The following is a 57671-nucleotide window of genomic DNA, read 5'->3' as shown; positions in this document are numbered from 1 at the left end:
ACGCCGGGCCGCTTCCAGTCCTCGCTGTCGGTGTCGTTGAGGACCGTCAGATAGCCCTTCTTGCCGATGTACTCGGTCACGGGCCAGGAGTTGTCGTCCATGTGCCGGGCGAACGAGGAGTACGGCGGCCGGAAGAGCGAGGTCCGGATGCCGGCCGCTCCCGCGAGCGCCAGCTGGTTCTGGGACAGCTCCCAGTCGATCCGGCTCTGGGACTGGAGCGAGAGGTCGGGGTGGTTGAAGGTGTGCAGACCGACCTCGTGGCCCTCGTCGACCATCCGCTCGACCAGGTCCGGGTAACGGGAGGCCATGGTGCCGGTGACGAAGAAGACGGCGTGGGCGTCGTACTTCTTCAGAACGTCGAGGACCTTCGGGGTCCACACGGGGTCCGGGCCGTCGTCGAAGGTCAGGACCAGCTCACGGTCGGGCACGTGGAGGCTGGTCGGGGCGGAACCCCGCGTGTCGATCACCGGCCCGCCCTTGAGGACCTCCGAGGGCACCGCGGTCTTCGAGCCCGGTTCCCCGACCCGGTGGTCGGCCAGGATCTCGCTGTGCACGAAGCCGCGCAGCATCAGCATCGCCATGAGGGCGACGAGGACGAGCGCGGGCAGAGCCAGGCGCATGGGCACACGGCGGCGCCGGGAGCCGTCTCGGCCTCGGGCGGGGGGCCGGGGACGGCGAGTGCGTGATGCCATCAGAGGACGTACTCCGGGAACGTGGGGTGCTGAGCGGAAGCGGGTGCGCCGAGGGCGGCCGAGTCGGAGAGGCCGGTGCCGCCGCCGGTGCCGACGCCGTTGGTCTCCGTCGGGTCGGGCGTGGGCGGTTCGACGGTCGGGGTCGTCGGCCCCGGGTCGGGCTCGGTCGCTGTCGCCGTCGGCTCGGGGTCGGTCTGGGTGGCGCCGCCGCCCGGCTTGGGGAGGGACGTGCCGGTGGGCGTCGGATCCGGGTCGGCTGTGGTGCCGGTCGCGCCGGCGCTGGACGTGGCGCTGGGACCACCGGCCGTGACGCCCGGCTCCGGCGTGGTGCCGGCCGTGGCGCTCGGGTCGGCGGCCTGGGAGGCGGACGGGCCGGCGGAAGGATCCGCCGACTCGACGGCCGGCGACGGGGTGTCGACCTGCTCCGCCGGCCTGTCGTCCTTCTGGGGAACCGGCAGCCAGGGCGCGTCGGAGCTGCCGGACAGGACGGTGGCGACGATCACGACGGCGTAGACCGCACAGGCCAGCCCGATGGCCATGCCGATGCGGCGGAAGGTGCGGCTGCGGCGGCCCGTCTCGTCGACGAACACCGGCCCGTCCGCGGCGGGGTCCTGGCCGGTGACGCCGCCCTTGACGGGGCGCAGTGTCACGTCGCCGAGCTGCACGGCGTCCATCTGGACCGTCACCTCGTGCGGGTCGTGCTGCTGCACGGGGGCCGCCGCGGGACCCGGCACATCGGCCGTGTCGGCCCACGGATCGCGTGGGGCCGGGGCGGTGCGGGGCCCGTCCGGGAAGGAACGGCGCGCACCGCCGTCCGTCGGCAGTACGACGGTCGCGTCGGCCCCGGGCTCGTACGGGGAGCGGCGGGACGGGACGGGCGGCAGCACGGTGGTCGCGTCGGCGTCGGAGCCGTTCGTCCGGGCGGACGCGCCACCGGGTCCACGGGTCTTGCCGAACCAGTCGGCGTCCGTCGCGTCGGTACCCGCGGTGCCGGGCGCCGGGGCTCCCTCACCGTGTGCCGCGCCGCGGCGCTCCCTGCGAGGCAGCGGCCGGGAGCCGGCCGGGCCCGAGGGCTGACGCGGGCGTCCACTCGTCGGGAAGACGGCGGTGGCGTCGGCGTCGAAATCGGCCGTGGGGGTGCGCCACCCGCCGACGCCCGGCAGGACCTGGGTCTCGGCGGAGTAGGCCGAGCCCGGAGCCACGGACGGCGACGGAGCTGGGGAATCGATCCCGGACGCGCCCTCGGGCCACTCCGGTTGGGCGTCTTCTCGCCAGTTGTTCACGCGCTTACATCCCCCCACACGGGACAGTCCGGGGGCGCTCCGACGCCGAGCACCCGTCGACCGGATCAGGCCCCCCACCCGATCCGAGCGCCCCCTTTACCACACCGTGCTCAGGCCATGAATGTAGCGCACGTAGCGGTGCTCTGGTTCCAACGTCTCAGTCACGAAGCGACATGATCTTCGCATCGGTGGCCGGAATCCATCCTCCTTCGGGTGGCTGGAGCCAGCCCTCCTCCGCGGCGACCTGCGCCGCAGCCTGGCGCAACGCGTCGAGAGCCGGGTGCACCAGCCCCTTTCGCCACACGAGTGACACTGGCGACAGGGGGATCGGGTCGACCAGCGGACGCCGCACACTGCCCGGCATGGCCGGAAAGTCCACCACGGCGAGGACCGGCGTCCGTGACTTGGCCATGAGCCGTCCGAACTCTTCGTAACCGACTGCCATCGGATGGGGTGACGCGACGTCGATGCCGCGCCCCTCGAAAAGGTGACGCGCGAGCTCCGTCCACTCCGGCGTGCGCGGGTTTCCGGCACCCGCGTACACCACCTCGCCCGCGAGCTCGGCCAGCGGCACGCACGCGCGGTCCGCGAGCCGGTGGTCCAGCGGGAGCAGCACCGCCATCGGCTCGTACCGCACGGGCTGCTGCTCCAGCCCGGCCCGCAGCGCCGGGGCGAGGCCCGCGTAGCGGCCGAACGACGCGTCCAGACGGCCGGCCAGCAGATCGGCGGCGGCTCCGGTCAGACCGCTCTCGTAGCGGGCCATGAGTTCGAGGCCGGGGGCGAGTTCGCGGGCCCGGCGCAGAACCCGGTTCGGGGTGCCGAGGTCGCTGGAGTTGCAGTCGACCAGCAGCGGGCGGGCCTGGCGGAACGCGCCCACCAGGTCCTCCTGGGCCTGCAGGACCCGGCGGGCGTACGGCAGCAGCCGCTCGCCCTCCCCGGTCAGCGTCACCTGGCGGGTGGTGCGCAGGAACAGCTCCGCGCCCAACTCCCGCTCCAGCCGCCGTACGTCCCGGCTCAGGGCCTGCTGGGCCATGAAGAGCCGGGCCGCGGCGCGGGTGAAGTGCAGTTCCTCGGCGACGGCGAGGAAGCCGCGCAGCAGGCGGGGATCCGGGTACGAGGGCGGCATCCGCCGAACTTACAACGCAGACGCGTGAATCGGCACCGAATAGGTGTTGGACCTCCTGGTCCGCCCCGGGCGAAGCTCGGCGCCATGCCCGACACTCCTTCCCACCTGCACCTCGCCGTGACCGCCGACACCCTGATAGCCGCCGACCTGCGCCCCTGGGACCACGCCCCGGGCAGAGCCACGGGCAGCACACCACACCCCGCGCCCGAGGACCGCCCACCCGGCGAAGACCGCCGCAGAGGCCGCCGCGAAGGCCGCCGCACCCGCCCGCCCGGCCCCTACCGCCGGCTGCTGGCCCGCCCCGGCGCCCGCGCCTTCACCGCCGGGAACCTGATCGCCCGGCTGCCGATGGGCATGTTCGGGGTGAGCGCGGTGATGATGATCGCCGACGCGCGCGGCTCGTACGCCCTCGCCGGAGCCGTCGTCGCGACCGGGCTGGCGGCCACCGCGCTGGTCGCCCCGTGGACCGCGCGCCTCGTCGACCGGCACGGCCAGGCCCGCGTCGCCCTCCCGGCCACGCTGCTCGCCTCGCTGGGCGGACTGGCGCTGATCCTGTGCCTGCGCGCCGGTGCTCCCGACTGGACCCTGTTCGCCGCCTACGCCTCCACCGCCACCTGCCCGAACATCGGCGGCCTGTCCCGGGCCCGCTGGAACCACCTGCTCAAGGACGACCCCGAGGCCCTGCACACCGCCAACTCCTTCGAGCAGGCCGCCGACGAACTGTGCTTCATGCTCGGCCCGGTGCTCGCGGCCTTCCTGTGCGGGTCCCTCTTCCCCGAGGCGGGCACGCTGGCCGGCGGGGTCCTGCTGCTGACCGGCATGGCGGTGTTCACCGCGCAGCGCTCGACCGAGCCGCCGCCGGTGCGGCACACCGCCTCGGGCCCCTCCCCGCTGCGCTCCCCCGGCGTGCCGCGGCTGCTGCTGGTCTGTCTCGCCATGGGTGTGGTGTTCGGCGCGATGGAGGTCGCCACGATCGCCTTCGCCGACGCGCAGGGGCACCGCTCGGCGGCGGGCGTCGTCCTGAGCCTCCAGGCGGCCGGTTCCTGCGCGGCGGGACTGCTGTACGGGGCGCTGCGGCCGTCCGGCCCGGCCGCCCGGCGCTACCTCCGGTGCATCGCGGCGATGACCGCCCTGATGACCCTGCCGCTGCTGGCCGCCGGGCTGACCGGCTCGCTGTTCGTGCTCGCCGGGGCCCTCCTGGTGGCGGGCATGGCGACCGCCCCGACGATGATCACGGGCATGACCCTGATCCAGGAGCGCACCCCCGAGGGCCGTATCAACGAGGGCATGACCCTGGCGGTCACCGGCCTCCTCACGGGCATCGGCGCGGGCAGCGCGCTGGGCGGCTGGACCGCCGAACACCTCTCGGCGACGGCCGCCTTCGGGGTCCCGGCCGGCGCGGCGGCGCTGTCCCTCGCGATCGCCCTCGCCACCCGGCGGTGACCCGGCGGGCCGCGTCGAACGACGCGTCGACGACGGTCGGCCGCGCTCGCGCGAACGGCCCGCCGATGGGCCACTTCCCGCCCAACCACCCATCGCCCAAAGCCATTTCACGTCCCTCCCATTGACGCTCACCGACCCCCCACATACCTTCCCTGTCGAAGCGCTTCGACCGAGATCGACATCCCCACGTGGCATATGACGGAGCAACAGGACGCACGGCCCGAACGCTGTCGACGCACAACCGTCTGTGAGTGAGCTGGACCGATGGTCAGGATCACCGATGTGGCGCGGCGCGCCGGGGTCGCCCCCAGCACCGTCTCCTACGCCCTCAGCGGCAAACGCCCGATCTCCCCCGAGACCCGGCGCCGCGTCGAGGAGGCCGCCCGCGAGCTGGGCTACCGCCGGAACGCGGGGACGCGGTCACACCCCGGCGGCCGCTCCAAGGTGCTGGCGCTCGCGGTGCCGCTGCGGGCGGGCGTCCATGTGCCGTCGATGATGCGCTTCGCACTGCCGGTGGTCACCACGGCGAGGGCCTGTGACCACGACGTACTGCTGCTCACCGAGGAGGACGGCCCGGAAGGGCTGCGGCGGGTGGCCCAGGCCGGGCTGGCGGACGGGCTGATCGTGCTGGACGTCCAGCACGACGACCCCCGGCTGCCGCTGCTGCGCGCCCTGGACCGGCCGTCGGTGCTGATCGGGTTCCCCGCCGCGCCGGCCGGACTGACCTGTGTGGACCTCGACTTCCAGGCGGCCGCCGAGCTGTGCGTGGACCATCTGGCGGGGCTCGGGCACCGGGCCGTGGCGCTGGTGGGGCCGCCGGCGGAGGTCTATGCGCGGCGCACGGCGTACGCGCAGCATGTGGCGAAGGGCTTCACGGTGGCCGCGCGCCGGGCCGGGCTCGCCTCCCGGGTGCACCCGTGCGAGACGACGGCCGCCGACGCCCGCCGGGTCGCCGAACGGATGCTGCGGGAGCAGCCCGCGCTGACCGGGGTCGTGGTGCACAACGATGTCGCGCTGGAGCCCCTGATCGACGCCTTCACGCGGCTGGGGCTGCGGGTGCCCCGCGATCTGTCCGTCACCGCGATCTGCCCGCAGGACCTCGCCGAGTCGGCGGCGGTGCCCGTCACCTCGGTCGCCGTGCCCTCGGCCGAGATCGCCCGGTGGGCGGTGGAGCTGCTGGTCGACAAGCTCGCCGGCGAACCCGTACCGGACGCCACGGCCCTGCCGCCGCTGCTGACGGTCCGGGCGAGCACGGCACGGCGCACGCCGCCGTGAGTCGCACGCACCCTGGGGGCCGACCCGCCAACGAGCGAAACGGCCGGGCACGGAAAACTCCCCGACGCAGGAAACTCCCGCACGAAAACGACGAGGACCCGGTGGTCAGTGACCACCGGGTCCTCAACATGGAGAGTGGAGATGGCGGGAATCGAACCCGCGTCCAACGGTGCGGAATCAGGGCTTCTCCGTGCGCAGTCTGGTACGAGTTTCTCAGCCCTCCGGATCACCCAGACAAGTCCGGAACGGGCTCAGTCACTGTTTGATTTCCCTCTTCACCCCGTGACCGGGATCAAGGTTTAGTCCCCTAGCTGATGCCAGGATCCGGGTCGGGAACAGCCCCGGGCTGACACTTCGCAAGTCGCTACTTAGGCAGCGAGGGCGAAGGAATCGCGCTTGGTGTTGGCGATTATTGGTTTCGGCCTGTGGTTAACGAGATCATGGCCGCTTCCTCGACACGCTTCCCCTGCTTCGACAGCCGCTGTCGAAACCGATCATCCCCATGTTGTTTTTTCAAACCCTCCGAGGAGGGACACGCACCCGCTGTGGGGCACATCTGCATCGTACGTGACCAACGCGGCCACATGCCAGCGTATTCCCGGCGGCCCCCGTGGCCGACAGGGCCTACGCCCGCTGCCGCCGCTTCGCCGCCGCGATGGCCCGGTCCGACTCCCGCCGGTCCTGCTGCTCGCGCAGCGTCTGGCGCTTGTCGTACTCCTTCTTGCCGCGCGCGAGCGCGATCTCGGCCTTCGCCCGGCCGTCCTTGAAGTACACGGCGAGGGGCACGATCGTGTGACCCGTCTCCCCGGACTTCACCGACAGCCTGTCGATCTCCTCGCGGTGCAGCAGCAGCTTGCGCTTGCGACGCGCGGAGTGGTTGGTCCAGCTGCCCTGGCTGTACTCGGGGATGTGGGCGTTGTGCAGCCACGCCTCGCCCCCGTCGATCTGGACGAAGCCGTCGACCAGCGAGGCCCTGCCCTGGCGCAGCGACTTCACCTCGGTGCCGCTGAGCACCAGCCCGGCCTCGAAGGTGTCGATGATCGCGTAGTCGTGGCGCGCCTTCTTGTTCTGCGCGACGATCTTGCGCTTGCCGCCCTTCTCGCCGTCCTTGGCCTTGGCGGCCGCCCCGCCCTGCTTGGGCTGGGACTCCTTGGGTACGTACATTCCCTTGCTCATAGTGCCGCCATTTTCGCACTACGAAGGGGCCTCACGGAAAGCCGATTAACGCGGCCTACTGCTGTCCCAGGCCGCTGAGCACGGTCTCCGCCCGCTTCAGGGCCTCGCCGTCGGCCTCCAGGTCCGGGGTGATGCCCCGCCCGTCGACCCCGCGTCCGGCCGGGGTGCGGTAGTGGCCGACGGTCAGCTCGGCGACCGAGCCGTCGGGCAGCCGGCTGGGCATCTGCACCGAGCCCTTGCCGAAGGTGCGGGCGCCCACCACCACGGCCCGGCCGCGGTCCTGGAGAGCGCCGGTGACCAGCTCGGCCGCGCTCATGGTGCCGCCGTCGACCAGTGCGACCAGGGGCTTCTCGGTGTCCCCGCCGGGCCGGGCGTGCAGCGCGCGCTGGTCGCCCTCGACGTCGTACGTCGCCACCAGCCCGCCGTCGAGGAAGGCGGAGGCGGCGGTGACGGCCTCGGTGACCAGGCCACCGGAGTTGCCGCGCAGGTCCAGGATGATGCCGGACCCGGAGCGCGCCCGGAGCACCGCGCCCCGCACCCTCTCCCCGGAGCCCTTGGTGAACGCGGCGACCTTGATCACGGTGACCCCGCCGCGCAGTCCGCGCACGGTCACCGGCTCGGTGGACAGGCTCGCCCGGCGCAGGGTCACGTGCCAGGCCCGCGCGCCGCTCTCCAGCCCCAGCCGTACGGACGAACCGACGGCGGCGTCCTCGGCGTCGCCGCGCAGCAGGGCGAGGACCTCGGTGACGGGCCGCCCGTCGACGACATGTCCGTCGACGCTGCGCAGCCGGTCGCCCTCGCGGATGCCGGCGTCCTCGGCCGGCGAGCCGGAGCGCACCCCGGCCACCTTGATCCGCCCGTCGCGCCCGCGTCGCGCCCACAGCCCGACGCCGGTGTACCGCCCGTCGAGGGCCTCGGTGAACTCCTCGTACTCGCCCTCGGAGTAGACGGCTCCCCAGCGGTCGCCGCTGCGGCTGACGGCCCGTTCGGCGGCCTCCACCGGCGACTTGCCGTCGGCCATGGCCTCGGCCGCCGCGTCCGCCACGTCGTTGCGGGACACCGCCGCCGCGGCGGTGCGCGTCACGTCCGGCGCCTGTTCGTACTCCCCGGTGCCGGGCAGCGACCCGGTCGCCGCGCCCGCGGCCAGCACACTGGTGAAGACCAACGTCAGGACGGCCCCGCGGCGGTAGCGGCGGGGCTGACAGAACAGGTCACGACCTGACATGGCGGTGAGTCTAGGACAACAGGGAGGGCCGTACGGTCGGTTGACCGTACGGCCCTCGGGGCGTGCGTCACACCTTCAGGTACTTGCGCAGCGCGAAGAACGCGGCAAGCGCCGGCATCAGCAGGCTGGTCACGAGGATCAGCGGCAGGGTGCTCACCACGGAGTCCCACCCTATGAAGTTGATCAGGTCGAACTTCTCGGCCAGGGCCAGACCGTGGTCGATGATGAAGTAGCGGGCGGCCACCAGGAAGGCGCAGGCGACCAGTCCGCCGATGAGGCCCGCGACCGCGGCCTCCGCGATGAACGGCGCCTGGATGTAGAAGCCCGAGGCGCCGACCAGGCGCATGATCCCGGTCTCGCGCCGCCGACTGAACGCCGAGACGCGCACGGTGTTGACGATCAGCATCAGCGCCACGACCAGCATCAGCGCCATGATCGCCCGCGCGGCCCAGTTCATGCCCTCGAGCAGCTTGAAGAGGTTGTCCAGGACGCCCTTCTGGTCCTGCACGGACTGCACCCCGTCACGCCCGTCGAACGCGGTCGCCACGACCGTGTACTTCTCCGGCTTCGTGAGCTTGATGCGGTACGACTCCTGCAACTGGTCGGGGGTGAGGGAGCTGGCCAGCGGGGAGTCGCCGAACTGGTCCTTGTAGTGCTTGTACGCCTCGTCCTGCGACTCGTACGTCACCTTCTGGACGACGCCCATGTCGTCCAGGTCCGCGAGGATCTTCTTCTTCTGGTCCTCGGTGACCGCGCCCTTGGCGCAGTTGGGGTCGGACTCGGCGTCGCTCTTGTTGCAGAGGAAGATCGAGACGTTGACCTTGTCGTACCAGTAGCCCTTCATGTTGGTGACCTGGTCGCTCATCAGCAGCGTGCTGCCGAACAGGGCCAGGGACAGGGCGACGGACACGACGACGGCGAAGGTCATCGTCAGATTGCGGCGGAGACCGACACCGATCTCCGACAGTACGAACTGGGCGCGCATGGCGTCTGGTTATGCCTTTCCGTGGAGCCTGTCGGTCGTCAGTGCTGGTAGCCGTAGACGCCGCGTGCCTGGTCACGCACGAGGCGGCCCTTCTCCAGCTCGATGACGCGCTTGCGCATCTGGTCCACGATGTTCTGGTCGTGCGTCGCCATCACCACGGTGGTGCCGGTCCGGTTGATCCGGTCGAGCAGCTTCATGATGCCGACGGAGGTCTGCGGGTCGAGGTTGCCGGTGGGCTCGTCGCAGATGAGCAGCTTGGGCCGGTTGACGAAGGCCCGCGCGATGGCCACGCGCTGCTGCTCACCGCCGGACAGCTCGCCCGGCATACGGGCCTCCTTGCCGCCGAGGCCCACGAGTTCCAGCACCTGCGGCACGGACTTGCGGATCTCGCCGCGGGACTTGCCGATGACCTCCTGCGCGAAGGCCACGTTCTCGTGGACCGTCTTGTTGGGCAGGAGGCGGAAGTCCTGGAAGACCGTCCCGAGCTGGCGGCGGATCTGCGGCACCTTCCAGTTGGAGACGCGCGCGAGGTCCTTGCCCAGGACGTGCACCTGGCCGTGGCTGGCCCGCTCCTCGCGCAGGATCAGCCGCAGGAACGTGGACTTGCCGGAGCCGGAGGACCCCACGAGGAAGACGAACTCGCCCTTCTCCACTTCCAGGGACACGTCCCTGAGTGCGGGGTGGCTCTGCTTGGGGTAGACCTTGGAGACGTTGTCGAATCGGATCACGGATGCACCACGGGTCGCCGGGGGTAGATGTGCGTGACCATACGCGAACCCGGTGCGCGAGCGCAGTCGCCGGTCGGGGTTGCGCGCGCCTTGTACGTTTTTGTACGGGCCCGGCGTGCTCGGACGGGGGCACGAGCCACCCGGACGGGCCCGCCGCCAGCCCTGACCCGGCGCCCGGGCGGCCCGGAAGCGGCCGTGACTCCCCTACGTTCCGTGGCCGCCGGGCGACGGACGGCGGCCCTCTGGGCCGACTCTGCGCACCCTCCGGCGGAACCTGGCACAGTGGAGGGGGAACGTTCCCACCCACGGAAGCGTTCTCCACGAAAGAACCGGCACGAGGAGGGCAAGCACATGACGTACGACCGGCTGGTGTGCGCTAACTGTGCCGCCCCCGTGGCCGAGGGCCGCTGCCCGGTCTGCCGGGCCAACCGGGAACGGCTCCAGCAGGAGAACTTCCTCGCCGGCCTGAACCCCACGGCTCTGATCGCCCTGCTGGCGGTCCTCGTCGCGGCCGTGGCCCTGCTGGCCGCCCACCAGACCGTCTGATCGGCGAAGGGCCCGGAGCTCGAGGCTCCGGGCCCTTCGTCGTCGCCGCCGGCCGGCAGCGAGAGGTCACGCCGCGGCGCCGCCCCGGCCGTTCACCAGGCGCGGCAGCACACGGAAGCCGATGCCGCCCGCGATCATCGTCGCGGCGCCGATCAGCAGGAACGTGAGCTGCTCGGAACCCGCACCGGTCTCGGCGAGCTCGTCACCGCCGCCCTGGGCGGTGGTGTCGGAACCGCCGGTGCCCGAGTCGCTGCCCGTGTCGGTCAGGGACGAGGAGCCCTCGCCCTGGGCCGAGTCGCCGGAGCCGCCGTCGGGGTCGGTGTTGTTGCCGGAGCCGTTGCCGTTCCCGTTGCCCTGGCCGTTCCCGTTCCCGGAACCGTTGCCGTTGTTGTCGTCACCCGGGTCCTCCGAGGGGTTCTCGGTCTCGACGGGGTCCTCGGTCGGCTCGGTCGGCTCCTCGGTGGGGTCCGTCGGGAGGTCCGTGGGATCGGTCGGAATCGTCGGATCCGTCGGGAGGTCGGTCGGGACACCGGTGTCGGACGGGTCGGGCTCCGGGTCCGGGCTCGGCGACTCGTCGGCGCACAGGATGCCGAGCACGCAGTCGTCGCCCTCGGCGGCGGAAGCGGCTCCGGCGGCGGTCAGCGAGGCACCGGCGGCGATCACGGCGCCGGCCGCTATGCGCGCGACTCGGATCCGCGTCTTGTTCGTCATATGGCTGCTACCCCCAGTAGCTGATCGTCGGTGAGGCGGCGCTCGGGGCCGTGATCAACGGAGGCAGGTGGGTCGAAGCGCATCCCCCCGGTTCACATGCGCCCCAGAAATACGCATGCCACACTTCACCCTTCCCATTTTTTAAACCAACGTCAAGGACGTTACGGAGCGCATTGCCCAACTCGAGTGCGCTATGCCGGAATTCATCTCTGTGAGCGAGCTGTAGAACCCGGACAAACGACAACCGCCCCTGAGTGCAGGGGCGGTTGGGGAGCCGACGGTCATGTCGACGAGGTCACCTCTCTCGGAGGCTACTTCTCCTGCTGCTTGCGCCAGCGGATTCCGGCCTCCAGGAAGCCGTCGATCTCACCGTCGAGCACGGACTGCGGGTTGCCGACCTCGAACTCGGTGCGCAGGTCCTTGACCATCTGGTACGGGTGCAGGACGTAGGAGCGCATCTGGTTGCCCCAGGAGCTGCCGCCGTCCTTGAGGGCGTCCATCTTGGCCCGCTCCTCCTGGCGCTGCCGCTCCAGCAGCTTGGCCTGGAGGACGTTCATGGCCGTGGCCTTGTTCTGGATCTGCGACCGCTCGTTCTGGCAGGAGACGACGATGCCGGTGGGGAGGTGCGTCAGCCGGACCGCGGAGTCCGTGGTGTTGACGCCCTGGCCGCCGGGGCCGGAGGAGCGGTAGACGTCCACCCGCAGCTCGGACTCGTCGATCTCGACGTGGTCGGTCTGCTCGACCACGGGCAGCACCTCGACGCCCGCGAAGGAGGTCTGCCGCCGCCCCTGGTTGTCGAAGGGCGAGATCCGGACCAGCCGGTGGGTGCCCTGCTCGACCGAGAGCGTGCCGTAGGCGTACGGCACCTGCACGGAGAAGGTGGTCGACTTGATGCCGGCCTCCTCGGCGTACGAGGTCTCGATGAGCTCCGTCTTGTAGCCGTGCCGCTCCGCCCAGCGCAGGTACATCCGCTGGAGCTGTTCGGCGAAGTCGGCGGCGTCGACGCCACCGGCCTCGGCGCGGATGTTCACGAGCGCCTCGCGGGAGTCGTACTCACCGCTCAGCAGGGTCCGGACCTCCATCTCGTCCAGCGCCTTCTTGACGGACGCGAGCTCGGCCTCGGCCTCGGCACGGGTGTCCGGATCGTCCTCCTCCTCGGCCATCTCGAACAGCACGGAGAGATCGTCGATCCGCCCGCGCAGCGCCTCCGTCTTCCTGACCTCGGCCTGGAGGTGGGAGAGCTTGCTGGTGATCTTCTGCGCCTCGTCCGGGTTGTCCCACAGGGACGGCGCGGCCGCCTGCTCCTCGAGCACGGCGATGTCTGCCCTCAGCTTCTCGAGGTCCAGAACGGCCTCGATCGACTCCATGGTCGAGGAGAGGGACTTGAGCTCTTCGGATACATCGACGACTGCCACGCTCCCAGCGTAACGGCTCCGCCAGGCGGGCAGGGCCGGGGAAGGCGGTACCCGCCCTGCCTGCCCTCTCGGCCGCCCGGCACGGGACGGTGCCCCGCACCTCAGCTTCTCGGACGCACAGCACGGGCGGTGGACGGACGAAGGCCGGGGGTGCGGGGCGCGGAGCCCCGGGGGGTGGGCGGAGCCCCGGGGGGTGGGCGGAGCCCCGGGGGTCAGGGGGACGCCGGGGCCGAGGAGCCGCGGTCGTCGGGGGTCGCCTCGGAGTCGTCACCGGAGGTGGCCGCCCAGGTCCCCGCCCCGACCGCCGCGACCAACGCCACGGCCGCCACCCCCAGCGTCACCCGTCGCCGCCGCGCAGACGCCCGGTGCCGCGCGGACCCCGGCCGGGGCGCCCCCGCCGCCCGGGGCGCCCGCGCCGTACCCCGCGCTCCCCCGGCCAGCTCGTCGGGCGCCGGCACCCTCATCGACGTATGCGTGTCACGGTTGGAGTCCGGCTTGGCGCCGGGGACCAGGGACACCGCCCCGCGGCGCTCCGGGCCGCCGCCGGCCGGGGACACCGGTCCGTCGGCCGCCGCGGCCGGGCCCGGGGCCTCGGCGTCCTCCTCCGGCTCCGCGTCCGGCTCGTCCACGTCCAGCGGAGGCATCCCCGCGAGCGTCGGCAGCTGCTCCCGCAGCCTCGCCGCGAGCTCGGAGGCGCGCAGCCGGGAGGCCGGCGCCTTGGCCAGGCACTGCACGATCAGCTGCCACAGCTCCTCCGGGATGCCCGGCAGGGGCACCACGGTCTCGGTGACGTGCCGGCGCAGCACCGCGCCCGGGTGACCCCCGCCGAACGGCGTGAAGCCGGCCAGCAGCTCGTACAGGACGGTGGCCAGCGCGTAGATGTCGACGGCGGCGCGCGGCGGCAGCCCCTCGACGATCTCCGGGGCGAGATAGTCCGGCGTGCCGATGATCTTCGTGGCCCTGGTGCGGCGCGGTGAGTCGATGAGCTTGGCGACCCCGAAGTCCGTCAGCAGCGCCGGGTGCGCGCCGCCCGGGCCCAGCGGTCCCTGCATGTCGAGCAGGACGTTCTCCGGCTTGACGTCCCGGTGCACCACCCCGGCCGCGTGGGCCGCGGCGAGCCCCTCGGCGACGTCCGCGACGATCGCCACGGCCGCCTCGGGCGCCATCCGCCGCTCCCGCTCCAGCCGGGTGCGCAGATCGGTGCCCCGGACCAGGTCCATGACCAGGGCGAGGTCGTTGCCGTCGACCACGAGGTCGCGCACGGAGACGATGTGCGGGTGCTCCAGGCCGAGCAGGGCGGTGCGCTCCTGCACGAACCGGCCGACCAGCTCCTGGTCCGACGCGAGGTCCTCGCGCAGGAGCTTGACGGCGACGGGACCCTCGGGCCCCTCGCCCAGCCACACCGTGCCGGCGCTGCCCCGTCCCAGGATCTGGTTCGCGGTGTACCGGCTGCCGATCTTCCGTGCCAAGACTGCTCCTACAGACGCGTGTTGCGCTAGGGCGTGTTCCGGGACCGCCGTCGTCCGCCCGGGCCGGGCGGGGACTTTCGAAACACGCCCTAAAACTACGCGTCCGAGGAGCCGACCTTCACCGTCGAGGCGGAAATCACCCGCTGGTTGTCGACAAATCCACGAAGTCGCCTCGGCGCGCGAGGCGTCACTGCGGAGTGTTGCTCCCCAGTTCCCCGATCCAGTCGGTGACCGTGCCGAACCAGTCGCTGAGCTGCTCCCAGTAGCCCTTGCCGGTGCCGATCCAGCCCTGGAGCGGGCTCAGCTCCCAGACCAGCCAGCCCGCCACGAACAGGATGATGATCGTGAACAGGCAGCCCTTCAGGCAGCCGAGTCCGGGGATGCGCATCGGGTTGGCGCTGCGCTGGCGCGGCTGCCGGGGCTCGCGCTGCGGCTGCCGGGGCTGCGGGGCGGGCGCGGGCGGCGCGTACCGCTGCGGCTGGGGCTGCGGCTGGGGCGGGGGCGCGTACCGCTGGGGCTGCTGCTGCGGATGGCCGTAGCCGGGCGGCGGGCCCTGCTGCTGCCGACCCTGCTGCTGCCGGCCCTGCTGGGGGCGCGGCTGCTGGGGCTGCGGCTGCGGCCGGGCGACCTGGCGCTGGGGGCGGCGGCGCAGCGGGTCCTGGTTGGGGTCGAGGTACTGGACCTGGGTCTGCTCGTTGCGGTCGCGGGCGGCGCGCATCTGCGACTGCCAGGGGTGCGGGTCCTCGGGTCCACCGGGCTGGTTCTGCGGCACCGGCGGCATGACGGCGGTGGGGTCGGCCGCCCCGGTGCTCGGCAGGACGGCGGTGGGGTCGGCGGCGCCCGCCGGGCCGGTGTGCGGCAGCACGCTGGTGGCGGCGTTCGGGTCGAAGGCCCCGTGCCCGTTCTGCGGCAGCACCTGGGTGGGGTCCGCGGAGCCCGGCACGGCGGTGGGGTCCGGGTCGGGGGCGAGCAGCGCGCCGACGTTCTCGGCGGCCGCGATCTGCGCGGAGTTCGCGTGCACCCCGACGCCCTCGGCGACGACCCGCAGGCCGCGCGCGAGGTTCACGGCGCTCGGGCGCTCGGCGGGGTTCTTGCGCAGACAGCGCTCTATGACCGTCCACAGCGGTTCGGGGACGGTGGAGGGGCGGCGCGGTTCGGCGCTGAGGTGCTGGTGGAGCACCTCGAGAGCGGAGCTGCCGGAGAACGGGGGGCGGCCGGTGACCAGCTCGTAGAGCAGGATGCCGGCGCCGTAGATGTCGACGGCGGAGGTCTGCGGGCGGCCCTCGGCGCCCTCGGGGGCGACGTAGGCGGGGGTGCCGACGAACTCGTGGGTGCGGGTCAGGCCCGGGGAGTCGGCCAGCCGGGCGATGCCGAAGTCGGTCAGCATCGGGTGCATCTCGCCGCCGTTCTGCCGCAGCAGGACGTTGGCCGGCTTCAGGTCGCGGTGGACCACGCCGTCGGCGTGGCTGGCGGCGAGCGCGTCGGCGATCTGGGCGGTCAGCAGGGACGCGGCGACGGGGCTGAAGGAGCCGTTCTCGCGCAGGTAGCGGTGCAGGTCGGGGCCGTCGACGAGGTCCATGACCAGCGCCAGCAGCTCGCCCTCGACCACCAGGTCGCGGACCCGGACGATGTTGGGGTGGGTGAGCCGGAGCAGGACGGAGCGTTCGCGCAGGAAGCGCATCACGATGTCCGCGTCGCTCGCGAGCTCCTCCTTGAGGACCTTGATCGCGACGGTCTCACCGGGCTGGCCGGGCACGGCCGCCTCGGACCCGGCGGTCTCACGCTGGCGCGCTCGCCAGACGGTTCCCGTGGCGCCGCGGCCGAGCGGCTCCTCGAGGAAGTACTTGCTGCCGACTGGCCGCACGTCACGCGCTCCCTGCTGCTTGCTTGCCGGTGTTCCGAACCACTGTAGTGCCGCACCCTGGGGGGACGGCCTGTCGTCATCATGGGTTGTTCATGGGTTGATACGTACGGATCGCGGTATCGCGACGGGCAAACGTTCCTCGAAAAGACGCTCGACCCGGTCCCACGGTTGCCCGAAGCGGACGTGACCGATCTCAAGACCGGTCTCAAGCGGTCGTCGGTGCGCCATTGGTCAGGCACTTTTGCGGGCAGAGCCGACCAATCAAGATCACTTGTCAGCGGGCGGCGGGCGCGCTGTCGGTGGCAGGTGCGAGGATGCGTGCAGTACTGGCCGACGTGCTCGTGTGGTGGTGGGGGGAGTCCGCGCCCGCGCGCAGAAGGGACCGCTGACGGACATGCAGATCCGGCTGACCGTCGTAGACCCGCTGGGGCCCGCCGAGGCGCGCGGCCGTGCCCTGCGCCGTGACGTGCTGGTCACGGCTCCCGCGGGGACGGCCCTGGCGGCGGTGGCGTCGGCCCTGGCCGCGGCGGTCTCGGGGGACGGCGGCGCCGACCGGCCCGAGCGCGGCGCGCCCGTGCTGTACGCCGGGGAGGAGCGGCTGGACACCCAGCGTTGCACCCTGGGCGAGCCCCCGCTGGTGGACGGCGCCGTGCTGTCCGTGGGCGGTTCCGCCGGGCCCGAGCCGCATCCGGAGGTCGACTCCGCCCCGGCCCAGCTGCACGTGGTCGCGGGCCCGGACGCGGGCGGGGTGCATCTGCTGCACGGCGGCCAGGTCCGCGTCGGCCGCTCCGCCGACGCCGACGTGCCTCTGGACGACCCCGATGTGTCGCGGCTGCACTGCGCGGTGACCCTGGCGCCGGACGGGCAGGTCTCGGTCGAGGACCTGGGCTCCACCAACGGGACGGTGCTGGACGGCTCGCGTGTCGGCGACCGCCCGGTGCGGTTCGCGCCGGGCGCGCTGCTGCGGATCGGCGAGTCGGCGCTGCGGGTGTCCGCCCCCGCGGGCGGGTCGCCCGCCCGGCTCACCACGGCCCCGGACGGGGAGGGCCACATCCGGGTCACCCCGTCCGACGCCGCCACCGACCCGGAAGCCGGTGCCGGCACCGAGGAGCCCACCGTGGCGCACGCCCCGGCGTCCTGGGACCCGCCCGGCGCGCAGGAGCACTCCCGTACGGAGCCGCCCGTCGTACCCGGCCAGGCGGGGGCGCCGCTGATAGAGCGGCGCGTCACCTCCGACACCGAGACCCACGCGGGACGCACCGGTGCCGGGCGCTACGAGGAGGGTGCCCGGGCGAGCCACGGCAGGCCGGGCGGCCCCGGCCTCTCCGCCGCCGGCCCGGACGCCGGGCACGAGTCCTGGCCCGGCCAGGGTTCCGCGCGTGAGGGCGGGCGGCGGCGCGGCGGCCTGTCCGCCTGGGCCCGGCGGCTCGCCGGGGGACGTACGGAACAGACGGAACCCGCCGAGAACGCGGTGTACGACGACGCGCGGGACGACGGCCCGCTCGTCCGGCTCTCCCCGAGCGCGGCCGGGCTGCCCGACACCTGGCCCGATCCGGCCGCGCTGCTGCTGACCGCGCTGGGCCCCGGCCCCCGGCTGTGGGAGCGCGGGGCCGGGCACCCCGAGGCCCTCACCGTCCGGCTCGGCACCGCCGACCGCTCGGCACCCGACGGCTCGGGTCTGCTGCCCGCCGTGCCCGTCACGGCGGGCCTGCGCGAGGCGGGCGCCCTGGGCCTGGCCGGACCGCGCCCGCGGCTGTCCGGGCTGGCGCGCTCGGTGCTGGCCCAGCTCGCCGCGCTGCACTCGCCGGACGCCCTGGACATCGTGCTGATCAGCACCGACCGCGCCCGGCCCGTCGAGGAACGCGTCGCGGAGTGGTCCTGGCTCGGCTGGCTGCCGCATCTGCGGCCGGGCCACGGCCAGGACTGCCGTCTGCTGCTCGCCTACGACCGTGAGCAGGCCGCCGCCCGCGCCGAGGAACTGCTCCGCCACCTGGACGACCAGCTCGCCGAGCGGGCCGACGGCGGGCACGGGCCGCTGGTCGGGTCCGCGCGCGCCGGTATATCCGGGGCGCCCGGGGCCACCGGCCCGGGGCAGGTCCCCTCGGCGACCGGCACGCGACCGGCGGTCGCCCCCGGGCCCACGGGTCCCGGCACCCCGCCCCCGGCTCCGGGCGACCCCGGAGCCACCGGCCCCCGGACCACCGCCCGCGCCTCCCGCCGCCCCTCCTGGGCCCGCGACGAGGACGGCCCGGACCCGGTGAGCGGGCACCCCGGCCCGTACACCGTCGTGGTCGTGGACGGCGACCCCGGCGGGGCCGGGCTGCGGGACGCGGTCGCGCGGCTGGCGGCGGAGGGGCCGAAGGCCGGCATCCATGTGCTGTGTCTGGCCGAGACGCCCGCGGCCTCGCCCGCGTCGCCGGTCATGGAGACGTACGAGGCGGCCTGCGCGGCGACGCCGACCTTCCGTGAGTGCGGCGCCGTCGCCCTGCTCAGCGGTGACGTGGCCGGGGCGCTGCGGCTGCTGCGGGTGGCCCGCACCGGCTCCGGCCCGGCCGCGCGCCGCGCCCCGGTGGGCCATGGCACGGTCGGGGCGGTGGACGCCGTGTCCGCCGCCTGGGCCGAGCGGTTCGGCCGCGCGCTCGCGCCGCTGCGCACCGACGGTTCCGGGGAGCGGCACCCCCGCGCGTCCGCCCCGCTGCCGCAGGCCGCGCGGCTGCTGGACGAGCTGGGGCTGGCACGGGCCACCCCGGCCTCGCTGATGGCGCGCTGGGCCGACGCCGCCGACGACACCGCCTCCCCCGGCGGCCGGGCCTCGGCGGTCCTGGGCGCCGGACCCCGCGGCCCGGTGGTCGCCGACCTCGTCGCCGACGGCCCGCATCTGCTGGTCGAGGGCCCCTCGGGCAGCGGCCGCACCGAACTGCTGCGGGCGGTCGTCGCCTCGCTGGCGGCGGCCGAGCGCCCGGACCGGCTGGGCATCGTCCTGATGGACGGCCGGGACAGCGTCGGCGCGGGCAGTGGCCACGGCGACGGACTGCACGTGTGCACGGACGTCCCGCACGTCACCACCCATCTGCTCGCCAACGACCCGGTCCGCATGCGGGAGTTCGCGCAGTCGCTGAGCGCCGAGCTGAAGCGCCGCGCCGAACTGCTCGGGCGCGAGGACTTCGCCGCCTGGCACGCCCGGCAGGAGGTCTCCGCCCGTCTGGTCGCCCAGCGCACGGCCCCCGGCACTGCGGGCACCCCTTCCTCCGGCACCGGCGACCTGGACGCGCCGCCCAGTTCCACCCTGCGGCTGCGCCCCGGCGCGGCCCGCCGGCGTACGGAGGCGGCGCCGGCGCTGCCCCGCCTGGTCGTGGTCGTGGACGACCTCGACGCGCTGGTCTCCCCCGCGCTGGGCTCGCCCGGCCGGCCCGCCGCCGGGTCCGTGATGCGGGCGCTGGAGTCGGTGGCCCGCGAGGGCGAGCGGCTCGGCGTGCACCTGGTGGCGGCGACCGGACCGGGCGGCCGTACGGCCGAGACGGAACCGGCGCGGCGGGCCACGCTGCGGGTCACGCTCGACGCGCCCGCCCCGGGGCCGGACGAACCGGCGCCCGGCCGGGGCCGGTCGACCGGATCGGACGGCCGCGGCACGGCGTTCCAGGGCGGCCGGGTCACGGGCCGTATCCCGCGCACGGCGACCCTGCGCCCGACGGTCGTGCCCCTGGACTGGGAGCGCATGGGCGACCCGCCCGCCCGCCGCCCCGTCCGCGAACTCGGCAACGGCCCGACGGACCTGGCCCTCCTCGCGAGCGCCCTTCAGCGCGCGGCCCGCGAGGTGTCCGCGGCGGAGGTGCCTTCGCTCCTCTGAGCCGTCGCCCGTCCTTGCGCGCGCCGGGCCCCTCGCGTGTGCCGGGCCCGTCCTCGCGTGTGCCGGGTGCCGCGCGGCGGGCGGGAGTCCGTCGGACAGGCCCCGGGTGCGACCCCGCCGGAAGGGCAACCCGTGTCGGCGGGGCGACCGGACGCCCCGTCACGAGGCGTCCCCGATCGCGCGGTCGACGGAGCCGCGGAACTTCTTCGCGGACATACCCGTCGGCTGCTGAAGGCGGCCCGGCTGGAGGGGCGGTGAACTCCGGCTGTTCCTCGGGGTCGTGCTGCCGCTGGGCGCACCGGCCATCGCCGGCCCGGGCACCTTCCGGTTCCTGTGGGTGTGGAACGACATGCTGGTGGCGCTGGTGTTCTCCGACGCGGGCAGCCGGCCCGTGACGGTCGCGCTGCGGACGCAGGTACGGCAGTTCGGCAGCAACATCGACGTGCTGGCCCCGGGCGCGTTCATCTCGATGGTGATCCCGCTGGCCGTGTTCTTCGCGTTCCGGCGGCAGTCCGTGTCCGGGGTGATGGCGGGCGCGGTGAAGTAGCCCTCCTTCGAACCCCGTTGGCGGACGGACCGCGACCGGTCCGCCCGCTCAAGCACACGGATCGTCCCCCGCACGCGGTACACGGCGTAACCGCCTCGCTCCGGAGGCCGTTGCCGGGCAGAACGCCCCGCGCCGACCCATGGATGATCCCTTGCCCAGGTTCAGTGTCATTGTCCCCGCGTACAAGGTGCAGGCGTATCTGCACGAGTGCCTGGGTTCGGTCCTCGGCCAGTCGTACGCCGATCTCGAACTGATCGTGGTGGACGACCGCTCGCCGGACGTCTGCGGCGCGATCGCCGCCGAGTTCGCCGCCCTCGATCCACGGGTGCGCCCGCTCGCGCTGCCGGAGAACCGGGGCCCCGGCGGCGCCCGCAACGCGGGCGTCCGGGCTGCGGCCGGGGACTACCTGGTGTTCCTGGACGGCGACGACACCCTCGCCCCGGACGCCCTGCGGGCGATCGCCGACCGGCTGAAGGAGACGGGCGAACCGGACGTGCTGGTGCACGGCTTCGCACGGACCGACTGGACCGGCGCGCGGCTGCGGGACGAGGGCGCAGGACACCTCGGCGAGCGGGGCCCGGCCCCGTTCGGCCTGGCGGACCGGCCGGAACTGCTGCGCCTGCCGGCCCTCGCCTGCAACAAGGTCTGCCGGCGGGAGTTCGTCCGGTCCGGGGGCCCGGCCTTCCCGGCGGGCCGGCACGAGGGCACGCCCTGGACGTATCAGGTGCTGCTGACGGCCGAGTCGATCGTGACGCTGGACCGGGTGTGCGTGCTGCGCCGGCCGCGCCTGCCCACGGGCGGGGAGCGGCACCTCGACCTCTTCGAGCAGTACGACCGGCTGTTCGCGTTCCTCGGTGAACGGCCCGGCCTCGACGAGTGGCGGCCGGTGCTGTTCCGGCGCATGGCCGACCATCTGTCGGAGGTGTTCACCGGCCCCGGAAGGCCGCCGCGCCGCAGCCGCGCCGAGTTCCTGCGCCGGGCCCGCGACCTCCACCGCCGCCACCGCGCCCCGGACACACCGGTCCCGCCCCGCCTCTCCTCGGCGGTCGGGCGGCGGCACCCCCTGCGCGCCCGGCTGCGGGACGCCCTGGTCCGCCTCGGCGCGCACCGCGTCTACCGGGCCCTGGGCCTGACCCGGCGGCTCGCCCACCGCGCGGCCCGGCTCGCCGCCCGGCTCGGCCGTCTGCTGCGCACGGCCGCGCTGCGTCTGCACTACCGCGTCCAGCGCGGGCTTCCGCTGCGCGCCGACCGGGCGGTGTTCGCCGCGTACGGGGGCCACGGCCACTCCTGCAACCCCGGCGCGTTGGAGTCGGCCTTCCGCGAACTGGCCCCGCACATCCGCACGGCCTGGGCCGCCCGCCCCGAGCACCACCACACCGTGCCGCCCGCCACCCGCCGCCTCACCCCGGGCACGGCCGCTTACTGGACCGCCCTCGCCCGCTCCAAGTACCTCGTCGACAACGACGCCTTCGACCGCCGCCTGGTCAAGCGGCGCGGCCAGGTCCTCGTGCAGACCCGGCACGGCACGCCCCTCAAGCACATGGGCCTGGACCTGTGCGAACGCCCCGCGGCCGGCGGGAACCTGGACGCCGCCGAGCTGCTGCGCGACGCCGGGTCCTGGGACTACGTCGTCTCCGCCAACCGCCACGCCACCCTGACCTGGCAGCGCGTCCACCCCGGCGCCTACACCACGCTGGAGTACGGCCACCCCCGCAACGACGTCTTCCAGCAGGCGACCTCGGCCGACGTGGCCCGGCTGCGCGAGAGCCTCGGCGTCCCGCGCGGCTCGGTCGCGATCCTGTACGCCCCGACCCACCGCGACTACCGCCGCGGCCAGGCCCCCGAGCTGGACCTGGAGCGGGTGCTGCGCCGCCTCGGCCCGCGTTTCGTGGTGCTGGCCCGCGCCCACCACCGCCAGCCCGGCCCGCTGGGCGAAGGCGCCCGGATCATCGACGTGAGCGGCCACCCGAGCGTCGAGAAGCTCTGTCTGGCCTCGGACGCCCTGGTCACCGACTACTCGTCGATCATGTTCGACTACGCCGTGCTGGACCGGCCGATCGTCCTCCACACCCCTGACCCGGAGGCCTACGAGGCCGCCCGGGGCACCTACTTCGACCTGCGGGCCTTCCCGCCGGGCGCGGTGGCCCGCAGCGAGGACGAGCTGACCGACATCTTCGCCACCGGCCACTGGCGCGGCTCGCGCTCGGCGCAGCTGCGGGCGGCGTTCCGTGGGCGGTTCTGCCCGCACGACGACGGCCGGGCGGCCGAGCGGGTCGTACGGCATGTGGTGCTGGGTGAGCCGGGGACGCCGCCCGTGGCGCCGCCGGAGTCGCGGCACCCCGTCCCCTCGGCCGCCGATTCGCTCGAACGGCCCCTTCTCGCGACCGTCCCGCGGCCCTCGGGGCCCCTCACCGTCACCGCCACCATCGCCGACAGCCACTGAACGGCGTTCACCTCCCGGGAGTGCGTATGCCCCGCAGTTCGTCGCGGCCCACCCCGTCCCGGCCGGCCACCCTGCGGCCGTCCGGGCGACCCGGCGGGCGACGCTCCAGACGTCGTCGGGTGTGAGTCGTCCGGTGTGGGGGGGCGCTTCGGGGGTGGTGTGTGGCGTGCCTCCGGGGCGGCGTACCTCGGGTGCGGGTGCGGGTGCTGGGCGGGTGCCGTCCGGGTGCCGGCGCCGTCCGGCTGCCCGTGCCGTCCGGGTGCCCGTGCTGGGCGGGGTGAACGGGTTCACTCGATGAGGTGAGCCGAGGCGGTGCCGTTGACCCGGTCGGGAATATACGGTCAATGCCCCTCACGCCCCCTTCCGTCACCGCCCGGTGAGCGCCGAGGTCCTGGCCGGACGGCCGACCCGCGGTGCCACGGCCCTGCGCGGCGGGCGGCAGTGGCGTCCCAGCCCGTACCAGGTCTTCGGGTTCCTGTTCTGGCTGCTGATCACGCTGGCGTACTGGCGGCTCCCGCAGTGCTGCGACACGGGCCAGCACGCGGCGGTCGTCGAGCGCCTCAAGGCGGACCTGCTCAGTCCACGTCACCCGACGGCCGGGCTGCCCGGCGCGGGCAGCCCGTACTACTCGCCGTACGCGCTCGCCCAGGGCCTGTCCGCGCGGTCGGCGGGGATGTCCGGCTGGGAGGTGGTGCGGCTCGCGGGGCCGCTGAACCTGCTGGTGCTGCTGACCGGCCTCGGCCGCTTCGTGCGGATGCTCACGCCCCGGCCGTGGGCGCCGGTGCTCGCCCTGGCCGCGACGACGCTGCTGTGGGGCACCGAGCCCGCCGCGTGGAGCGGCTTCACGGGCCTGATGCCGCTGGTCGGCGGCCTCGCCCACCCGGCCGTCCTCGCGACCGGCCTCGCCCTGTGGGCCTGGGCCCTGACCGGGGCACGGGCGCACGACACGGCGAGGGTGCGGTTCGTCGGACCGCGCGGTCTGCCGAGCCTGACCGGCTACGCGGGCCTCGGCCTGCTCTACGGCCTCGCCCTACTGGTCCACCCGGTCACCGCGGCGGGCACCCTGGCGGGCGGGGCGGCGATCGTCGCCGGACGGCAGCGCGCGTGGGGCCCCGCGGTGGCCGGCCGCTGGGCGCTGACCTGCGCGGTCACCCTGGCCACGGCGGCCGCCTGGCCCTACTTCGAGGTGTTCGGCCTCGCAGGGAACGGCAGCCTCGACGCCGTCCACCGGCGGCTCTACGACTCCCTGCCCGGACAGGTCTGGGCGGCGGTCCTGGTGGGCCTGCCCGCGCTGTGGCCGCGCCTGCGCCGGTCCGGCCCGCGCGATCCGCTCGTGCTCATGTTCGCCGCGGGCTCCCTGCTGACGGCGTACGGCTGGTTCAGCGGCCACCACACCTACGGCAGGGTCCTCGGGCTCTCCCTCCTGCCGCTCCAGTGCGCGCTCGCGGTGGAACTGGCGGCGCCGCGCCCGTGGCCCGCCCGGCGGCGGCTGCTGGGCGCGGTCGCGGCGGTGGCGGCCTGCGCGGGCTTCCTGACCGTCCAGGCCGGGGCGGTCGTCCCCCGCTCGCTGGATCCGGCCGGCTTCGCGCAGCCGCCGCGCGGGCCGTCGTACGCGTGGGCCGCGCAGTACGTCCGTCCCGGTCAGGTCGTGCTGACCGACGGGCCGCACGCGCGGGGCGCGCTCCCGGGGTACGGCGCCGACCTCGTCGCGCCCGCCCGGCCCGACCCGGCGCTCGACGAGCGCGAGCGGCTGCGGCGGCTGGCGGACGTGCGGGCCTATCTCGCCCCGGGGTCGACCCGCGCCGAACGCACCGCCCTCGTCCGCCGCCACCGGGTGCGCTGGCTGCTGCTCACGCCCCGGCAGACACTGCCCGAGGAGGCCGTGCTGGTCGCCTGGAGCGAGCGGACGGGAGAGGTGCTGGCGCGGGTCGGCTGATCTGTCGGGCGCCTGTTCCCGCGGACTGGCGGACTCGCTAGCGGACCAGCGGACGACGACTACTCGACGACGATGTCGACGTCGATGTTGCCGCGGGTGGCGTTGGAGTACGGGCAGACCTGGTGGGCCGTCTCTATCAGCTTGCGGCCGGTCGGCTCGTCCACGTGCGCGGGCAGCTCGACGCGGAGCGTGACGGCCAGGCCGAAGCCCTCGCCCTCCTTGCCGATGCCGACCTCGGCGGTCACGGCGGCGTCGCTCACGTCGATCTTGGCCTGGCGGCCGACGAGACCCAGGGCGCTGCCGAAGCACGCGGCGTACCCGGCGGCGAAGAGCTGCTCGGGGTTGGTGCCCTGGCCGTTGCCGCCGAGCTCCACCGGCATGGCGAGCGCGAGGTCGATCTTGCCGTCGGAGGAGACGGCGCGGCCCTCACGGCCGTGGGTGGCGGTGGCGACAGCGGTGTACAGCGCGTCCATGGAAAACCATTCCTCTCGGGAACCGGGTGAAGTCGGGCTCCGGCGGCCCTGTGCCGCCCTCACGACCACAAGTAGAGCACACAATTAAGTTGCGCACAACTAAATGGAGGGCCGGAGCTACCCTGGAGGCATGACCCCGACACCGTCCGGCGCCGCACAGGAGGACTGGCTCCGCCTGGACCGCCAGATCTGCTTCTCCCTGCACGCCGCCTCGCGCGCCTTCAACGGCGTCTACCGCGTGATCCTCAAGGACCTGGGCCTGACCTACCCCCAGTACCTGGTGATGCTGGTGCTCTGGGAGCGGGGCGAACAGCCGGTCAAGAAGCTCGGCGAGCATCTGCGGCTGGACTCCGGGACCCTGTCCCCGCTGCTCAAGCGGCTGGAGTCGGCCGGACTCGTCCATCGCGAGCGCAGCGCGCGCGACGAGCGTTCGGTGGAGGTCCGGCTGACCGCCGAGGGCGAGGCCCTGCGCGAACGCGCGCTCGCCGTGCCGCGCCGGATCGTCGAGGCGACCGGCTTCGACCCCGCGGAGATCGGCGAACTGCGCGCCCGGCTCGATCAGCTCACCGGCGCGCTGGACAGCGCCGCGGCGAGCGAGCTGGCCGCGGTGACGTCGGGGCGCGCGGAGCCGTAGCGGTCACGCCTCCAAGGCGGGGCGTCGATCGGGTCGGGTACGGCTTTGGGCCACGTGAAGAGTCTCTGTCGCGGTGCGTGACCTTCCCGGTCCGTGGGGTGTTCTGCCCCTGGTTCACTGGGGGCGGGGAAGCGCCGCCGAAGAGGGGACGTCCGAATGACCTGGCTGATCACCGGCGGGGCCGGATACATCGGGGCGCACGTCGTCCGCGCGCTGCGGGAGACGGGCGAGCGGGCCGTGGTGTACGACGTCCGGCCGCCGATGCCTGGCGGCGGCGCCTGCGGTTGGCGGGTGGTGCGGGGCCGGGGCGGGGGTCCGTCCTCGGTCCGCCGATACGGTCCCTTGCGGGGGTTCTGGTGTCTGACGGCGGCCGCTGCGGGCGGACACCCCCCGCCCCGTCCCCTTGCCGCCGTACGCGGCTTCCCGTCGCCCGTCGCCTGGGGCCGCGCGCCGCCGCTGCGGGCATGCGTGCCGCTAAGGGCGGCACGGGTGGGCGCTGGGGGTCCCCCTCCGGGGAGGCACCTCGTCGCGCCGAGTTGCGCACCGCCCCGGCCTTCAGCAACCACCGGGCGGTACGTCGCTGACGCCGAGCCGCGCAAACGCCCTGGCGCCGACACCGCCCAGCCTTTCAAACAAGCCCGCGGGCAGCGCGACAGGCCGTCACAACACCGCCAGCGCCCCCGCCGTCGCCCGGGCCAACGCCGCCAGATACCCCTTCGGCAGCTTGGGGTGGCGAACCACGACCGCCCGCCAGTAGAGCGGCCCGGAGATCAGGTCGAGGGCGATCTCCTCGTCGACCCCGTCCCGCATCTCCCCCCGCCCCACCGCCGCCGCGACGATCTTCAGCGCGACCCCCTCCTGCCCCTCCCGCAGAGCCTTCTGCATCAGCTCGGCGATCTCGGGGTTACGGGCCGCCTCGGCCTGGAGGTCGGGAATGATCTGCGAGGCGACCGGATGCCGCAGCGCCCGCGAGGTCACCTCGTACAGCACACGGAGGTCCCCCTCGAGCGAGCCCGTGTCCGGCGCCGGCAGCCCCTGCACGGCGATGGCCGACACGATGTCGAGCACCAGATGCAGCTTGGAACGCCACCGCCGGTACACCGCCGTCTTGCCGACCCCGGCCCGCCGCGCGATCCCCTCGATCGACATCCGCGCGTACCCGGCCGCCGCGAGCTCCTCGAAGACAGCCGCCCGGATCGCCTCCGTGACGTCCTCCCGGAGAACGGCGGCACCCGCGGGCGACCGGCGGCGGGGGCTCGGCTGGGATCCGTCGGCGTTGGTCATGCGGACAGCATAGGGCGTTGCGACGAAACGGTTGCGTTCCGACGTAGGGCGTCACGACGATACGGTTGCGTCCCGACGCCGACTCGGCCTACGCTCACGTTGCGACGATACGGTCCCGTCCCGACGTACGTAAGAGAGGGGTAAGGACCCCCGCCGCACCGCCACCCCCCGAGCGAAAGCAGCCGATGTGAGCCAGGTCCTCCAAGCACCGCCCCCCACGGCGCCGCCGGCCGACGGCGACCTCGCCGCGCTGGCCGCGCGCCACGGGCTGACGGTCAGCGGCGCCCGTGCCTCGCTGCCCGGTTACATCCGCCAGCTGTGGGCCCGGCGCCACTTCATCGCGGCGTTCTCCACCGCCAAGCTCACCTCCCAGTACAGCCAGGCGAAGCTCGGACAGCTCTGGCAGGTGATGACACCGCTGCTGAACGCGGCGGTCTACTACCTGATCTTCGGCGTGCTGCTCCAGACCAAGCGCGGAGTCCCCGACTACGTGCCCTTCCTGGTGACGGGCGTGTTCATCTGGACGTTCACACAGAGCTCGATCCTGGCGGGCACGCGCGCGATCTCCGGCAACCTCGGCCTGGTGCGGGCCCTGCACTTCCCGCGGGCCGCGCTGCCCATCTCGTTCTGCCTCCAGCAGCTGCAACAGCTGCTGTTCTCGATGGCCGCGCTGTCCGTGATCCTGCTGGGCTTCGGCGTGCCGCCGGCCGCGTCCTGGCTGCTGGCGGTCCCGGCGCTGGTGCTCCAGTTCGTCTTCAACGCCGGTGTCTCGCTGGTCCTGGCCCGCCTCGGCGCCAGGACCCCCGACCTGGCGCAGCTGATGCCGTTCGTGCTGCGGACCTGGATGTACGCGTCCGGCGTGATGTTCAGCATCGACCACATCCTGCGCACCCACACCGATCTGCCGTCCTGGGTGGGCACCGTCCTCCAGCTGAACCCGGCCGCCGTCTACATCGACCTGATGCGCTTCGCCCTGATCGACAGCTTCCACGGGAGCCAGCTCCCGCCGCACGTCTGGGCGCTCGCGACCGGCTGGGCCCTCCTCGCCGGCATCGGCGGTTTCATCTACTTCTGGAAGGCTGAGGAGACGTACGGCCGTGGCTGAACTCATTCCCGGGACCGCCGAGAGCGTCCCCACCGTCGTCGCCGACCACGTCGACATCGTCTACCGCGTCAACGGCACGGGCGGCGGCCGAGGTTCGGCCACCGCCGCCCTCAACCGCATCCTGCGCCGCGGGCAGGCCGAGAAGGCCTCGGGCGTGCGCACGGTGCACGCCGTGAAGAACGTCTCCTTCGTGGCGTACAAGGGCGAGGCCATCGGGCTGATCGGCACCAACGGCTCCGGCAAGTCGACCCTGCTCAAGGCGGTCGCCGGTCTGCTGCCCGTGGAGAACGGCCGGATCTACACCGGCGGCCAGCCCTCCCTGCTGGGCGTGAACGCGGCCCTGATGAGCGACCTCACCGGCGAGCGCAACGTCCACCTCGGCGGCCTCGCCATGGGCATGACCCGGGAGCAGATCAAGGAGCGCTACCAGGAGATCGTCGACTTCTCCGGCATCAACGAGAAGGGCGACTTCATCACCCTGCCGATGCGCACCTACTCCTCCGGCATGGCGGCCCGGCTGCGCTTCTCCATCGCCGCCGCCAAGGACCACGACGTCCTGCTGATCGACGAGGCGCTCGCCACCGGTGACCGCTCCTTCCAGAAGCGCTCCGAGGCCCGTATCCGCGAGCTCCGCAAGTCCGCGGGCACGGTGTTCCTGGTCAGCCACAACAACAAGTCGATCCGCGACACCTGCGACCGCGTGCTGTGGCTGGAGCGCGGCGAACTGCGCATGGACGGGCCCACGGAGGAGGTCATGCGCGAGTACGAGAAGTTCACCGGCGACGCCAAGCCCAGGCCTCGGCCGAAGCCCGCCCCCGCGGCTTCCGTGCCCGCCTGAGCGAACGGCTCGGAGAAACGGGAGGCGCCCCGGGCCAGTGGCCCGGGGCGCCTCCCGTTCTCATGGCGTCACGTGTGCGTGCGCAGCAGGGTCCTCATCGTGCGCATCGCCACCGACAGGTTCGCCAGGTCGAACGCCTCCGAGCCCTGGATCTCCTCCAGCGTGACGCGGGCGCGGCCGAGGAGCGCCTGGTTCTTCCGCTCCCACAGCTCGAAGCGCTCCGCCGGTGTCGAGGAGCCGTCGCCGACCGCCAGGACGTCGGCGGTCACCGCCGCGTGGGCCGCGTACAGGTCCTCGCGGATGGCGGCACGCGCCATGGACTGCCAGCGGTCCTCACGCGGCAGCTCGATGATGCGGTCCATGAGCTGGGTGATGCGGAGCCGGTCGGCGAGGTCGTAGTAGACCTCGGCGACCTCCAGCGCCTCCTGGCCCGTGCGGTCGGCCACCGAGACGATGTCCAGCGCCGGGAAGGCGGAGGAGAACCCGGCCACCCGGCTCGCCAGCTCGTCCGGCACACCGGAGGCGGTCAGCTCGTCGTGGATCTGCTGCCACCACTCGAGGTCCGCGCCCTTGATCAGCTTGGGCATCTGCTGCCAGACCTGCTCCACCCGCTCGGCGAAGAAGGCGACCGTCTCGGCGAGCTCCAGGGGCTGCGGGCGGTTGTTGAGCAGCCACCGCGTACCGCGCTCGACGAGGCGGCGCGAGTGCAGCCGGATGCGGGTCTGCACCGCGGCCTCGACCCGGTTGTCGAGGGCCTCGACGCCGTCCCACACCTCCCCCGAGCGGAAGATCACGCGCGCGGCGGTCTGCGCCCGCACGATCTCCTCCAGCGACGCCCCGGTCTCCTCGCGCATCCGGTGCAGATACGTCGTACCACCGGTGTTGACCGTGTCGTTGACCAGGACGGTCGTGGTGATCTCGCGGCGCAGCGGGTGGTTGTCGATGTGCGCGGCGAACTCCGTGCGCAGCGCGGTCGGGAAGTAGGCGTCCAGCAGGCTGCGCAGATACGGGTCGTCCGGCAGCGTGGTCGCCAGCAGGTCCTCGGCGACCGTGATCTTCGTGTACGCCAGCAGGACCGCGGTCTCCGGGCCGGTCAGGCCCTGCCCGGAGGTCACGCGCTCGCGGATCTGGCGGTCGGTCGGCAGGAACTCCAGCGCCCGGTCGAGGTGGCCCTCGCGCACCAGGTGGCGCATGAAGCGCTGCTGGGCGTGGAGCATGTCCTTGGACTGGGCGAGGGCGTTGGCGATCGCCGTGTTCTGCGCGTAGTTGTTGCGCAGCACCAGACGGCCGACCTCGTCGGTCATCTCGGCGAGCAGCTTGTTGCGCTGCTTGACGGTCATGTCGCCCTCGGTGACCAGACCGTTGAGCAGGATCTTGATGTTCACCTCGTGGTCGGAGGTGTCCACGCCCGCGCTGTTGTCGATGGCGTCGGTGTTGATCCGCCCGCCGTGCAGCGCGAACTCGATGCGGCCGAGCTGGGTCAGGCCCAGGTTGCCGCCCTCGCCGACGACCTTGACCCGCAGGTCGCTGCCGTCGACGCGGATGGAGTCGTTGGCCTTGTCGCCGACGTCGGCGTTCGACTCGTTGGAGGACTTGACGTAGGTGCCGATGCCGCCGTTCCACAGCAGGTCGACCGGAGCGTGCAGGATCGCCTTCATCAGGTCGGCCGGCGTCATCTTGGAGACCTTCTCCTCGATGCCGAGGGCCTCCCGGATGTGGCTGTTGAGCTGGATCGCCTTGGCCGTGCGCGGGAACACGCCGCCGCCCGCGGAGATCAGCCCGGTGTCGTAGTCGGCCCAGCTGGAGCGCGGCAGCTCGAACAGCCGGCGGCGCTCGGCGTATCCGGTGGCCGCGTCGGGGTTGGGGTCGATGAAGATGTGCCGGTGGTCGAAGGCGGCGACCAGGCGGATGTGCTCGCTGAGCAGCATGCCGTTGCCGAACACGTCACCGGACATGTCGCCGATGCCGACGACCGTGAAGTCCTCGCTCTGCGTGTCCACGCCCAGCTCGCGGAAGTGCCGCTTGACGGACTCCCAGGCACCGCGGGCGGTGATGCCCATGCCCTTGTGGTCGTATCCGGCCGAACCACCGGAGGCGAACGCGTCGCCCAGCCAGAAGTTGTACTGCTCGGCGACCCCGTTGGCGATGTCGGAGAAGGTCGCGGTGCCCTTGTCGGCGGCGACGACGAGGTAGGTGTCGTCCTCGTCGTGGCGGACCACGTCCGCCGGGGGCACGACCTCGCCGGCCACCATGTTGTCGGTGATGTCGAGCAGCGCGGAGATGAAGGTCTTGTAGCTGGCGACGCCCTCGGCCAGCCACGCGTCCCGGTCCACGCTCGGGTCCGGCAGCTGCTTGGCGACGAAGCCGCCCTTGGCGCCGACCGGCACGATGACGGTGTTCTTCACCATCTGCGCCTTGACCAGGCCGAGGATCTCGGTACGGAAGTCCTCACGCCGGTCGGACCAGCGCAGACCGCCGCGCGCGACCTTGCCGAACCGCAGGTGCACGCCCTCGACGCGGGGCGAGTAGACCCAGATCTCGAAGGCCGGGCGCGGCGCGGGCAGGTCCGGGATGGCCTGCGGGTCGAACTTCATGGACACGTAGTCGTGCCACTGGCCGCCCGCCGCCTCCTGGAAGAAGTTGGTGCGCAGCGTCGCCTTGATCACGGTGAGGAAGGAGCGCAGGATGCGGTCCTCGTCGAGCGAGGCGACCTGGTCGAGCGCGGCGTCCAGCTCCTCCAGCAGGGCGTCGACCAGCTCGTGGCCCGCTCGCTGCCGGTCGGGCGACATCCGCGCCTCGAACAGCGACACCAGCAGCCGGGTGGTGTGGACGTTGTTGCGGAGGGTGTCCTCCATGTAGTCCTGGCTGAAGGTGGAGCCGGCCTGGCGGAGGTACTTGGCGTACGCGCGCAGCACGGTGGCCTGCCGCCAGTTCAGCCCGGCGCTCAGCACGAGGGAGTTGAATCCGTCGTTCTCGGCCTTGCCGGTCCAGGTGGCGGCGAAGGCCTCCTGGAACCGCTCACGGGCGTCGTCGGCGAGGTAGTCGCCGTTGCCGCCGCCCTGCGTCTTGGGCACGCGCATGCCGAAGTCGTAGATCCAGGCGACACTGCGGTCGGCGCAGCGCAGTTCGTAGGGGCGCTCGTCGATCACCTCGACGCCGAGCCGGTTGAGGACCGGCAGGACGGCGGACAGGGAGACGGCCTGGCCCTTTCGGTAGATCTTGAAGCGGCGCTCGTCGGGGGCGGCGCCCATCGGCTCGTAGAGGCTGAGCGCGAAGTTCTTGTGCTCGTCCAGCCGCTCCAGGTGGATGAGGTCGGCGACCGCCGCGCGCGGGCTGTGGTCGGCCTTGTAGCCCTCGGGGAAGGCGTTGCCGTAGCGGCGCAGCAGTTCCGCGGCGCGCTCCTCGCCGAGCTCGGCGTTGAGCGCGTCGGCGAAGCCGTCGGCCCAGGAGCGGGCGGCCTCGACCAGACGGGCCTCGATGCGCTCCTTGTCGAGGTCGGACAGCTGCGGCAGCTCGGTGCCCGGGGGGACACGGACCACGAAGTGCAGCCGGGACAGGATCGACTCGGTGTTCCAGGCGGTGAAGTCGACGCTGACGCCGCCGAGCTCCTCCTTCAGGATGTCGATGATCCGCAGACGTACGCCGGTGGTGTAGCGGTCGCGCGGGAGGTAGACCAGCGCGGAGTAGTAGCGGCCGTACTCGTCCTGGCGCAGGTACAGGCGCAGCCGGCGCCGCTCCTGGAGGTACAGCACGGAGGTGGCGATCGCCTGGAGCTCGTCGACGGGCGTCTGGAACAGCTCGTCGCGCGGGTAGGTCTCCAGGATCTGGAGCAGGTCGCGGCCGTCGTGGCTGGCGGGCGAGAAGCCGGCGCCCCGGAGGACCTCGTCGACCTTGCGGCGGATGACCGGCACACGCAGCACGGACTCGGTGTACGCGGCCGAGGAGAACAGGCCCAGGAAGCGGCGCTCGCCGACGACCTCGCCGTTCTCGTCGAACTTCTTCACGCCGACGTAGTCGAGGTACGACGGGCGGTGGACGGTGGCGCGGCTGTTGGCCTTGGTGAGGACGAGGAGCTTGTGCTCCCGGGCCTTGGCGCGGGCGTCGGCGGGCAGCCGCTCGAAGGACGGGCTGACGGGGTGGCTCTCGTTCCCGGCGTGGTGCGGGTCGGAGCGCAGTATGCCGAGGCCGGTGCCGGGGACGGCGGCCAGGGAGTCGTCGTCGCGCAGCTGGTACTCGCGGTAGCCGAGGAAGGTGAAGTGGTCGGCGGCCAGCCAGCGCAGCAGCTCGCGGGCCTCCTCGACCTCCTGGCTGCGCAGGTCGTCGGCGACGGGCTCCTGCGGGAGGTCCTCGGCGATGCGCAGGGCCGCGTCGCGCATCTTCTCCCAGTCCTCGACGGCCTCACGGGCGTCGGACAGGACGCGCAGCAGATCGACGGTGATCTGCTTGAGGTCGGCGCGGTCGGTCTCACGGTCGATCTCGACGTGGATCCAGGACTCGACGTGCGCGTCGTGCGGCAACTCGCCGGTGTGCGGCGTGCTGAGCAGCTCGATGAGCTTGCCGGTCAGATCGCGTCGCACGACGACCTGCGGGTGGATCACGACATGGATGCCGCGGCCCTGGCGGGTCAGCTCGTTGGTGACGGAGTCGACCAGGAACGGCATGTCGTCGGTGACGACCTCGACCACCGAGTGGCTGCTCGCCCACGAGCTCTCTTCGACCGTGGGAGTGTGCACCCGCACGTTGGCCGTGCCCTGGGGGCGGTTCTCGGCCAGGCGGAAGTGCGAGTAGGCGGCTCCGAAGACGTCGGCCGGGTCTCGGCCGGACAGGTCCTCCGGGGCGGTGTGCAGGTAGTAGCGCTGGAGGAACGCGAGCACGGCGGCCCGGTCGGGGGTGCCGTGTTCCGTCGTCCCAGTCGGTAGGTGCCCCCCGACCGGGCTGTTCTCAGCTACCCGGGCGGCCCGTTCGAGCAGCTCGGCCTTGGCTTCGTCCAGCTTGGTCTGCATTGTCCTCTGACTCCTGTCGCGCGCCGTTGCGTGACGTTGAAAGGTGTTCGGTCTCTCCCTGCCCGGCCCGGCGCCGCAGCGACGCGGGGTGTCCGGTCCGTGCCGTCGCTGTGCCGCGAAGGGAGAAGCGCGGTCGGTTGTCGGCCGATTCCGATGCCACCGGGGGACGGGACGCCGAAGTGGGCGCTGTCCGGATCCGGTGGGTGCTCGGAGGGGTGTTCGGCGTCCTGGGGGCCGTCACGACCCCGCCCCGCCCGCGAAGACCAGCGACCGCCGCCCGGTCACGGATGTCCTCCGTGCTCTCCGGGCGCGGGGCAGGGGCGTCGGCGCCCCCGCGAGATATCGCGCTGATCACGCCACCAGGCTATCGCTCCTTCCGGGGGGCACGTCATGAGCCGTATGTGTACAAAACTGGGGGGCGAACTTTGACGTTCTGCACAGAGACGGACGGCCGAAGTGGGGTACATGCGCTCGATCGGGTGACTGCGGGTGACTCCTGGGCCACGGCGGTCCGTCCGGCCGCCCCTGTGGTCCATGGCCGGAGAAGCCACGTTCCCTGTGATCCGTGCCGGAAACTCCGTCACCTGTGATCCGTGGCCGGAAAAGTCGACGGCTGCGCCGGGGGCGCGCAGGCTGAAACCGAGCGCGCCTCTTGGCAAGGCGCCGCCGAGGCGGCAGGTTGCCCCAAGAAGCCACGGTCCTGAGGGGAGCGCACGGCCATGACAGCGAAAATCCTCATCGTCACCGGAGACGCGGCGGAGTCCCTGGAAGTCCTCTATCCCTACCAGCGCCTGCGCGAGGAGGGCTACGAGGTCCATATCGCCGCCCCGACCCGCAAGAAGCTCCAGTTCGTCGTCCACGACTTCGAGGACGGCTTCGACACGTACACCGAGAAGCCCGGCTACACCTGGCCCGCCGACCTCGCCTTCTCGGAGGTCGAGCCCGGCGAGTACGTGGCCGTGGTCGTCCCCGGCGGCCGTGCGCCCGAGTACCTGCGCAACGACCCCGAGCTGCGCAAGCTCCTCAAGTCCTTCTTCGACGCGGACAAGCCCGTCGCCCAGATCTGTCACGGCCCGCTCCTCACCGCCTCGGTGGACGGTCTGCGCGGCCGCCGTGTCACCGCGTATCCCGCCCTCGAACTCGACATGCAGGCCGCCGGCGCCACGTTCGCCGACGCCGAGGCCGTCGTCGACGGCACCCTCGTCTCCTCCCGGGCCTGGCCGGACCACTCGGCGTGGATGCGGGAGTTCCTGACCGTGCTGCGGGCGAAGGCGCCGGTCACCTGAGCGGGCCGTCCGGCAGAGCCAGGCGTCTCGCCCCGGTGTCGCGGCGGGCCGGCGGTGCGCTGAGCGTCCGGTCCGGCTGACGGTGCGGGGAGTGCCAGGCAGGTGCGCCCCGCACCGGTCCCTCCCTGCCCTTGCGGGGGTCCGTGGCCGCCCTACGCCCCGATCCGCTCCGCCTCGGCGACCGCCTCCGCCAGCGTGTCCACGACCGGCACGCCCACGGTCTCCAGGCTGGCTCTGCTGTGCGACCCCCCGGTGTAGAGCACCGCGTGCGCCCCCACGTGCAGCGCGGCCACCGCGTCGTCGGCGGCGTCCCCGATCACCACGGTCCGTCCGGCGTCCACACGGCGCAGCGACCGCAGATGCCGCACCATGTGCTCGGCCTTGCTGCCCCCGGACGGCCCCGTCCGCCCGTCGACGCGGAGGAAGTGCGCCTCGATCCCGAACCCCCGCACCAGCGGCACGAGCTCCTCGTGCCCGTACATGCTGAGGATCGACTGGCTGCGCCCCGCCGCCCCCCAGTGCGTCAGCAGCTCGGTCACGCCCTCGGTCAGCCCGCAGCGTATGCGGTGCTGGGTGTAGTACCGGTGGAAGGTGTCGTCCATGACCAGCCACTCGGCGTCGGTGGGCAGGCGTCCCATCAGCCGCTCGTAGAACTTCGGCACCGGCACGCAGTACAGCGCCCGGTACTGCTCCAGCGTGATCGGCTCCAGGCCCAGCTCGGCGAACGCCGCGTTCGTCGCCCCGATGATGGCGTCGTTGTCGTGGAACAGCGTCCCGTTCCAGTCCCAGACGATGTGCGCCGCGTTGTGCATCCCCATGCCCAAGAACGTACCCGCCCCCACTGACAATCAGGAGAAGCACAGGTCAGCGGCGCGCGGAGGCGCAAACGGACCCCCACCACGGCTTCCAGGGTCCGGTGCGGCGGCAGGGGGACGATGCGGGTTCAGGCGCCCTGGCCCACCAGGTTCGGGATCTCCTGCGTGGCGAACCACAGCAGCTCGTGGTCCTCGGCGCCGTCCACGACGAACTGCGCGTCGTCGTCCCCGCCGTCCGCCGCCTCGAGCGCCCGCACCGCCGCCGTCACGTCCTCCTCCGCGTCGTCGGAGTCGACATGCACCGCGGCGGCCTTGGCCAGCGGTACGGCCGCGCCGAGCCGCACCTCACCGAGCGCGGCCGGGTCGAGCCCCCGGTCGGGGCCGGCCACGGCGGAGCCCTCGGGAACGTCGACGGCGACCACGACCCGGCGCCGCACGGCACCGGGCTCCGCGGCGAGCAGCCGCAGCGAGGCCAGCGCGGCACGGCTCAGAGCGGCGTACTCGAGCTCCTCGATGTCGTCGGAGAGGTACCACTCGCGCAGCGCGGGCGTGACGGCGTACGCCACGAACGGCTCGGCCTCCAGCTGACCCGTCTTGTACGCCTCGGCGAGACCGGAGAGGGTCAGGGGGACGTAGACGCGCATGAGCAGGCCGCTTTCGTGTCGGAGGACTGACCGGACCCATGGGGCTCGGAGCTCCCCGATGGGCCTTCAGGATACGGTCGGTGTCCCCTTTCGAGTTGCCGTCCCCGGCCTCTGGGACGTCCACCCCGGTCCCGGAATTCACCCGGCCCACCCCTCGGGACACTGGCCGGGGCATCCCCTCACCACCCTGATAGGTGAACTTTCCGTGGCCCGGCCACGGGCTCGGGGGGTCCTTGCCGCCCCGGTCCCGCACCCCGTACAAGATCCCCACCGCGAAGTTACCGCCCGGTATGGCCGGGCCAGTCGAACGGGGACCTCATGGACATCACCACCACCGCAACCGCCGGCCTGCGCGTCATGGACAAGGTCATGACCAGGACCAACCGAGAGCACCTCGCCCCGCGTTCCGCCGCCGCGGCCCTCCCCGCCCACGCCCCGGCCCGGCCGGGCACCCGGCCGCCGACCCGACGCGACCCACGCCGGCCCGGGGGCCCCGCACCCCGGGCCGGCACCGCCCCGACCGTCAGGCCGCCGGGCTCCCCCGGGACCCTCGTCCCGGCCCCCGGCGCGCCCTCCACCGCACGCCCGCCCGGCACCCGGCCGACCGCACCGGGCAGTCCGTCCCGGGCCCTCCCCGGCCCGCTGAGCCCCGAGCCGCCGACGCCCACCGTCGGCCGCGAGGCCACACGCGGCGCCGGGACAGCCCCGCCCGCCCGGCCGACGCCCCGCCCGACGGCCGTCCCCGCCCAGGCCACGCCTCACCGCCCGGTGCCGCAGCCCCGCCCCACCGACCTCTTCGCCGACCGCCTGCTGCTCGTCCTCAGCGGCCAGCGCCCGGTCCACTGGATGCTGCGCCACACCGCGGGCCAGGCCTACGACGACCTCACGCGGCTCGCCGAACGCGGCTCCCTGCGCACCCGTGGCACCCGGCCCGTCGTCCGCGACATCGGCTACTACGTGCCGCGCGACGGCGCCGTCGAGGCCTTCGCCCGGATCGCCGCGGGCGACCAGCTGCGGGCCATGGCCTTCCGTCTGGAACTGGGCCGCGACCGGCGCTGGCGCTGCACGGCCGTGGAACTGGGCCGCACGGCAGGGGCGTCCGGCGCGCCCGCCGACGCCCTCTGACGCACCCCCGTACGCGAGGACGGCCGGTCTGTCGAAGTCTTGGGGCCGCAGAGCCGCCCGGCCACACGGCCCGCGGCGCACGCACACGCCGAAGGGCCGGCCTCCCGCTGGGAGGCCGGCCCTTCGGACCGGCGGAGCCAGGACGCCCCGCGCGGTGTCACTTCTTGCGGCGGCGGCCCGCGGCGCCCCGCGCCTGCTTGCGGCGCTCCGCGCGCGTGAGGCCGTCGGCCTCGGAGCGCACCGGCTCGCCGTCCTCGGCGAAGTCGCCCTCGATGGTGCCGCCCTCACCGTCGACGGTCGGCGCGGAGAAGTGGAGGTTGCGCCGCTGCGGGGCGTCCAGGCCCTTGGCGCGGATCTCGGGACGCCCGCCGGCCTGCGCCGGAACGGAGTCCTGCTTCTCCAGGTCGGCCACCGGCTTGGTGTCCTCGACCGGGACCTCCTCGACCTGCTGCTCGACCTGGACCTCCAGGTTGAACAGGTAGCCGACGGACTCCTCCTTGATGCCCTCCATCATGGCGGTGAACATGTCGAAGCCCTCGCGCTGGTACTCCACCAGCGGGTCCTTCTGCGCCATCGCGCGCAGGCCGATGCCCTCCTGGAGGTAGTCCATCTCGTAGAGGTGCTCGCGCCACTTGCGGTCCAGGACCGACAGCACCACGCGGCGCTCCAGCTCACGCATGATCTCCGAGCCGAGCTGCGCCTCACGCGACTCGTACTGCTCGTGGATGTCGTCCTTGATGGACTCGGCGATGAAGTCGGCGGTCAGTCCGGCACGGTCGCCGGCCGCGTCCTCCAGCTCCTCGACGGTGATCTTCACCGGGTAGAGCTGCTTGAAGGCGCCCCACAGGCGGTCCAGGTCCCAGTCCTCGGCGAAGCCCTCGGCCGTCTCGGCGCCGATGTAGGCGTCGATGGTGTCGTCCATGAAGTGCTGCACCTGCTCGTGCAGGTCCTCGCCCTCCAGGACGCGGCGGCGCTCGCCGTAGATGACCTCACGCTGGCGGTTGAGGACCTCGTCGTACTTCAGGACGTTCTTACGGGTCTCGAAGTTCTGCGTCTCGACCTGCGACTGCGCGGAGGCGATCGCGCGCGTGACCATCTTGTTCTCGATCGGCACGTCGTCCGGCACGTTGGCCATCGACATCACGCGCTCGACCATCTGGGCCTTGAACAGCCGCATCAGGTCGTCGCCCAGCGACAGGTAGAAGCGGGACTCGCCCGGGTCGCCCTGACGGCCGGAACGACCGCGCAGCTGGTTGTCGATGCGCCGCGACTCGTGGCGCTCGGTGCCGAGCACGTACAGGCCGCCGAGGGACTCGACCTCGTCCTTCTCGGCCTTGACCGCGAGCTCGGCCCGCTCCAGGGCGGCGGGCAGGGCGTGGGCCCACTCCTCGATGTGCTCCTCGGGGTCGAGGCCGCGCTGACGCAGCTCGGCGTCGGCGAGGTCCTCGGGGTTGCCGCCGAGCTTGATGTCCGTACCACGGCCGGCCATGTTCGTGGCGACCGTGACGGCGCCCTTGCGGCCGGCCTGGGCGACGATCGTCGCCTCACGGTCGTGCTGCTTGGCGTTGAGCACCTCGTGCTGGACGCCGCGCTTGCTGAGCTGCTGCGAGAGGTACTCGGACTTCTCGACCGAGGTGGTGCCGACGAGGATCGGCTGGCCCTTCTCGTGCTTCTCGACGATGTCGTCGACGACCGCCTCGAACTTGGCGACCTCGGTGCGGTAGATCAGGTCCGACTGGTCCTTGCGGATCATCGGCCTGTTCGTCGGGATCGGGACCACGCCGAGCTTGTAGATCTGGTGGAACTCCGCGGCCTCGGTCATGGCCGTACCGGTCATGCCGGAGAGGCCGGGGAGCTCCTTGCCGGCCTGGTCGTGACGCTTGTACAGGCGGAAGAAGTTCTGGAGGGTGATCGTGGCGAGCGTCTGGTTCTCGTCCTTGATCGCCACCCCTTCCTTCGCCTCGATCGCCTGGTGCATGCCCTCGTTGTAGCGGCGGCCGGCGAGGATACGGCCGGTGTGCTCGTCGACGATCATGACCTCGCCGTCGATGACGACGTAGTCCTTGTCCTTCTTGAAGAGTTCCTTGGCCTTGATGGCGTTGTTCAGGTAGCCGACCAGGGGGGTGTTCACCGACTCGTAGAGGTTGTCGATGCCCAGCCAGTCCTCGACCTTGGCGACACCGGTCTCGTGGATGGCGACCGTGCGCTTCTTCTCGTCGACGTCGTAGTCGCCGGACTCCTCGATGCCCTTCAGCGGCTGCCCGGCCTCACCGCGCTTGAGGCGGGTGACCAGCTTGGAGAAGTCGCCGTACCACTTGGTGGCCTGGTCGGCCGGGCCGGAGATGATCAGCGGCGTACGGGCCTCGTCGACCAGGATGGAGTCGACCTCGTCCACGATGGCGAAGTTGTGGCCGCGCTGGACCAGCTCGTCCTTCGACCAGGCCATGTTGTCGCGCAGGTAGTCGAAGCCGAACTCGTTGTTCGTGCCGTAGGTGATGTCGCTCGCGTACTGCTCACGGCGCTGCGCCGGCGTCATGTTGGCGAGGATGCAGCCCACGCTCAGGCCGAGGAACCGGTGGACGCGGCCCATCATCTCGGAGTCGCGCTCGGCCAGGTAGTCGTTGACCGTGATCAGGTGCACGCCTTCGCCGGACAGGGCGTTCAGATAGGCGGGCAGGGTACCGACGAGGGTCTTGCCCTCACCGGTCTTCATCTCGGCGACATAGCCGAGGTGCAGGGCCGCGCCGCCCATGATCTGTACGTCGTAGTGGCGCTGGCCGAGCACGCGCTTGGCGGCCTCACGGACGGTGGCGAACGCCTCGGGAAGCAGATCGTCCAGGCTCTCACCGTCGGCGTAGCGCTGCTTGTACTCATCGGTGAGGGCCCGCAGCTCGGCGTCGGAGAGGTCGACGAAGTCCTCTTCGATGGAGTTGACCTGGTCCGCGATGCGGTGCAGCTTGCGCAGGATCTTGCCTTCGCCTGCACGCATGATCTTCGAGAGGACGGACACGGGGGTTGGTCTCCTTGCCGGTCGGGCCTGGGACGGTCGGTTTCCATTTGACTTACTGAGCAACGGCCATCGTATGCGAGGACCCGGCTGGGCCGGGAGGCCTGCCGTGACCGGGCTGCCCGTTGCTTCCGGTGTGCTCCGGAATTCTCCTTCACGAGGGACAACGGACGGAGCTGCGGGATGGTGCCGGAGGGCTCCGACGAATCGCGCGAAATGTGATCACACGCTCACGCACCGCGAGGAGATGGCCATCCGGCCCGCCCGCGCGCAGAATCTGGCGATGGAACCCGTCACTCTCACCACCGAGCGGCTGCTGCTGCGCACGGTGGGCCCGCGGGACACCGACGCGGTCCACGCCGCCGCGCAGGACCCCGACATCCAGCGGTGGATCTCGCAGTTCCCCTCCCCCTATCTGCCGGAACACGCGCGTGCCTTCACCGGACAGGTCGTCCCGGAGGGCTGGGCGCACGACTCGATGTTCACCTTCGGCGTCTTCCTCTCCTCCTCCGGTGCGCTGGCGGGCATGCTCGGCCTCACCATGCGCTCGCTGGCGACGGCGGAGGTCGGCTACTGGGCGGCGAAGGAGCACCGGGGCCACGGCTATCTGACCGAGGCCACCGCGGCCGCCTGCCGCTGGGCCTTCACCGAGCGGGCGGTCGACCGCGTCGAGTGGCGCGCGGAGGTGGGCAACCACGCCTCCCGCGCGGTCGCCGAACGCGCCGGTTTCACCATCGAGGGCACCCTGCGCTCGGCCGTGAACAACAGGGGTGTGCGCCGGGACTGCTGGGTGGGCTCGCTCCTGCCGTCCGACCTGGGCCTGCACTCGGCCGCGCCGTACCTCCCGGCGCCCGTGCACCGGCCGTAGCCGCAGGCCGGGCCCGGCTGTCAGTGGCAGCGCCTATCGTGCGAGGCATGACGACCCCGCGCCCGATCGCAGAGCTGTCCGCCGACGAGGCCCGCCGCCTGGTCCTGCGCGCCCAGGGCTTCCTCGGCGCACCCGACCGCCGGGCGGGCGTGCGGGGCGTGCTGCGGCACCTCGGCGCGGTCCAGCTCGACACGATCTCCGTCCTGGCCCGGTCCCACGAGCTCATCCCCTACGCCCGCCTGGGCGCGGTCGGCCGCAGGACGGTCGAGGACGCGTACTGGACCGACCGGCACGCGTTCGAGTACTGGTCGCACGCGGCGTGCATCCTGCCCGTCGAGGAGTGGCCGCACTTCGCCTTCCGCCGCCGCGCCTACCGCGACCGCCCGCAGTGGAACCACGACCTGCCCGACGGCACCTACGAGCAGGTCATCAAGCAGCTGCGGACCGAAGGCCCGCTGACCGCGACCGAGTTGGGCGGCGCCAAGCGCACCAGCGAGTGGTGGGACTGGTCCGGCACGAAGGTCGCCGTCGAGCGCGCCCTGATGTACGGCGAGGTGGTGTGCGTCGAGCGGCGCGGCTGGAAGCGGCTCTACGACCTCGCCGAGCGCGCGGTCCCGCAGTCCCTGCTGCACGACGAGCTGGACGACGCCGAGTGCCTGCGCCGTCTGGTGCGGCTGGCCGGTGAGGCGCTGGGCGTGGGCACGCGCGCGGACATCGCCGACTACCACCGCCTCAGGGGCGAGCAGGTGGACGCGGTGATCGCCGACTCCGGTCTGGTGCCGGTCTCGGTGGCGGGCTGGGGCAAGCCCGCCTGGGCGGACCCGGCGGCCCTCGCGGCGCCCCCGCGCGGACGGCACCGCACCACGCTGCTGTCCCCGTTCGACTCGCTGATCTGGGAACGCGCCCGCACGGAGCGGATCTTCGGCTTCACCCACCGCCTGGAGGCGTACGTTCCGAAGCCGAAGCGCGTGTACGGCTACTTCGCCATGCCGGTCCTCGCCGGAGGGCGTCTGGTCGGCCGCGTGGACCCGGCCCGCGAGGGCCACACCCTGGTCGCCCGGCAGGTCACCCTGGACGGCCCGAAGGCGGTGCCGGCGGTCGCCCAGGCGCTGGTGGAGGCGGCGAGCTGGGTGGACTGCGCGGACGTCCGGGTGGAGCGGGTGGACGCGCCCGGACTGCGCGCCCCTCTCACCGCGGAACTCGCCCGGCTGCTCGGCTGAGCGTCAGCGGATTTCGAGGATCTTCTCCCGCATCGCGTACACCACGGCCTCCATCCGGGAGTGCAACTGGAGTTTCTCCAGGATGTTGCGCACGTGGTTCTTCACGGTGTTCTCGGAGATGAACAGTTCTTTGGCGATATCGCGGTTGTTCATCCCCGTGGCGACGAGCTTGAGCACTTCCAGCTCGCGGTCGGTGAGCCGCGGCGCGGGCACCAGACGGCGTTCGTCCGTGCGCTGGATCATCGATTTGAACTCGGTCAGCAGCTTGGACGCCATGGACGGGCTGATCTGCGACTGTCCGTCGGCCACCGCGCGGATCGCGGTGGCGACCTCGTCGGTGGAGATCTCCTTGAGCAGATAGCCGGTGGCGCCGGCCTTGATCGCCTCGTAGAGGTCGGCCTCCTCGTCGCTGATCGTCAGCATGATGATCTTGGCGCTGGGTGCCACCTCCTTGATGGAGGTGCACGCCTCGATCCCGCCCCGCTTCGGCATCCGCACGTCCATCAGGACGATGTCGGGCAGCAGGTCGGCGGCCTTGTCGACCGCTTCGGCGCCGTCCCCCGCCTCGCCGACGACCTGGATGTCCTCCTCGGCCGCGAGCACGATCTCCAGGCCCCGGCGGAACAGGGCGTGGTCGTCGACGACCAGCACCCGGATCGGCTCCTCGCGCGATGATCCTCTGTCGGGGCCCATGCCGATCACGCCGTCGCCGACATCCCCCTGATGCATCCGTCCGAAGCTGTCCGCCATCGTTCCTCCCCCTGAAGGCTGTGGCCCGTGGTCCTGTGCCATCGCCAACCCAAGGCAACGGCCCACCGGTTGAGCCGTTGCGGCCATGATTCCATGCCCGGGCGGCGCCGAGGTGACAGGCAGGGTGCGCATGGGGTCGCACACCGGTGCCCCTGGGGCGCACGAAAGCGCTCCAGGGGCACCGGACAGCTGTCATCCGGGTGGGTCAGCCGCCGAGCGAACCGCCCGCGTCAGGCGAGGGCGGCTGCGTGACCATGGTGTCCGTCCGGAGGTGGATCACGCCGTAGTCGTAGGCGTGGCGCCGGTAGACGACGCTCGGCTCCTTCGTCTCGGAGTCGACGAACAGATAGAAGTCGTGACCGACCAGTTCCATCTCGTAGAGGGCCTGGTCCAGGGTCATGGGGGCGGCGACGTGGGTCTTCTCTCGGACGATGAGCGGCCCTTCGCCCTGTACCTCGAGCGAGCCGATCTTCCTGGTGGGTACTCCGTCCGACTCCTCCGTCGAGACGACGTGGCCGTTGCCGTTGAGCGTCGCCGCGCCCGGAACGTGGTCGGGGACCTCGGCCGCCGTCAGACGGCGGACGCCCCGGCGCGTGTGACGCTTGTCGTGCTCCTTGCGCAGTCGGGCATCCAGCTTCTCGGCAGCGAGGTCGAGTGCCGCGTACGGGTCGCTGGCCGCCGCCTCTGCCCTGATCACCGGGCCACGGGAGCGGAGCGTGATCTCCACCCGGTCGCAGCGGTCGGCCTGTCGGGGGTTGGGCTCCTTGGACACCTCGACGTCGAGGCTGATCACCTTGCCGTCGAGCTTCTGGATCTTCTCCAGCTTCAGCTTCTCGGCCACGTGCTTGCGGAACCGCTCGGGCACCTCGGTCTTGCGGCCCTTGACGACGATGTCCACGCAGAACTCCGTTCCCGGATCGCTCCGCTCTCAGTGGCGGAGCATCTCCCTTGTGCACCAGGTTCCGGACAGTTCCGGAACCGCGGACTTGGTGACGTCCACCTCCTCCTCCCCCACGGGCGAGATCTCCACGCCGCCGACTCGGGTGATTGCGTAAAACCCGCAGCACGGCTATCGGATTCGCGGGGGATGGCCTGCGCCTTTCCCTCACAACCGAACATATCTCGCCCGGACGGATGTCGTCACCCTCTACTGCGGCGTACCTCCGTTCAGGTGAATAGGTGCTCTCATTACCTGCAACGATGCAACTTCGCAGTCAGTTCCGGTTTATTTCGAAAGCATCAGGCGACGCAGCGACCACCGCGGCACAGACCGGATCTCCGAAGGTGTTCGGGCCCGTCTTTCCCGCCATGACCGTCCGTCCGCCTGCGCCCCCTTCCGTCTCTTCAGCCATCTGTTCCCCTGTCCTTTCCCGGCACACTCCCGTGTACACGGGAGTCATCACATCGCGGTACCCGGCTTCGGCGGCCATGGCCTCCCGCACCGCACGCGCCGCCTCCGTGAGGGAAGCGCCGGTCGTCATCAGGTCGTCCACGACCACCACCGCGCCACCCCGCAACAGCCCGGCCCCGCCGCGCGCCACGGCCAGGGCGCCGGCCAGATTCTCCTGACGCCGCCGGGAGTTGAGCCCCGCCTGGTCGGCCACCGCGCGGCGCTGCCGCAGCACGGACAGCACCCGGGCCGGCGTCCCGGTCCGGCGCAGCCGCGCCGCCGCGGCGAGCGCGATCCGCCGCGCCGGATCGTGTCCACGGGCCCGTACGGCCGCGCGACGGGACGGCACCGGTACGAGCAGCACGGGCACGCCCGCCCGCCGGCCCGGCGCCGGCCCGAGCCCGGCCCGCACCGCGCCTGCCAGGGCCGTACCCAGAGGGCGGGCCAGGGACAGGGCTCCGCGCTCCTTGTGGGCCAGCAGCACGGCACGGACCTCGTCCGCGTACGGCACGGCCGCGTGGACGGCGGGCAGACCCGCCGGCTCCGGCACCGGCCGCACCCGGCGCGGTGCGACGCCGCTCAGGACGGCACGGCACTCCGGGCAGAGCATCGTGCGCGGCCTGCCGCAGCCTCCGCACTCGCCCGGCAGCACCAGGTCGGTGAGGTCCTGCCACCACCCCCGCATGTCCCCCACTGTGCCAACGCCCGCGCGGCCCTGCCACCCCTGTGGACAACCGCCTGTGGACAACTCCGCGCCGCCCGGCGCAGGGGGCCCGGCCGACCCCGGCAGCAACAGCCTCCACGCTGCGGGGAGACGGCCGGGAACCGGGCCACGTCCCGGAAACGGAAGAGCGGCCGCCCCGCCGGACCGAGGCCCGACGAAACGACCGCTCCCCGCTGTACCGCGGTCAGCACCTCACCCCGGATACACGGGCGCTGTGCCGTCCTTCACGACCTTCTGCCACTGCTCCCCCGTGGGCATCCGCACGATGCCGTCCTCCGAATGGGCGACCAGCGGAACCCCGCCGTCCTCCGTCCCGGCGATCTCCTCCACGCCCGTGAGCGCGGCGGGCGGCGGGGCCTCCGGCGTGGAGCCGTCGACCTGGACGTACTGCATCTGCTGCACGCCCCCCTGCTTGGTGCCCACCACCACCAGCCGGCTCTCGCCGACCCAGGACATGGTGGTGACCTCCTCCAGCTCCGGGGTCGCCGAGCGCAGCTCCAGCACCGCCACACGTGTCCGCTCGTCGGCCTCGGTCGGCCTGTCGCCGCGCTCGATACGGCCGATGAGCAGGGACTGCTTGCCCGCCTTCTCCACGACGAGAGCGATCCGCACCCCGTCCCCGGCCACCCGCACCGAGTCGATACGGCCGTCCAGACCGGGCATCTCGACCTCCACGGGCTCGCCCTTGCCACCGTCGAACAGCAGCAGCCGCGGCCGCTTCGGGTCCCGGTCGGCCACCCACAGGTCACCGGCGGCGTCCCAGCTCGGCGCCGTCAGCCGGTCGGTCTCCGTCTTCCCCTGGCTGACCAGCACGGGTGCGCCGAGCGAGCCGCCCGCCACCATGGGGCTGACGAACAGCGCCCGCCGGTCCAGGCTCACCCCGGCCGCGAGGTCCTCGCGCCGCGCCACGCCCGCCGCCCAGAACGGCCTCGTCCCGTCGCCGAGCGGCCCCGGCACCGCCAGCGCCTCCTTGTCCTCGCTGCGCGCGGGCATCCGCACCAGCTGGTTCTCGCCGTCCAGGAAGTACAGGAACTCGGGACGCTCCGTCGCCCCCCGCGCGGCCACCGAGTCGGCGCTGTCCGCGGACACCAGGCACAGCTGCCTGCCACCCGACTCCAGCTCGATCTGGTCCACCGCGGAGGTGAGGTTCTGCAGCGTGAACAGCAGCTGCGCGGCCATCTCGCGGCACTTGCCCGGTCCGACCCGCGCGGCACTGTTGTTCAGCGGCACGGTCAGCGTGTTCTGCCCGTCGGGCGTCAGCGACTCCACGCCGGCCCTCAGCTTCGTACCGGTGGGGAAACTCGACCGGACGACCTGGTCCAGCCAGACCGTCGGTCCCTCCAGGAGCGAGCGGACCATGTGCGTCATGGGATCCACGCGCTCGCGCACGAACACCGGATCGGCCACCGCCATCGGCCTCGACGCTGCCCCCGCCACACCGTTGGACGCGAAGTAGTACTTGTTGACCGACATGTAGTTGCGCTCGAAGTCCGACTCGCCGAGCACGATGCCCTGCGGCGGCCGGCTGATGCGCCACTGGCCGTTCTTCTTGGTGCGCGTCAGCTGGATCTGCTGCTGGTAGTCGCCCTCGGCGGGGCTGTACGACTGCTGCGCGTCGAGCGCGCCGACCTCGGTGCCGGTCAGCGTGACGGAGGACGAGGTGGCCTTCTCCGCGTCCTCGACGGGATCGGCGAAGCTCTCCATCCCGTTCGCGAGGACGGTGGCGGAGCCCTCCGGCTCCCACTGCTTCGCCGCCTCGGGCGTCAGGTACAGCTTCGCCGTCTCGTAGTTCGGGTCATCACTGGTCAGCGCCTCCAGGAAGCCGTCCACGACTTCCGTCGGAGTCGCGTCCTCGCCCGGCGGCACGGCGAACACCCGCACCTGCGAGTCCTGCCGCGGCGTGTAGTCCACCCCGCGCAGATCACCGTCGTCGGGCATCGACGCGCATCCCGACAGCAGGACGACCCCGCAGACGGTGTACGCCACCGCGCGCCGCGGCATGCGCCGGGCGCCCCCCTCGCGGTCAGCGGCCACGAGTTGCCTCCCCTTGCTCGTCCTGCCCGGCCGGGGCCTGTCCCGGCCGCGCCACGGACGTGTCGTCCGGCCGCCGCGTCCCGCACGCGGGCCGCGGCACCACGCGCGCGCCGTTGCCCGGCAGCGCCGTGGGGTCGGCCGAGGGGGCCGTCGTGGCGGGCAGCGTGGCCATCCGGTCCAGCGGCGCCTGTCCGTTGATCTGCTGTGCGGGCACGGTGGCGCTCTTCTCGCCGCGCGGCAGCCCGGCCCCGTCCAGGCCGCGGTTGCGGCGCGAGTCCTTGGGTTCCAGGGGTATCGGCGAGCCCCGCAGCGGCTCGTCCGCCGTCCGCGGCAGCGTCAGCCGGAACTGGGACCCGCCGCCCGGCTCGCCCCAGGCCTGGAGCCAGCCGCCGTGCAGACGCGCGTCCTCCAGGGCGATGGACAGGCCCAGGCCCGTCCCGCCCGTGGTCCGCGCGCGGGCCGGGTCGGCCCGCCAGAAGCGGCTGAACACGCGCGTGGCCTCGCCGGGCTTGAGACCGACACCGTAGTCGCGCACCGCGACCGCGACCGCCCCGCCCGCCGAGGCGAGCTTGACGACGACGTCCCGGCCCTCGCCGTGCTCCACGGCGTTGACGACGAGATTGCGCAGCACCCGCTCCAGACGCCGGGCGTCCGCCTCGGCCACGACGGGCTGCTGATCGCCCACGACACGTATCGCGGTGCCCTTGCGCTCCGCGAGCGGCGCGGCCCCGCTGACCACCCGCCGCACGACCTCCCTGAGGTCGATCGGCTCCGCCTCCAGCGCCGCGGCGCCCGCGTCGAAGCGGCTGATCTCCAGCAGGTCCGCGAGCAGCGACTCGAACCGGTCCAGCTGGTCGGCCAGCAGCTCCGCCGACCGCGCGGTCACCGGGTCGAAGTCCTCGCGGGCCTCGTGGATGACGTCCGCCGCCATCCGTACGGTCGTCAGCGGCGTCCGCAGCTCGTGGGACACGTCGGAGACGAACCGCCGCTGCATCCGCGACAGGTCCTCGAGCTGCTGGATCTTCAGCTGGAGGTTCTGCGCCATCTTGTTGAAGGCCTCGCCCAGGCGCGCGATGTCGTCCTCGCCGGTGACCTTCATACGTTCCTGAAGGCGCCCGGCCGACAGCCGCTCGGCGATGCCCGCGGCCATCCGTACGGGCGTGACGACCTGGCGGACCACCAGCCACGCGATCGCCCCGAGCAGGACGACGACGAACACCCCGGCCGTCGCCAGCGTGCCCTTGACCAGGCTCAGCGACTTCTCCTCCTGCGTCAGCGGGAAGAGGTAGTAGAGCTGGTACGGGTCACCGTTGGGGTCGTTGACCTCCTTGCCGATGACCAGCGCCGGCTGGGACTCCTTGCCGCGCTCGCTGTAGAAGACGCGCGTGTACTTCTGGGCGGCCTCGCCGTCCCCGATGCGGGCCCGCAGATCCGCCGGAATGCTCTTGTCCGGGTTCACACCGCCGGAGGCACGCGGGCTGCGCCCACTGCCGCTGTCGTCGCCAGCGGGCAGCGTCACCACGTCGAAGGCGCCCTGGCCGCCGCTGGAGAGCGAACCGACCAGGTCGCTCATCCACTGGGTGACGTTCTGCGCGGAACGGCCGTCCGTGCCGGGCACCTCGACGGCGGTGCCGCTGGCGGTCTCGTCGGCCTTCTGCTTGGCCGCCGTGAAACCGCCGGTGGCCTGGCTCTGGGCGGCCTTCACCTTGGCGTCCAGCAGGCCGTTGCGCACCTGGCCGATCACGACGAAGCCGAGCAGCAGGACGACGCCCAGCGACATCAGCAGGGTCGTGACGACGACCTTGAGCTGGATGTTGCGCCGCCACAGCCGCATCACGGGAAGCAACGGGCGGCGCACCCAGCGCATGAACAGCCGAAGGACCGGGCTGCCCTGGACTCCGCCCTGGAGCAGCCCGCCCTCGAAGAACCTTTCCCAGCGCGAGGGCGTCGGCCGGCCGACAGGCCGCCCCGGACGGGCCCCGGACCGGCCGGGGGCCGAAGCGGCACTGTCCCCGGACATGTCAGCTCGGTCCGGCCTTGTATCCGACACCACGGACGGTCACCACGATCTCCGGCCGCTCCGGGTCCTTCTCGACCTTCGAGCGAAGCCTCTGCACATGCACATTCACCAGACGCGTGTCCGCCGCGTGCCGGTAGCCCCAGACCTGCTCCAGGAGCACCTCACGGGTGAACACCTGCCACGGCTTCCGCGCCAGCGCGACCAGCAGGTCGAACTCCAGCGGCGTCAGCGCGATGGACTGCCCGTCCCGCTTCACCGAGTGCCCCGCCACGTCGATGACCAGGTCACCTATGGCGAGCTGCTCCGGCGCCGGCTCCTCGGACCTCCGCAGCCGCGCCCGGATGCGGGCCACGAGCTCCTTCGGCTTGAACGGCTTGACGATGTAGTCGTCGGCCCCGGACTCGAGGCCGACCACCACGTCGACGGTGTCGCTCTTGGCGGTCAGCATCACGATCGGCACGCCGGACTCCGCCCTGATCAGGCGGCACACCTCGATGCCGTCCCGACCGGGCAGCATCAGATCGAGCAGCACAAGATCCGGCTTGGTCTCGCGGAAAGCGGCCAGCGCCTTGTCGCCGTCGGCTACGAAAGACGGCTCAAAACCTTCACCACGCAGCACGATGCCGAGCATCTCGGCCAGTGCGCTGTCGTCGTCGACGACAAGGACTCGTCCCTTCATAAACGACATCATCCCATTAGCTAATCGTTACCTGGCGTGACCTGGCACACAGCTCGGCAAGCCCCTCGCCGGTCACAGGCGAAACGGCACCTTCTTCGGTGACGATCGCCGTCACCAGTTCCGGCGGTGTCACGTCGAACGCCGGGTTGTACGCCTGGGTCCCCAGGGGCGCCACCACGATCCCGCCTCCCGCTCCCGCCATCGGCATCTGCGGCGCTGTGACCTCGGTCACTTCGAAGCCGGGGCGCTGCTCGACCTCGATCGACGCCCCGTCCGCGGTCCCCAGATCCACGGTCGTCACCGGTGCCACCACGATGAACGGAACATGGTGGTAGCGCGCGAGCACGGCGAGCGGATAACTCCCCACCTTGTTCGCCACCGACCCGTCGGCCGCGATGCGGTCCGCCCCGATGAGCACCGCGTCCACCTCCCCCGCCGCGAACAGCGAACCCGCCGCGTTGTCGGTGAGCAAGGTGTACGCCATGTCGTTGCGTGCCGCCTCGTAAGCCGTCAGGCGAGCACCTTGCAGCAACGGACGCGTTTCGTCCACCCACAGACGCCTGAGCCGGCCCTGCCGGTGCGCGGCGAGCGCCACCGCGAACGCCGTGCCCTCACCGCCCGACACCAGCGAACCGGTGTTGCAGTGCGTGAGAATCCGGTGGCCTCCGCCCGGCAGCAGCTCGTCGAGCAGCGCCAGGCCGTGTACGGCCATCCGGGTGCTGGCCTCGGCGTCCTCTTGGTGCAGCTGGCGTGCCGCGGCCAGCGCCGCGACAGCGGCCCGGCCCTCGCCGCCGCCGCGGACGAGCACGGCCCGATGCGCGGCCTCGGCCCGCCGCACGCCCACGGCGAGATTCACCGCGGTCGGCCTGGCACCCGCCAGCGCGGCCGCGGCCTCCTCCACGTCGAAGCCTCGCGCGGCGGCGAGCGCGACACCGTAGGCCCCCGCGATCCCCAGCAGCGGCGCCCCGCGCACGGCGAGCGAACGGATCGCCTCCACCAGCGCGGGCGCGTCCGTGCACACCAGCTCGATCTCCTCGGCGGGCAGCCGCGTCTGGTCGAGGAGGACCACCACAGGCCCCTCGGGCGGCTCCTCCCAGCGGATGACAGGTATTCCGGTCGGCCGGCCGTCCTCGCCGGATTGCGCGTACTGATCAGCCATGCCGTCAGTCTGCCCCGGATCGGGCGGACAATTGAAGGTGCACAGCCCCTACCGCGGCCGGTCCGTCCCGGACGGCCCCATGGCACGATGATGGCCAACCTGCCGCCGCGACCGCGGTCGGGCACCGTGAAGGAGCGACGATGAACGACACTCCGGGCTGGGCCTCGCCCGGATCCGCCCCGTCCGACGATCAGCGCCCCGGCGCCCAGGAGCCGGCCGACGGCCCGGCTCCCGCGGAACCGGCGGATCAGCCGACGGCACCCGGCGCGAAGTGGTCGCAGGAGCAACCGGCACCCGGCCAGTGGTCCACGCCCGTGGGCCCCGGCCAGACCCCGCCCCCACCGCCCGCCCCGAACTGGGGCGCCCCGCCCCAGGGCGGCGGCTGGGGAGGCCCCGGCGGACAGCACGGCCCTGCCGGACACGGAGGCTGGGGCACCCCCTGGGGCGGCCCGCCACCCGCCGCCAAGCCCGGAGTGATCCCCCTGCGCCCCCTGGGCGTCGGCGAGATCCTCGACGGCGCGGTCTCCACCATGCGCACCTACTGGCGCACGGTGCTCGGCATCTCCCTGACCGTCGCGGTCCTCATGGAGATCGTCACCGTCCTGCTCCAGGGCCTCGTCCTGAACGACACGACCGGCACCGACGGCCTCGGCGACCCGGACGCCACCCTGGAGGAGGCCACCCGCGCCCTGGGCGACGCCCTGCTCGGCACGGGTGTCCTGTTCGTCATCACCCTCATCGGCACCGTCGCGGTGACCGCCCTGCTCACCGCCGTCACCAGCCGCGCGGTACTGGGCAAGCCCGTCACCGCCAAGGAGGCCTGGCGCGACGCCCGCCCGCAGGTGCTCAGGCTGCTCGGCCTGCTCGTGCTGCTGCCGCTCATCGCCTTCGGCATCCTCGCCGTGGGCACCCTGCCCGGCATCCTCGTCGGTGTCGCGGGCTCCCCGCCCGTCGGCGCCGTGCTCGGATTCCTCGGCTTCCTGGGCGCGGGCGTCGTCGCCATCTGGCTGATGGTCCGCTTCTCCCTCGCCTCCCCCGCCCTGATGCTGGAGAAGCAGGGCATCAAGAAGGCCCTGACCCGCTCCACCAAGCTCGTCAGCGGCTCCTGGTGGCGAGTCTTCGGCATCCAGCTGCTCGCCGCGCTCATCGCGAACATCGTCGCCATGGTCATCGTCATCCCGTTCGCCCTGATCGCCCTCGTCGTCAGCGGCGACGGGTTCAGCGGCTTCCTCACCGGCGACAGCGACTTCGGCTGGACCTACCTGATCGTCACCGGCATCGGCTCGGTGATCGGCTCCATGATCACCTTCCCGATCACGGCCGGCGTCACCGTGCTCCTCTACATCGACCAGCGCATCCGCCGCGAGGCCCTCGACCTCGACCTGGCCCGCGCCGCCGGCGTCCAGAACTACGGCACCACCGCCGGGAGCTGATGCGGTGAGCCTCACGGGGGGAGTTCTCACAGCGGTGCCCGGCGCCGTCGACACAGCACTGCGAGCCGCCGTGCGCGCCGGTGACCGCACCACCCTGTCGTCGGCGCTCACGCTGACACGCACCGGCGACACCGAACCGCCGCTGACCGTCCCGCGCGACCCCGCCCGCGAGGCGGCCCGGCGCGAGCTGGCCAAGCGGATGTACCACGAGAACGAACCGAACCTCCTGGAACGCGCCCTCGACTCCTTCTGGGACTGGCTCGCCAGCGTCTTCGATGCCGCCGGAACGGTGACACCCGGCGGGACCGTCGGCCTGGTCGTCATCGTCCTCGCCGTCCTCGCCGTGCTCGGCGCCCTGTGGTGGCGCCTCGGCACGCCCCGCCGCGGCCCCGTCTCCGCCCCCGCCCTGTTCGACGACCGCCCCCGCAGCGCAGCCGAACACCGCGCCGCCGCCGAGGCCCACGCCGCCCAGGGCCACTTCAGCCAGGCCGTCCAGGAACGCATGCGGGCCATCGTCCGCTCCCTGGAGGAGCGCGCCCTGCTCGACGTCCGCCCCGGCCGCACCGCCGACGAGGCGGCAGCCGACGCCGGCCGTACCCTGCCCGCGCACACCGACCGCCTGCGCGCCGCCGCCCGCGACTTCGACGACGTCACGTACGGCGGCCGCACCGCGACCGAGACCTCGTACCGCCGCATCGCCGAACTCGACCGTGACCTGGAACGCGCCAAACCCCGGCTCACCACCAGCAGCACCGCGAACACGGCCGACAACACCCGCCAGGGAGCCGCCGGATGACCACCGGGGCCACGCTCCCGAACACCTCGGCCTCGCCCACCGCCCGCCAGCTGTGGACCCGCGCCCGCGGTATCGCACTGGCGCTCGCGGTACTGGTCGCCGGAGCCGTCGTCCTCGCGCTCGTCCGCTCCGACACCCGGCACGGCGCCCTCGACCCGCGCTCCGCCGACCCCCAGGGCAGCCGGGCCGTCGCCGAGCTCCTCGCCGACCGCGGCGTCGACACACGCACCGTCACGACCCTCGACGAGGCCCGCGCCGCGGCGGCACCCGACACCACTCTCCTGGTCGCCGTGCCCGACCTGTTGACCGGACGTCAACAAGCCCTGCTGTACTCGGCGACCACCACCTCCGGCGGCCGCACCGTCCTCGTCGCCCCCGGCATCAGCTCCGTGGAAGGCCTCGCACCCGGCGTCACCGCCGACCCCGTCACCAGCCTGGACACCACCCTCTCCCCCGGCTGCCCGCTCCCCGAGGCCCGCCGCGCGGGCGACGCCGACACCGGCGGCATCCGGTACACCGTCACCAGCCCCGAGGCCGACGCGTGTTACCCCAGCGGTGACCTGCCCACCCTCCTCCGGATCCCCGACACGACCGGGGACGGGGACACCGTCGTCCTCGGCGCGTCCGACATCCTCGTCAACGAACATCTCGAGGAGCAGGGAAACGCCTCGCTCACCCTCCAACTCCTCGGCTCCCGGCCCCATCTGGTCTGGTACATCCCCTCACTGTCCGACGCCGCGGCCACCGACACCGGCGACGACCAGCGCGGCTTCTTCGATCTGCTCCCCTCGGGCTGGCTCTGGGGCACACTTCAGCTCTTCATCGCCGCAGCCCTCGCCGCCCTGTGGCGGGCACGCCGGCTCGGCCCGCTCGTACCCGAGAATCTCCCCGTGGCGATCCGCGCCTCCGAGACCGTCGAAGGACGCGCCCGCCTCTACCGCAAGGCCAACGCCCGCGACCGCGCGGCCACCGCTCTTCGCTCCACCACACGCACCCGCCTCGCCCCTCTCGTAGGCGTACCCGTCTCCCAGGCGCATTCGCCCGAAGCCCTGCTGCCCGCCCTGTCCGCCCATCTCCACCAGGACGGACAGCCCCTGCACGGCCTCCTCTTCGGCCCACCGCCCGGCGACGACGCCGCACTGATCGCCCTCACCGACCAACTCGACGCCCTCGAAAGAGAGGTACGCCGTCCATGATGGACCCGACCACTGACAACGCCGGGCAGACCGGGCATCCGGGCAACCCCCGGACCGCCCTGGAAGCCCTGCGCGCCGAGATCGCGAAGGCCGTGGTCGGCCAGGACCCCGCCGTCACCGGTCTCGTCGTCGCTCTGCTCTGCCGCGGACACGTTCTACTTGAAGGAGTCCCCGGGGTGGCCAAAACGTTGCTCGTCCGCACCTTGGCCTCCGCGCTCGAACTGGAGACCAAACGCGTCCAGTTCACCCCCGACCTCATGCCGAGCGATGTCACGGGCTCCCTCGTCTACGACACCCGCAGCGCCGAGTTCTCCTTCCAGCCCGGCCCGGTCTTCACCAACCTCCTGCTCGCCGACGAGATCAACCGCACGCCCCCGAAGACCCAGTCGTCCCTGCTGGAGGCGATGGAGGAACGCCAGGTCACCGTCGACGGCACCCCGCGTCCGCTCCCCGAGCCGTTCCTGGTCGCGGCGACCCAGAACCCCGTCGAGTACGAGGGCACCTACCCCCTCCCCGAGGCCCAACTGGACCGCTTCCTGCTGAAGCTGACGATCCCTCTGCCCTCCCGGCAGGACGAGATCGACGTCCTCACCCGCCACGCCTCCGGCTTCAACCCGCGCGACCTCAAGGCCGCCGGCGTACGCCCCGTCGCGGGCCGCGCCGACCTCGAGGCCGCCCGCGCCGCCGTCGCCAAGACGACCGTCTCCCCCGAGATCACCGCGTACGTCGTCGACATCTGCCGCGCCACCCGCGAATCGCCCTCCCTCACCCTGGGCGTCTCCCCCCGCGGCGCCACCGCCCTGCTCGCCACCTCACGCGCGTGGGCATGGCTCACCGGCCGCGACTACGTGACCCCCGACGACGTCAAGGCACTCGCCCTGCCCACCCTCCGGCACCGCGTCCAGCTCCGCCCGGAGGCCGAGATGGAGGGCGTCACCGCGGACTCCGTCATCACCGCGATCCTGTCCCACGTCCCCGTCCCGCGCTGATGGCACTCACCGGACGCGCCGCCCTCCTCGCGGCACTCGGCTCCGTCCCCATCGGCATCTGGGAACCCAGCTGGGCGGGCATCCTCGCCGTCAACGCTCCCCTGGCCGTGGCCTGCGCCTGCGACTTCGCCCTGGCGGCCCCTGTGCGCCGCCTCGGCCTGACCCGCTCGGGCGACACGTCCGTACGCCTCGGCGATCCGGCCGACGTCACGCTCACGGTCACCAACCCGTCGCGTCGCCGTCTCCGCGCCCGCCTGCGCGACGCTTGGCCCCCCAGCAGCTGGCAGACCGGCACCGAGGTCGAGTCTTCACGTCACCGGCTCGACGTCCCAGCCGGCGAACGCCGCCGCGTCACCACCCGGCTGCGGCCCACCCGCCGAGGCGACCGCCAGGCGGACCGGGTCACGATCCGTTCCTACGGCCCGCTCGGCCTCTTCACCCGCCAGGGCACACACGTCGTGCCCTGGACGGTACGGGTCCTGCCGCCGTTCACCAGCCGCAAGCACCTGCCCTCGAAGCTCGCCCGGCTCCGCGAACTGGACGGCCGCACCAGCGTCCTGCAACGCGGCGAGGGCACCGAGTTCGACTCCCTGCGCGAGTACGTCCCCGGTGACGACACCCGTTCCATCGACTGGCGGGCCACCGCCCGCCAGTCCACGGTCGCCGTGCGCACCTGGCGCCCCGAACGCGACCGCCACATCCTTCTGGTCCTCGACACCGGCCGCACCTCCGCCGGCCGGGTCGGCGACGCACCGCGACTCGACGCGTCCATGGACGCCGCACTCCTCCTGGCCGCCCTCGCCTCCCGCGCCGGCGACCGCGTGGACCTGCTGGCGTACGACCGCCGGGTCCGCGCCCTGGTCCAGGGCCGTACGGCGAGCAACCTGCTGCCGTCCCTGGTCAACGCCATGGCCACGCTGGAACCCGAACTGGTCGAGACGGATGCCCGAGGCCTGACCGCCACGGCGCTACGGTCGGCTCCACGCCGTTCCCTGATCGTCCTGCTCACCACGCTCGACGCGGCACCGATCGAGGAGGGCCTCCTGCCCGTCCTCTCCCAGCTCACCCAGCGCCACACCGTCCTCCTGGCGTCGGTGGCGGACCCGTATATCGCCCGAATGGCCAAGGCCAGAGGCAATGCGGCCGCGGTCTACGAGGCCGCGGCCGCCGCCCAGGCCCAGGCTGAACGGAATCGCACCACGGACCAGCTCCGCCGTAACGGCGTCACTGTCGTCGACGCTACTCCGGACGAACTGGCACCGGCTCTGGCGGACGCCTACCTGGCCCTCAAGGCAGCTGGCCGCCTATGAAAAAAGGGGCTCTCCCAGAGAGCCCCTTCCAGTTCCCAAAAAGTTCCCCAGAAACGCAGAAAACCCCGCACCGTGATCGGTGCGGGGTTTTCTCCAATAATTGTTCGGCGGCGTCCTACTCTCCCACAGGGTCCCCCCTGCAGTACCATCGGCGCTGTAAGGCTTAGCTTCCGGGTTC

The 57671-nt window shown here is 72.6% G+C and carries 42 protein-coding genes, 1 rRNA gene, 1 other RNA gene and 2 pseudogenes (1 of these 46 running past the window's edge); 20 read left to right on the top strand and 26 right to left on the bottom strand.

Translation table 11 applies throughout. The annotated features are described in order from the left end of the window. From ACFYR0_RS15835 to ACFYR0_RS15825, 3 genes are all read right to left on the bottom strand, one after another. A protein-coding gene (locus ACFYR0_RS15835) for a glycosyltransferase (protein WP_389327219.1) crosses the window boundary here: on the bottom strand, positions 1–692 show its start. The gene continues 1498 nt to the left of window position 1, outside the view; only the first 692 of its 2190 coding nucleotides appear in the window; its start codon is at positions 690–692; its stop codon lies off the left edge, out of view. Beyond that, positions 692–1894, bottom strand: coding sequence for a hypothetical protein (locus ACFYR0_RS15830; RefSeq protein WP_389327216.1), 1203 nt, complete (start codon positions 1892–1894; stop codon positions 692–694). Before ACFYR0_RS15830 ends, ACFYR0_RS15835 begins: the two co-directional genes overlap by 1 nt. A gap of 238 nt (positions 1895–2132) precedes the next feature. Then, the gene (locus tag ACFYR0_RS15825) at positions 2133–3101 is read right to left on the bottom strand and encodes a LysR family transcriptional regulator (RefSeq protein WP_389327213.1); all 969 of its coding nucleotides are present in this window, start codon (positions 3099–3101) and stop codon (positions 2133–2135) included. An 84-nt stretch (positions 3102–3185) separates the two neighbouring features. On the opposite strand from ACFYR0_RS15825, the gene ACFYR0_RS15820 reads away from it, so the two are divergent. Continuing rightward, positions 3186–4544 (top strand): MFS transporter, encoded by a 1359-nt coding sequence (locus ACFYR0_RS15820; RefSeq protein ID WP_389327210.1) that lies wholly within the window; start codon positions 3186–3188, stop codon positions 4542–4544. A 264-nt stretch (positions 4545–4808) separates the two neighbouring features. After that, positions 4809–5819, top strand: a complete 1011-nt coding sequence (locus tag ACFYR0_RS15815) for a LacI family DNA-binding transcriptional regulator (protein ID WP_389327207.1) — start codon at positions 4809–4811, stop codon at positions 5817–5819. Positions 5820–5952: 133 nt separating this feature from the next. Here ACFYR0_RS15815 and ssrA read toward each other — a convergent pair. The 5 genes from ssrA to ftsE all read right to left on the bottom strand — a co-directional run bounded on the left by ssrA (position 5953) and on the right by ftsE (position 9933). Further along, positions 5953–6321, bottom strand: a transfer-messenger RNA (tmRNA) gene (gene ssrA / locus ACFYR0_RS15810). A 122-nt stretch (positions 6322–6443) separates the two neighbouring features. Next, positions 6444–6983 carry an SsrA-binding protein SmpB gene (gene smpB, locus ACFYR0_RS15805; protein ID WP_389327734.1) on the bottom strand — a complete coding sequence of 180 codons (540 nt, stop codon included), beginning with the start codon at positions 6981–6983 and terminating at the stop codon, positions 6444–6446. Positions 6984–7050: 67 nt separating this feature from the next. Beyond that, positions 7051–8220 carry a S41 family peptidase gene (locus ACFYR0_RS15800; protein ID WP_389327204.1) on the bottom strand — a complete coding sequence of 390 codons (1170 nt, stop codon included), beginning with the start codon at positions 8218–8220 and terminating at the stop codon, positions 7051–7053. A 67-nt stretch (positions 8221–8287) separates the two neighbouring features. Then, positions 8288–9205, bottom strand: a complete 918-nt coding sequence (ftsX, locus tag ACFYR0_RS15795; RefSeq protein WP_389327201.1) for a permease-like cell division protein FtsX — start codon at positions 9203–9205, stop codon at positions 8288–8290. A gap of 38 nt (positions 9206–9243) precedes the next feature. Continuing rightward, positions 9244–9933, bottom strand: a complete 690-nt coding sequence (gene ftsE, locus ACFYR0_RS15790; RefSeq protein ID WP_386379766.1) for a cell division ATP-binding protein FtsE — start codon at positions 9931–9933, stop codon at positions 9244–9246. Positions 9934–10284: 351 nt separating this feature from the next. Here ftsE and ACFYR0_RS15785 point away from each other — a divergent pair, with 351 nt between their 5' ends. After that, positions 10285–10479, top strand: coding sequence for a hypothetical protein (locus ACFYR0_RS15785; RefSeq protein WP_386379767.1), 195 nt, complete (start codon positions 10285–10287; stop codon positions 10477–10479). A 66-nt stretch (positions 10480–10545) separates the two neighbouring features. Here the strand turns inward: ACFYR0_RS15785 and ACFYR0_RS15780 are convergent, their stop codons facing one another. The 4 genes from ACFYR0_RS15780 to ACFYR0_RS15765 form a co-directional block, all read right to left on the bottom strand. Continuing rightward, positions 10546–11190: a hypothetical protein gene (locus ACFYR0_RS15780; protein WP_389327198.1), complete on the bottom strand. Its 645-nt coding sequence runs from the start codon at positions 11188–11190 to the stop codon at positions 10546–10548. A 311-nt stretch (positions 11191–11501) separates the two neighbouring features. After that, positions 11502–12605, bottom strand: a complete 1104-nt coding sequence (prfB, locus tag ACFYR0_RS15775) for a peptide chain release factor 2 (RefSeq protein WP_389327195.1) — start codon at positions 12603–12605, stop codon at positions 11502–11504. A 212-nt stretch (positions 12606–12817) separates the two neighbouring features. After that, positions 12818–14074 (bottom strand): serine/threonine-protein kinase, encoded by a 1257-nt coding sequence (locus ACFYR0_RS15770; protein WP_389327192.1) that lies wholly within the window; start codon positions 14072–14074, stop codon positions 12818–12820. Positions 14075–14261: 187 nt separating this feature from the next. After that, complete coding sequence (locus tag ACFYR0_RS15765; RefSeq protein ID WP_389327190.1) at positions 14262–15938, bottom strand: serine/threonine-protein kinase; 1677 nt, start codon at positions 15936–15938, stop codon at positions 14262–14264. A 394-nt stretch (positions 15939–16332) separates the two neighbouring features. Between ACFYR0_RS15765 and ACFYR0_RS15760 the strand changes: the two genes are divergently transcribed. From ACFYR0_RS15760 to ACFYR0_RS15745, 4 genes and pseudogenes are all read left to right on the top strand, one after another. Next, complete coding sequence (locus ACFYR0_RS15760; RefSeq protein ID WP_389327187.1) at positions 16333–19785, top strand: FHA domain-containing protein; 3453 nt, start codon at positions 16333–16335, stop codon at positions 19783–19785. Between the two features lie 196 nt (positions 19786–19981). Further along, a pseudogene (locus ACFYR0_RS15755) lies at positions 19982–20332 on the top strand (ABC transporter permease subunit); the annotation flags it as partial. A 151-nt stretch (positions 20333–20483) separates the two neighbouring features. Continuing rightward, positions 20484–22775, top strand: coding sequence for a CDP-glycerol glycerophosphotransferase family protein (locus ACFYR0_RS15750; protein WP_389327184.1), 2292 nt, complete (start codon positions 20484–20486; stop codon positions 22773–22775). A 376-nt stretch (positions 22776–23151) separates the two neighbouring features. Beyond that, complete coding sequence (locus ACFYR0_RS15745; RefSeq protein ID WP_389327181.1) at positions 23152–24711, top strand: hypothetical protein; 1560 nt, start codon at positions 23152–23154, stop codon at positions 24709–24711. A gap of 59 nt (positions 24712–24770) precedes the next feature. Here the strand turns inward: ACFYR0_RS15745 and ACFYR0_RS15740 are convergent, their stop codons facing one another. Then, a complete protein-coding gene (locus ACFYR0_RS15740; RefSeq protein WP_356690504.1) occupies positions 24771–25184 on the bottom strand; it encodes an organic hydroperoxide resistance protein in 414 nt (137 codons plus the stop codon). A gap of 130 nt (positions 25185–25314) precedes the next feature. Here ACFYR0_RS15740 and ACFYR0_RS15735 point away from each other — a divergent pair, with 130 nt between their 5' ends. Together ACFYR0_RS15735 and ACFYR0_RS15730 are read left to right on the top strand one after the other, a co-directional pair. Continuing rightward, positions 25315–25818, top strand: a complete 504-nt coding sequence (locus ACFYR0_RS15735) for a MarR family winged helix-turn-helix transcriptional regulator (RefSeq protein ID WP_389327177.1) — start codon at positions 25315–25317, stop codon at positions 25816–25818. Between the two features lie 156 nt (positions 25819–25974). Further along, positions 25975–26067 (top strand): annotated as a pseudogene (locus ACFYR0_RS15730) (NAD-dependent epimerase/dehydratase family protein); the annotation flags it as partial. A gap of 411 nt (positions 26068–26478) precedes the next feature. Here ACFYR0_RS15730 and ACFYR0_RS15725 read toward each other — a convergent pair. Beyond that, a complete protein-coding gene (locus tag ACFYR0_RS15725; RefSeq protein ID WP_389327174.1) occupies positions 26479–27102 on the bottom strand; it encodes a TetR/AcrR family transcriptional regulator in 624 nt (207 codons plus the stop codon). 187 nt (positions 27103–27289) lie between these two features. On the opposite strand from ACFYR0_RS15725, the gene ACFYR0_RS15720 reads away from it, so the two are divergent. Continuing rightward, positions 27290–28207, top strand: coding sequence for an ABC transporter permease (locus tag ACFYR0_RS15720; protein ID WP_389327171.1), 918 nt, complete (start codon positions 27290–27292; stop codon positions 28205–28207). After that, the gene (locus tag ACFYR0_RS15715; protein ID WP_389327168.1) at positions 28200–29045 is read left to right on the top strand and encodes an ABC transporter ATP-binding protein; all 846 of its coding nucleotides are present in this window, start codon (positions 28200–28202) and stop codon (positions 29043–29045) included. Before ACFYR0_RS15720 ends, ACFYR0_RS15715 begins: the two co-directional genes overlap by 8 nt. 68 nt (positions 29046–29113) lie before the next feature. Here ACFYR0_RS15715 and ACFYR0_RS15710 read toward each other — a convergent pair whose 3' ends face one another. Then, positions 29114–34048, bottom strand: coding sequence for an NAD-glutamate dehydrogenase (locus ACFYR0_RS15710; RefSeq protein ID WP_389327165.1), 4935 nt, complete (start codon positions 34046–34048; stop codon positions 29114–29116). 719 nt (positions 34049–34767) lie between these two features. Between ACFYR0_RS15710 and ACFYR0_RS15705 the strand changes: the two genes are divergently transcribed. Then, complete coding sequence (locus tag ACFYR0_RS15705; RefSeq protein WP_389327161.1) at positions 34768–35334, top strand: DJ-1/PfpI family protein; 567 nt, start codon at positions 34768–34770, stop codon at positions 35332–35334. A 152-nt stretch (positions 35335–35486) separates the two neighbouring features. On the opposite strand, the gene ACFYR0_RS15700 is transcribed toward ACFYR0_RS15705, so the two are convergent. Both ACFYR0_RS15700 and ACFYR0_RS15695 read right to left on the bottom strand, forming a co-directional pair. After that, on the bottom strand, positions 35487–36152 hold the full coding sequence (locus tag ACFYR0_RS15700; protein ID WP_389327159.1) for an HAD family hydrolase: 666 nt from the start codon (positions 36150–36152) through the stop codon (positions 35487–35489). 125 nt (positions 36153–36277) lie between these two features. Beyond that, positions 36278–36793: a DUF6912 family protein gene (locus ACFYR0_RS15695; RefSeq protein ID WP_389327156.1), complete on the bottom strand. Its 516-nt coding sequence runs from the start codon at positions 36791–36793 to the stop codon at positions 36278–36280. Between the two features lie 357 nt (positions 36794–37150). Here ACFYR0_RS15695 and ACFYR0_RS15690 point away from each other — a divergent pair, with 357 nt between their 5' ends. Next, on the top strand, positions 37151–37918 hold the full coding sequence (locus ACFYR0_RS15690; RefSeq protein WP_389327731.1) for an Rv3235 family protein: 768 nt from the start codon (positions 37151–37153) through the stop codon (positions 37916–37918). Positions 37919–38075: 157 nt separating this feature from the next. Here the strand turns inward: ACFYR0_RS15690 and secA are convergent, their stop codons facing one another. Then, on the bottom strand, positions 38076–40928 hold the full coding sequence (gene secA, locus ACFYR0_RS15685) for a preprotein translocase subunit SecA (RefSeq protein ID WP_389327153.1): 2853 nt from the start codon (positions 40926–40928) through the stop codon (positions 38076–38078). Between the two features lie 280 nt (positions 40929–41208). Here secA and ACFYR0_RS15680 point away from each other — a divergent pair, with 280 nt between their 5' ends. Beyond that, the gene (locus tag ACFYR0_RS15680) at positions 41209–41793 is read left to right on the top strand and encodes a GNAT family N-acetyltransferase (protein ID WP_389327150.1); all 585 of its coding nucleotides are present in this window, start codon (positions 41209–41211) and stop codon (positions 41791–41793) included. 47 nt (positions 41794–41840) lie between these two features. Then, positions 41841–43013 carry a winged helix-turn-helix domain-containing protein gene (locus tag ACFYR0_RS15675; protein ID WP_389327147.1) on the top strand — a complete coding sequence of 391 codons (1173 nt, stop codon included), beginning with the start codon at positions 41841–41843 and terminating at the stop codon, positions 43011–43013. A 3-nt stretch (positions 43014–43016) separates the two neighbouring features. On the opposite strand, the gene ACFYR0_RS15670 is transcribed toward ACFYR0_RS15675, so the two are convergent. The 7 genes from ACFYR0_RS15670 to mtnA all read right to left on the bottom strand — a co-directional run bounded on the left by ACFYR0_RS15670 (position 43017) and on the right by mtnA (position 51769). After that, on the bottom strand, positions 43017–43763 hold the full coding sequence (locus tag ACFYR0_RS15670; RefSeq protein ID WP_389327144.1) for a response regulator: 747 nt from the start codon (positions 43761–43763) through the stop codon (positions 43017–43019). A gap of 205 nt (positions 43764–43968) precedes the next feature. Further along, the gene (hpf, locus tag ACFYR0_RS15665; RefSeq protein ID WP_386386604.1) at positions 43969–44661 is read right to left on the bottom strand and encodes a ribosome hibernation-promoting factor, HPF/YfiA family; all 693 of its coding nucleotides are present in this window, start codon (positions 44659–44661) and stop codon (positions 43969–43971) included. 316 nt (positions 44662–44977) lie between these two features. Beyond that, entirely contained in the window at positions 44978–45838 is an 861-nt protein-coding gene (locus ACFYR0_RS15660; RefSeq protein WP_389327140.1) for a ComF family protein, read from the bottom strand. Positions 45839–46069: 231 nt separating this feature from the next. Further along, positions 46070–47911 (bottom strand): LpqB family beta-propeller domain-containing protein, encoded by a 1842-nt coding sequence (locus tag ACFYR0_RS15655; protein WP_389327137.1) that lies wholly within the window; start codon positions 47909–47911, stop codon positions 46070–46072. Next, on the bottom strand, positions 47901–49931 hold the full coding sequence (gene mtrB / locus ACFYR0_RS15650; protein ID WP_389327134.1) for an MtrAB system histidine kinase MtrB: 2031 nt from the start codon (positions 49929–49931) through the stop codon (positions 47901–47903). Before mtrB ends, ACFYR0_RS15655 begins: the two co-directional genes overlap by 11 nt. A 1-nt stretch (position 49932) precedes the next feature. Beyond that, positions 49933–50622 carry a two-component system response regulator MtrA gene (mtrA, locus tag ACFYR0_RS15645; protein ID WP_198948386.1) on the bottom strand — a complete coding sequence of 230 codons (690 nt, stop codon included), beginning with the start codon at positions 50620–50622 and terminating at the stop codon, positions 49933–49935. A gap of 4 nt (positions 50623–50626) precedes the next feature. After that, a complete protein-coding gene (gene mtnA, locus ACFYR0_RS15640) occupies positions 50627–51769 on the bottom strand; it encodes an S-methyl-5-thioribose-1-phosphate isomerase (protein WP_389327130.1) in 1143 nt (380 codons plus the stop codon). A 140-nt stretch (positions 51770–51909) separates the two neighbouring features. On the opposite strand from mtnA, the gene ACFYR0_RS15635 reads away from it, so the two are divergent. From ACFYR0_RS15635 to ACFYR0_RS15615, 5 genes are read left to right on the top strand one after another with little or no spacing between them, the layout of a single operon-like run. Continuing rightward, complete coding sequence (locus ACFYR0_RS15635) at positions 51910–53202, top strand: glycerophosphoryl diester phosphodiesterase membrane domain-containing protein (RefSeq protein ID WP_389327127.1); 1293 nt, start codon at positions 51910–51912, stop codon at positions 53200–53202. Between the two features lie 4 nt (positions 53203–53206). After that, positions 53207–53998, top strand: coding sequence for a DUF4129 domain-containing protein (locus ACFYR0_RS15630; protein ID WP_389327124.1), 792 nt, complete (start codon positions 53207–53209; stop codon positions 53996–53998). After that, positions 53995–55194 carry a DUF4350 domain-containing protein gene (locus ACFYR0_RS15625; protein WP_389327122.1) on the top strand — a complete coding sequence of 400 codons (1200 nt, stop codon included), beginning with the start codon at positions 53995–53997 and terminating at the stop codon, positions 55192–55194. The genes ACFYR0_RS15630 and ACFYR0_RS15625 overlap by 4 nt, the downstream gene beginning before the upstream one ends. Then, on the top strand, positions 55194–56183 hold the full coding sequence (locus tag ACFYR0_RS15620) for an AAA family ATPase (protein WP_389327119.1): 990 nt from the start codon (positions 55194–55196) through the stop codon (positions 56181–56183). The genes ACFYR0_RS15625 and ACFYR0_RS15620 overlap by 1 nt, the downstream gene beginning before the upstream one ends. Continuing rightward, complete coding sequence (locus ACFYR0_RS15615; protein WP_389327116.1) at positions 56183–57493, top strand: DUF58 domain-containing protein; 1311 nt, start codon at positions 56183–56185, stop codon at positions 57491–57493. Before ACFYR0_RS15620 ends, ACFYR0_RS15615 begins: the two co-directional genes overlap by 1 nt. Before the next feature lie 102 nt (positions 57494–57595). On the opposite strand, the gene rrf is transcribed toward ACFYR0_RS15615, so the two are convergent. Beyond that, positions 57596–57671, bottom strand: a 5S ribosomal RNA gene (rrf, locus tag ACFYR0_RS15610); the annotation flags it as partial.

The organism is Streptomyces sp. NPDC005017 (assembly GCF_042873115.1).
Taxonomy (GTDB): domain Bacteria; phylum Actinomycetota; class Actinomycetes; order Streptomycetales; family Streptomycetaceae; genus Streptomyces.
The sequence above is the reverse complement of the archived record's forward strand: the minus strand, read 5'-3'. Positions and strand labels throughout refer to the sequence as shown.

What these genes read in the sequence shown, in the direction of transcription:
- ACFYR0_RS15825 (WP_389327213.1), bottom strand. Translation starts at nt 3,101, where the DNA reads ATGCCGCCCTCGTACCCGGATCCCCGCCTGCTGCGCGGCTTCCTCGCC.
- ACFYR0_RS15820 (WP_389327210.1), top strand. Translation starts at nt 3,186, where the DNA reads ATGCCCGACACTCCTTCCCACCTGCACCTCGCCGTGACCGCCGACACC.
- ACFYR0_RS15815 (WP_389327207.1), top strand. Translation starts at nt 4,809, where the DNA reads ATGGTCAGGATCACCGATGTGGCGCGGCGCGCCGGGGTCGCCCCCAGC.
- smpB (WP_389327734.1), bottom strand. Translation starts at nt 6,983, where the DNA reads ATGTACGTACCCAAGGAGTCCCAGCCCAAGCAGGGCGGGGCGGCCGCC.
- ACFYR0_RS15800 (WP_389327204.1), bottom strand. Translation starts at nt 8,220, where the DNA reads ATGTCAGGTCGTGACCTGTTCTGTCAGCCCCGCCGCTACCGCCGCGGG.
- ftsX (WP_389327201.1), bottom strand. Translation starts at nt 9,205, where the DNA reads ATGCGCGCCCAGTTCGTACTGTCGGAGATCGGTGTCGGTCTCCGCCGC.
- ACFYR0_RS15785 (WP_386379767.1), top strand. Translation starts at nt 10,285, where the DNA reads ATGACGTACGACCGGCTGGTGTGCGCTAACTGTGCCGCCCCCGTGGCC.
- ACFYR0_RS15780 (WP_389327198.1), bottom strand. Translation starts at nt 11,190, where the DNA reads ATGACGAACAAGACGCGGATCCGAGTCGCGCGCATAGCGGCCGGCGCC.
- ACFYR0_RS15760 (WP_389327187.1), top strand. Translation starts at nt 16,333, where the DNA reads ATGCAGATCCGGCTGACCGTCGTAGACCCGCTGGGGCCCGCCGAGGCG.
- ACFYR0_RS15740 (WP_356690504.1), bottom strand. Translation starts at nt 25,184, where the DNA reads ATGGACGCGCTGTACACCGCTGTCGCCACCGCCACCCACGGCCGTGAG.
- ACFYR0_RS15735 (WP_389327177.1), top strand. Translation starts at nt 25,315, where the DNA reads ATGACCCCGACACCGTCCGGCGCCGCACAGGAGGACTGGCTCCGCCTG.
- ACFYR0_RS15725 (WP_389327174.1), bottom strand. Translation starts at nt 27,102, where the DNA reads ATGACCAACGCCGACGGATCCCAGCCGAGCCCCCGCCGCCGGTCGCCC.
- ACFYR0_RS15710 (WP_389327165.1), bottom strand. Translation starts at nt 34,048, where the DNA reads ATGCAGACCAAGCTGGACGAAGCCAAGGCCGAGCTGCTCGAACGGGCC.
- ACFYR0_RS15705 (WP_389327161.1), top strand. Translation starts at nt 34,768, where the DNA reads ATGACAGCGAAAATCCTCATCGTCACCGGAGACGCGGCGGAGTCCCTG.
- ACFYR0_RS15700 (WP_389327159.1), bottom strand. Translation starts at nt 36,152, where the DNA reads ATGGGGATGCACAACGCGGCGCACATCGTCTGGGACTGGAACGGGACG.
- ACFYR0_RS15695 (WP_389327156.1), bottom strand. Translation starts at nt 36,793, where the DNA reads ATGCGCGTCTACGTCCCCCTGACCCTCTCCGGTCTCGCCGAGGCGTAC.
- ACFYR0_RS15690 (WP_389327731.1), top strand. Translation starts at nt 37,151, where the DNA reads ATGGACAAGGTCATGACCAGGACCAACCGAGAGCACCTCGCCCCGCGT.
- ACFYR0_RS15680 (WP_389327150.1), top strand. Translation starts at nt 41,209, where the DNA reads ATGGAACCCGTCACTCTCACCACCGAGCGGCTGCTGCTGCGCACGGTG.
- ACFYR0_RS15675 (WP_389327147.1), top strand. Translation starts at nt 41,841, where the DNA reads ATGACGACCCCGCGCCCGATCGCAGAGCTGTCCGCCGACGAGGCCCGC.
- ACFYR0_RS15670 (WP_389327144.1), bottom strand. Translation starts at nt 43,763, where the DNA reads ATGGCGGACAGCTTCGGACGGATGCATCAGGGGGATGTCGGCGACGGC.
- ACFYR0_RS15660 (WP_389327140.1), bottom strand. Translation starts at nt 45,838, where the DNA reads ATGCGGGGGTGGTGGCAGGACCTCACCGACCTGGTGCTGCCGGGCGAG.
- mtrB (WP_389327134.1), bottom strand. Translation starts at nt 49,931, where the DNA reads ATGTCCGGGGACAGTGCCGCTTCGGCCCCCGGCCGGTCCGGGGCCCGT.
- mtrA (WP_198948386.1), bottom strand. Translation starts at nt 50,622, where the DNA reads ATGATGTCGTTTATGAAGGGACGAGTCCTTGTCGTCGACGACGACAGC.
- mtnA (WP_389327130.1), bottom strand. Translation starts at nt 51,769, where the DNA reads ATGGCTGATCAGTACGCGCAATCCGGCGAGGACGGCCGGCCGACCGGA.
- ACFYR0_RS15635 (WP_389327127.1), top strand. Translation starts at nt 51,910, where the DNA reads ATGAACGACACTCCGGGCTGGGCCTCGCCCGGATCCGCCCCGTCCGAC.
- ACFYR0_RS15625 (WP_389327122.1), top strand. Translation starts at nt 53,995, where the DNA reads ATGACCACCGGGGCCACGCTCCCGAACACCTCGGCCTCGCCCACCGCC.
- ACFYR0_RS15620 (WP_389327119.1), top strand. Translation starts at nt 55,194, where the DNA reads ATGGACCCGACCACTGACAACGCCGGGCAGACCGGGCATCCGGGCAAC.
- ACFYR0_RS15615 (WP_389327116.1), top strand. Translation starts at nt 56,183, where the DNA reads ATGGCACTCACCGGACGCGCCGCCCTCCTCGCGGCACTCGGCTCCGTC.